The sequence below is a fragment of the uncultured Ramlibacter sp. genome, from assembly GCF_936925435.1.
GTDB lineage: Bacteria > Pseudomonadota > Gammaproteobacteria > Burkholderiales > Burkholderiaceae_C > Ramlibacter.
The window spans coordinates 110,947-165,918 of sequence record NZ_CAKZHQ010000004.1 but is presented as its reverse complement, the minus strand read 5'-3'; the positions used below and the strand labels follow the sequence as shown (position 1 = coordinate 165,918).

Annotated in this window: 57 protein-coding genes (2 of these 57 cut by a window edge); 40 read left to right on the top strand and 17 right to left on the bottom strand. The window is 66.9% G+C overall.

Annotated features, from left to right (window positions below):
- The 5 genes in view from Q0632_RS04410 to Q0632_RS04390 are tightly spaced (at most 22 nt apart) and all read left to right on the top strand, a layout consistent with a single transcriptional unit that may run on beyond the window.
- On the top strand, window positions 1–375 hold the 3' end of the coding sequence (locus Q0632_RS04410) for an ABC transporter permease (protein WP_298924751.1). 495 nt of this gene lie to the left of the window's left edge; 375 of the gene's 870 nt are visible here — the last part of the coding sequence; its start codon lies off the left edge, out of view; its stop codon occupies window positions 373–375.
- Between the two features lie 22 nt (window positions 376–397).
- On the top strand, window positions 398–1,213 hold the full coding sequence (locus tag Q0632_RS04405; RefSeq protein WP_298924749.1) for an ABC transporter permease: 816 nt from the start codon (window positions 398–400) through the stop codon (window positions 1,211–1,213).
- Between the two features lie 9 nt (window positions 1,214–1,222).
- Window positions 1,223–2,647 carry a dihydropyrimidinase gene (gene hydA, locus Q0632_RS04400; protein ID WP_298924747.1) on the top strand — a complete coding sequence of 475 codons (1,425 nt, stop codon included), beginning with the start codon at window positions 1,223–1,225 and terminating at the stop codon, window positions 2,645–2,647.
- The gene (locus tag Q0632_RS04395) at window positions 2,647–3,399 is read left to right on the top strand and encodes an aspartate/glutamate racemase family protein (RefSeq protein WP_298924745.1); all 753 of its coding nucleotides are present in this window, start codon (window positions 2,647–2,649) and stop codon (window positions 3,397–3,399) included. The genes hydA and Q0632_RS04395 overlap by 1 nt, the downstream gene beginning before the upstream one ends.
- Entirely contained in the window at window positions 3,396–4,583 is a 1,188-nt protein-coding gene (locus Q0632_RS04390) for an MFS transporter (RefSeq protein WP_298924743.1), read from the top strand. Before Q0632_RS04395 ends, Q0632_RS04390 begins: the two co-directional genes overlap by 4 nt.
- Before the next feature lie 7 nt (window positions 4,584–4,590).
- Here the strand turns inward: Q0632_RS04390 and Q0632_RS04385 are convergent, their stop codons facing one another.
- From Q0632_RS04385 to Q0632_RS04350, 8 genes are all read right to left on the bottom strand, one after another.
- A complete protein-coding gene (locus tag Q0632_RS04385; protein ID WP_298924742.1) occupies window positions 4,591–5,547 on the bottom strand; it encodes a tripartite tricarboxylate transporter substrate binding protein in 957 nt (318 codons plus the stop codon).
- Between the two features lie 35 nt (window positions 5,548–5,582).
- The gene (locus tag Q0632_RS04380) at window positions 5,583–6,641 is read right to left on the bottom strand and encodes a beta-propeller fold lactonase family protein (protein ID WP_298925268.1); all 1,059 of its coding nucleotides are present in this window, start codon (window positions 6,639–6,641) and stop codon (window positions 5,583–5,585) included.
- 112 nt (window positions 6,642–6,753) lie between these two features.
- Entirely contained in the window at window positions 6,754–7,731 is a 978-nt protein-coding gene (locus tag Q0632_RS04375) for a sialic acid TRAP transporter substrate-binding protein SiaP (RefSeq protein WP_298924739.1), read from the bottom strand.
- A 21-nt stretch (window positions 7,732–7,752) separates the two neighbouring features.
- Complete coding sequence (locus tag Q0632_RS04370; protein WP_298924737.1) at window positions 7,753–9,048, bottom strand: TRAP transporter large permease; 1,296 nt, start codon at window positions 9,046–9,048, stop codon at window positions 7,753–7,755.
- A complete protein-coding gene (locus Q0632_RS04365) occupies window positions 9,039–9,566 on the bottom strand; it encodes a TRAP transporter small permease (RefSeq protein ID WP_298924735.1) in 528 nt (175 codons plus the stop codon). The genes Q0632_RS04370 and Q0632_RS04365 overlap by 10 nt, the downstream gene beginning before the upstream one ends.
- Window positions 9,567–10,538 (bottom strand): TRAP transporter substrate-binding protein, encoded by a 972-nt coding sequence (locus Q0632_RS04360; protein ID WP_298924733.1) that lies wholly within the window; start codon window positions 10,536–10,538, stop codon window positions 9,567–9,569. It lies immediately after the preceding gene.
- A gap of 32 nt (window positions 10,539–10,570) precedes the next feature.
- On the bottom strand, window positions 10,571–11,449 hold the full coding sequence (locus Q0632_RS04355) for an SMP-30/gluconolactonase/LRE family protein (protein ID WP_298924731.1): 879 nt from the start codon (window positions 11,447–11,449) through the stop codon (window positions 10,571–10,573).
- A complete protein-coding gene (locus Q0632_RS04350) occupies window positions 11,446–12,264 on the bottom strand; it encodes an NAD(P)-dependent oxidoreductase (protein WP_298924729.1) in 819 nt (272 codons plus the stop codon). Before Q0632_RS04350 ends, Q0632_RS04355 begins: the two co-directional genes overlap by 4 nt.
- A gap of 50 nt (window positions 12,265–12,314) precedes the next feature.
- Here Q0632_RS04350 and Q0632_RS04345 point away from each other — a divergent pair, with 50 nt between their 5' ends.
- The 12 genes from Q0632_RS04345 to Q0632_RS04290 all read left to right on the top strand — a co-directional run bounded on the left by Q0632_RS04345 (window position 12,315) and on the right by Q0632_RS04290 (window position 26,563).
- The gene (locus tag Q0632_RS04345; RefSeq protein WP_298924727.1) at window positions 12,315–13,124 is read left to right on the top strand and encodes a FadR/GntR family transcriptional regulator; all 810 of its coding nucleotides are present in this window, start codon (window positions 12,315–12,317) and stop codon (window positions 13,122–13,124) included.
- Between the two features lie 76 nt (window positions 13,125–13,200).
- Window positions 13,201–14,175, top strand: a complete 975-nt coding sequence (locus tag Q0632_RS04340) for a tripartite tricarboxylate transporter substrate binding protein (protein ID WP_298924726.1) — start codon at window positions 13,201–13,203, stop codon at window positions 14,173–14,175.
- 3 nt (window positions 14,176–14,178) lie between these two features.
- Complete coding sequence (gene kdgD, locus Q0632_RS04335; protein WP_298924725.1) at window positions 14,179–15,090, top strand: 5-dehydro-4-deoxyglucarate dehydratase; 912 nt, start codon at window positions 14,179–14,181, stop codon at window positions 15,088–15,090.
- On the top strand, window positions 15,087–15,458 hold the full coding sequence (locus Q0632_RS04330; protein WP_298924724.1) for a nuclear transport factor 2 family protein: 372 nt from the start codon (window positions 15,087–15,089) through the stop codon (window positions 15,456–15,458). The genes kdgD and Q0632_RS04330 overlap by 4 nt, the downstream gene beginning before the upstream one ends.
- 118 nt (window positions 15,459–15,576) lie before the next feature.
- Window positions 15,577–16,617, top strand: a complete 1,041-nt coding sequence (locus Q0632_RS04325; RefSeq protein ID WP_298924722.1) for a LacI family DNA-binding transcriptional regulator — start codon at window positions 15,577–15,579, stop codon at window positions 16,615–16,617.
- 67 nt (window positions 16,618–16,684) lie between these two features.
- Window positions 16,685–18,427: an L-arabinonate dehydratase gene (gene araD / locus Q0632_RS04320; protein ID WP_298924721.1), complete on the top strand. Its 1,743-nt coding sequence runs from the start codon at window positions 16,685–16,687 to the stop codon at window positions 18,425–18,427.
- A 32-nt stretch (window positions 18,428–18,459) separates the two neighbouring features.
- A complete protein-coding gene (locus Q0632_RS04315) occupies window positions 18,460–19,449 on the top strand; it encodes a tripartite tricarboxylate transporter substrate binding protein (protein WP_298924719.1) in 990 nt (329 codons plus the stop codon).
- 5 nt (window positions 19,450–19,454) lie between these two features.
- Complete coding sequence (locus tag Q0632_RS04310) at window positions 19,455–20,183, top strand: ribonuclease activity regulator RraA (RefSeq protein WP_298924718.1); 729 nt, start codon at window positions 19,455–19,457, stop codon at window positions 20,181–20,183.
- A 353-nt stretch (window positions 20,184–20,536) separates the two neighbouring features.
- Window positions 20,537–22,459 carry a PrkA family serine protein kinase gene (locus Q0632_RS04305; RefSeq protein ID WP_298924715.1) on the top strand — a complete coding sequence of 641 codons (1,923 nt, stop codon included), beginning with the start codon at window positions 20,537–20,539 and terminating at the stop codon, window positions 22,457–22,459.
- Between the two features lie 14 nt (window positions 22,460–22,473).
- Window positions 22,474–23,751 carry a YeaH/YhbH family protein gene (locus Q0632_RS04300; protein WP_298924713.1) on the top strand — a complete coding sequence of 426 codons (1,278 nt, stop codon included), beginning with the start codon at window positions 22,474–22,476 and terminating at the stop codon, window positions 23,749–23,751.
- Window positions 23,748–25,292 (top strand): SpoVR family protein, encoded by a 1,545-nt coding sequence (locus Q0632_RS04295; protein ID WP_298924711.1) that lies wholly within the window; start codon window positions 23,748–23,750, stop codon window positions 25,290–25,292. The genes Q0632_RS04300 and Q0632_RS04295 overlap by 4 nt, the downstream gene beginning before the upstream one ends.
- A gap of 104 nt (window positions 25,293–25,396) precedes the next feature.
- Window positions 25,397–26,563 (top strand): serine hydrolase, encoded by a 1,167-nt coding sequence (locus Q0632_RS04290; RefSeq protein WP_298924709.1) that lies wholly within the window; start codon window positions 25,397–25,399, stop codon window positions 26,561–26,563.
- Between the two features lie 71 nt (window positions 26,564–26,634).
- Here the strand turns inward: Q0632_RS04290 and gdhA are convergent, their stop codons facing one another.
- Complete coding sequence (gene gdhA / locus Q0632_RS04285) at window positions 26,635–27,978, bottom strand: NADP-specific glutamate dehydrogenase (RefSeq protein WP_298924707.1); 1,344 nt, start codon at window positions 27,976–27,978, stop codon at window positions 26,635–26,637.
- Between the two features lie 201 nt (window positions 27,979–28,179).
- On the opposite strand from gdhA, the gene Q0632_RS04280 reads away from it, so the two are divergent.
- On the top strand, window positions 28,180–28,866 hold the full coding sequence (locus Q0632_RS04280) for a pseudouridine synthase (RefSeq protein ID WP_298924705.1): 687 nt from the start codon (window positions 28,180–28,182) through the stop codon (window positions 28,864–28,866).
- Here the strand turns inward: Q0632_RS04280 and Q0632_RS04275 are convergent.
- Window positions 28,847–29,530, bottom strand: coding sequence for a glutathione S-transferase family protein (locus Q0632_RS04275; RefSeq protein ID WP_298924703.1), 684 nt, complete (start codon window positions 29,528–29,530; stop codon window positions 28,847–28,849). The genes Q0632_RS04280 and Q0632_RS04275 overlap by 20 nt on opposite strands.
- A 39-nt stretch (window positions 29,531–29,569) precedes the next feature.
- Here Q0632_RS04275 and Q0632_RS04270 point away from each other — a divergent pair, with 39 nt between their 5' ends.
- From Q0632_RS04270 to Q0632_RS04245, 6 genes are all read left to right on the top strand, one after another.
- Entirely contained in the window at window positions 29,570–30,217 is a 648-nt protein-coding gene (locus Q0632_RS04270) for a DNA-3-methyladenine glycosylase I (RefSeq protein WP_298924701.1), read from the top strand.
- 259 nt (window positions 30,218–30,476) lie between these two features.
- Window positions 30,477–30,779 (top strand): hypothetical protein, encoded by a 303-nt coding sequence (locus Q0632_RS04265; protein ID WP_298924699.1) that lies wholly within the window; start codon window positions 30,477–30,479, stop codon window positions 30,777–30,779.
- Window positions 30,780–30,880: 101 nt separating this feature from the next.
- A complete protein-coding gene (locus tag Q0632_RS04260; protein WP_298924697.1) occupies window positions 30,881–31,342 on the top strand; it encodes a GNAT family N-acetyltransferase in 462 nt (153 codons plus the stop codon).
- 31 nt (window positions 31,343–31,373) lie between these two features.
- Window positions 31,374–31,763, top strand: coding sequence for a hypothetical protein (locus Q0632_RS04255; protein WP_298924695.1), 390 nt, complete (start codon window positions 31,374–31,376; stop codon window positions 31,761–31,763).
- A gap of 8 nt (window positions 31,764–31,771) precedes the next feature.
- Window positions 31,772–32,299, top strand: coding sequence for a Rossmann fold nucleotide-binding protein (locus Q0632_RS04250; RefSeq protein ID WP_298924692.1), 528 nt, complete (start codon window positions 31,772–31,774; stop codon window positions 32,297–32,299).
- Window positions 32,296–32,769 carry a DM13 domain-containing protein gene (locus tag Q0632_RS04245; protein ID WP_298924691.1) on the top strand — a complete coding sequence of 158 codons (474 nt, stop codon included), beginning with the start codon at window positions 32,296–32,298 and terminating at the stop codon, window positions 32,767–32,769. Before Q0632_RS04250 ends, Q0632_RS04245 begins: the two co-directional genes overlap by 4 nt.
- Window positions 32,770–32,810: 41 nt before the next feature.
- On the opposite strand, the gene Q0632_RS04240 is transcribed toward Q0632_RS04245, so the two are convergent.
- The 3 genes from Q0632_RS04240 to Q0632_RS04230 are packed head-to-tail and all read right to left on the bottom strand — an operon-like array spanning window position 32,811 to window position 35,964.
- The gene (locus Q0632_RS04240; RefSeq protein WP_298924689.1) at window positions 32,811–33,917 is read right to left on the bottom strand and encodes a 5-methyltetrahydropteroyltriglutamate--homocysteine S-methyltransferase; all 1,107 of its coding nucleotides are present in this window, start codon (window positions 33,915–33,917) and stop codon (window positions 32,811–32,813) included.
- Window positions 33,918–33,970: 53 nt separating this feature from the next.
- Complete coding sequence (locus Q0632_RS04235) at window positions 33,971–34,927, bottom strand: PDR/VanB family oxidoreductase (protein ID WP_298924686.1); 957 nt, start codon at window positions 34,925–34,927, stop codon at window positions 33,971–33,973.
- A 5-nt stretch (window positions 34,928–34,932) separates the two neighbouring features.
- The gene (locus tag Q0632_RS04230) at window positions 34,933–35,964 is read right to left on the bottom strand and encodes an aromatic ring-hydroxylating dioxygenase subunit alpha (protein ID WP_298924684.1); all 1,032 of its coding nucleotides are present in this window, start codon (window positions 35,962–35,964) and stop codon (window positions 34,933–34,935) included.
- A 129-nt stretch (window positions 35,965–36,093) separates the two neighbouring features.
- On the opposite strand from Q0632_RS04230, the gene Q0632_RS04225 reads away from it, so the two are divergent.
- Complete coding sequence (locus tag Q0632_RS04225; RefSeq protein WP_298924682.1) at window positions 36,094–36,855, top strand: GntR family transcriptional regulator; 762 nt, start codon at window positions 36,094–36,096, stop codon at window positions 36,853–36,855.
- Window positions 36,856–36,858: 3 nt separating this feature from the next.
- On the opposite strand, the gene Q0632_RS04220 is transcribed toward Q0632_RS04225, so the two are convergent.
- A complete protein-coding gene (locus Q0632_RS04220; RefSeq protein ID WP_298924680.1) occupies window positions 36,859–37,986 on the bottom strand; it encodes an ABC transporter substrate-binding protein in 1,128 nt (375 codons plus the stop codon).
- A gap of 282 nt (window positions 37,987–38,268) precedes the next feature.
- Here Q0632_RS04220 and Q0632_RS04215 point away from each other — a divergent pair, with 282 nt between their 5' ends.
- From Q0632_RS04215 to Q0632_RS04185, 7 genes are all read left to right on the top strand, one after another.
- Window positions 38,269–39,441, top strand: coding sequence for an ABC transporter substrate-binding protein (locus Q0632_RS04215; RefSeq protein WP_298924678.1), 1,173 nt, complete (start codon window positions 38,269–38,271; stop codon window positions 39,439–39,441).
- Window positions 39,442–39,549: 108 nt separating this feature from the next.
- Entirely contained in the window at window positions 39,550–40,410 is an 861-nt protein-coding gene (locus Q0632_RS04210) for a branched-chain amino acid ABC transporter permease (RefSeq protein ID WP_298924676.1), read from the top strand.
- A 1-nt stretch (window position 40,411) separates the two neighbouring features.
- Complete coding sequence (locus Q0632_RS04205; protein ID WP_298924674.1) at window positions 40,412–41,377, top strand: branched-chain amino acid ABC transporter permease; 966 nt, start codon at window positions 40,412–40,414, stop codon at window positions 41,375–41,377.
- A complete protein-coding gene (locus tag Q0632_RS04200) occupies window positions 41,374–42,144 on the top strand; it encodes an ABC transporter ATP-binding protein (protein ID WP_298924672.1) in 771 nt (256 codons plus the stop codon). Before Q0632_RS04205 ends, Q0632_RS04200 begins: the two co-directional genes overlap by 4 nt.
- On the top strand, window positions 42,137–42,841 hold the full coding sequence (locus Q0632_RS04195) for an ABC transporter ATP-binding protein (RefSeq protein ID WP_298924671.1): 705 nt from the start codon (window positions 42,137–42,139) through the stop codon (window positions 42,839–42,841). The genes Q0632_RS04200 and Q0632_RS04195 overlap by 8 nt, the downstream gene beginning before the upstream one ends.
- 158 nt (window positions 42,842–42,999) lie before the next feature.
- Window positions 43,000–43,983 (top strand): tripartite tricarboxylate transporter substrate binding protein, encoded by a 984-nt coding sequence (locus tag Q0632_RS04190; protein ID WP_298924669.1) that lies wholly within the window; start codon window positions 43,000–43,002, stop codon window positions 43,981–43,983.
- Window positions 43,984–43,988: 5 nt separating this feature from the next.
- Window positions 43,989–44,888: an NAD(P)-dependent oxidoreductase gene (locus Q0632_RS04185; protein ID WP_298924667.1), complete on the top strand. Its 900-nt coding sequence runs from the start codon at window positions 43,989–43,991 to the stop codon at window positions 44,886–44,888.
- A gap of 3 nt (window positions 44,889–44,891) precedes the next feature.
- Here Q0632_RS04185 and dkgB read toward each other — a convergent pair whose 3' ends face one another.
- Together dkgB and Q0632_RS04175 are read right to left on the bottom strand one after the other, a co-directional pair.
- Entirely contained in the window at window positions 44,892–45,704 is an 813-nt protein-coding gene (dkgB, locus tag Q0632_RS04180; protein ID WP_298924665.1) for a 2,5-didehydrogluconate reductase DkgB, read from the bottom strand.
- On the bottom strand, window positions 45,701–46,894 hold the full coding sequence (locus Q0632_RS04175; RefSeq protein WP_298924662.1) for an MFS transporter: 1,194 nt from the start codon (window positions 46,892–46,894) through the stop codon (window positions 45,701–45,703). Before Q0632_RS04175 ends, dkgB begins: the two co-directional genes overlap by 4 nt.
- A gap of 91 nt (window positions 46,895–46,985) precedes the next feature.
- On the opposite strand from Q0632_RS04175, the gene Q0632_RS04170 reads away from it, so the two are divergent.
- Window positions 46,986–47,876 carry a LysR substrate-binding domain-containing protein gene (locus Q0632_RS04170; protein WP_298924660.1) on the top strand — a complete coding sequence of 297 codons (891 nt, stop codon included), beginning with the start codon at window positions 46,986–46,988 and terminating at the stop codon, window positions 47,874–47,876.
- 3 nt (window positions 47,877–47,879) lie between these two features.
- Here Q0632_RS04170 and Q0632_RS04165 read toward each other — a convergent pair whose 3' ends face one another.
- The gene (locus tag Q0632_RS04165) at window positions 47,880–48,785 is read right to left on the bottom strand and encodes a LysR substrate-binding domain-containing protein (protein ID WP_298924658.1); all 906 of its coding nucleotides are present in this window, start codon (window positions 48,783–48,785) and stop codon (window positions 47,880–47,882) included.
- Between the two features lie 107 nt (window positions 48,786–48,892).
- Here Q0632_RS04165 and Q0632_RS04160 point away from each other — a divergent pair, with 107 nt between their 5' ends.
- The 7 genes in view from Q0632_RS04160 to Q0632_RS04130 are tightly spaced (at most 40 nt apart) and all read left to right on the top strand, a layout consistent with a single transcriptional unit that may run on beyond the window.
- Complete coding sequence (locus Q0632_RS04160) at window positions 48,893–49,582, top strand: substrate-binding domain-containing protein (RefSeq protein WP_298924656.1); 690 nt, start codon at window positions 48,893–48,895, stop codon at window positions 49,580–49,582.
- 40 nt (window positions 49,583–49,622) lie between these two features.
- Window positions 49,623–50,657, top strand: coding sequence for an amidohydrolase family protein (locus Q0632_RS04155; RefSeq protein ID WP_298924654.1), 1,035 nt, complete (start codon window positions 49,623–49,625; stop codon window positions 50,655–50,657).
- A 1-nt stretch (window position 50,658) separates the two neighbouring features.
- Window positions 50,659–51,342 carry a 4-carboxy-4-hydroxy-2-oxoadipate aldolase/oxaloacetate decarboxylase gene (ligK, locus tag Q0632_RS04150; RefSeq protein ID WP_298924652.1) on the top strand — a complete coding sequence of 228 codons (684 nt, stop codon included), beginning with the start codon at window positions 50,659–50,661 and terminating at the stop codon, window positions 51,340–51,342.
- Between the two features lie 2 nt (window positions 51,343–51,344).
- A complete protein-coding gene (locus tag Q0632_RS04145) occupies window positions 51,345–52,253 on the top strand; it encodes an amidohydrolase family protein (protein WP_298924650.1) in 909 nt (302 codons plus the stop codon).
- Window positions 52,254–52,290: 37 nt separating this feature from the next.
- The gene (locus Q0632_RS04140) at window positions 52,291–54,012 is read left to right on the top strand and encodes a tannase/feruloyl esterase family alpha/beta hydrolase (protein ID WP_298924648.1); all 1,722 of its coding nucleotides are present in this window, start codon (window positions 52,291–52,293) and stop codon (window positions 54,010–54,012) included.
- Window positions 54,013–54,033: 21 nt separating this feature from the next.
- A complete protein-coding gene (ligA, locus tag Q0632_RS04135) occupies window positions 54,034–54,423 on the top strand; it encodes a protocatechuate 4,5-dioxygenase subunit alpha (RefSeq protein ID WP_298924646.1) in 390 nt (129 codons plus the stop codon).
- Window positions 54,424–54,972: the 5' portion of a class III extradiol dioxygenase subunit beta gene (locus Q0632_RS04130; protein WP_298924644.1), read on the top strand. It continues 306 nt past the right edge of the window; only the first 549 of its 855 coding nucleotides appear in the window; it begins with the start codon at window positions 54,424–54,426; its stop codon lies beyond the right edge, outside the window.

Here is a 54,972-nt window from a genome sequence, read left to right as displayed (position 1 = left end):
CAGCTGCCGCTGATGGCATTGCCGCTGATCACCGCTTTGCAAAAGCTCGATCCCAACCTCGAGGACGCCTCGTCCGCCCTGGGTGCGAGCGCCTTGCGCACTTTCGCCAAGATCACATTGCCGCTGACGCTGCCGGGCATCCTGGCCGGCTGCCTGCTGACCTTCGCCGCCAGCATCACGGCCTTCATATCGCAGTCGCTGATCGGCGGCGGCCAGATGCTGTTCATGCCCATGTACATCTACCAGCAGGCTTCGTCGCTGCAGAACTGGCCGTTTGCCGCGGCGATTTCACTGGTGTTTCTCGTCGCCGTCATGGCCTGCGTCACGCTGTTCAATTCCCTGGGCCGCCTCAGTCGCGGGCACGTGGCAGCATGAACAAGTCCATGGAGCACGCGGTATGAGCGCCGGCCGCCGTCACGCCACTTCCACCATCGCACTGTCCGGCGTTCTGGGCAGCATCGCGGTCCTGGCCACGCTGCTGCTGCTGGCGCCGACCGTGGTCGTCATCGTGCTGTCGTTCACCAATGGCTTTTCGCTGAAGTTTCCGCCGCCAGGCTATTCGCTGCGCTGGTACCAGTCGCTGCCCGATGCCTTCCAGCTGCAGTATGCGGCGCTCAACAGCCTGAAGGTGGCGACGGCCGCCACCTCGCTCGCAGTGGTGCTTGGCGTCGCCGCGGCGATGGCGATTGCGCGCTCCGAGAAGGCCATGGCCAGGGTGCTCGATTCCTTCTTCATGTCGCCGCTGATCCTGCCTGCGCTGGCGTTCGGCCTGGCATCGCTGATCTACTTCTCGCGCGTCGGCATCAACCTGTCGCTGTGGACGCTGGTCATCGGCCACACCGTGGTCGGCGTGCCCTACGTGATCCGCACCACCGTTGCCGCGCTGTCGCAGCTGCCGCCGGCCTTGCTGGAGAGCTCGGCCAGCCTGGGCGCCAACCGCATCTACACCTTCCGCCGCGTCACGCTGCCGCTGATCGCCCCGGGCATCGCGGCCGGAGCCTTCATCTGCTTCATGTCCTCGTTCGACAACGTGCCGGTGTCGCTGTTCCTGCGCGATGCCTCGACCGACATGTTGCCGATCCGCATGTGGCAGGACCTGGAAAGCCGGCTCGATGTCAGCATCGCCGCCGTGTCCAGCCTGATGGTGCTGGTCACCCTGGTCCTGATGATCGTGATGGAGCGCCTGACCGGCATCAGCAAGCGCATGAGTTGAGGCAAATGAATGGCGACGCAAACTGAATTCGACCTGGTGCTGCGCAACGCGCACGCCATCACCGCCTCCGACGAGATGCACTGCGACATCGGCATCCGCGGCGGCCGCATCGTGCAGCTGGGCCAGGGCCTGGCCCGTGGCGCGCGCGAGATCGACGCGGCCGGTCGTGTCGTGACGCCCGGTGGCGTCGATGCGCATTGCCACCTGGACCAACCCATGGAGGCGCCCGCGCGCATGGCGGACGACTTCCACACCGGCACCCGGTCCGCGGCCTGCGGCGGCACGACGACGGTGATCCCGTTTGCGGCGCAACGCAAGGGCCAGTCGCTGCGCGCCGCGGTCGAGGACTACCGCGCGCGCGCCGCCGGCAAGGCCCACATCGACTACGCCTTCCACCTGATCGTGAGCGACCCCACGCCCATGGTGCTCAAGGAAGAACTGCCGCAGCTGATCGCCGAGGGCTTCACCTCGTTCAAGATCTACATGACCTACGACGACCTGAAGCTCGACGACGGCCAGATGCTGGAGGTGCTGGACGTGGCGCGCCAGCACGGCGCGATGGCCATGGTCCATGCAGAGAACGCGGACTGCATTGAGTGGCTGACCAAGCGGCTGGAAGCGGCTGGGCGCACGGCGCCGCGTTTCCACGCCCATTCCCGCCCCATGCTGGTCGAGCGCGAAGCCACGCACCGCGCCATCGCGCTGGCCGAACTGGTCGACGTGCCCATCCTGATCGTCCACGTCTCCGGCCGCGAGGCGGTGGAGCAGATCCGCTGGGCGCGCGCCCATGGCCTGAACGTGTTCGCCGAAACCTGCCCGCAGTACCTGTTTCTCACCGCTGAGGACCTGGGGATCGACGACAGCTACAAGGGCGCGAAATGCGTCTGCAGCCCGCCGCCGCGTGACAAGGCCAACCAGCAGGTGATCTGGGATGGCCTGAACGACGGCCTGTTCACCGTGTTCTCCTCCGACCACGCGCCGTTCAAATACGACGCGCCCGAGGGCAAGAAGCCGCACGGGCAGGAGGTCGCGTTCCGTCACATCCCCAACGGCATTCCCGGCCTGGAAACGCGCATGGCCTTGCTCTGGTCCGAGGGCGTGCTGGCCGGGCGCATGACCGCCAACCGCTTCGTTGAATTGACGGCGACGGGGCCGGCCAAGGCCTACGGCCTGCATCCGCGCAAGGGAACGATCGCCATCGGCGCCGACGCCGACCTGGTGGTCTGGGACGAGCGTGAGTTCGTCCTGAAGAACGAGCAACTGCACCATGAGGTCGACTACACGCCCTATGAAGGCATGGTCCTGAAGGCCTGGCCGGGCGTGACGCTCAGCCGGGGCGAGGTCGTGTGGGACGCGGACGGCTTTCATCCGCGCTCCGGCCGGGGCGAACTGCTGGCCTGCGGCGCGCCCAGCCTGCTGCCCAAGAGACGCTGATGCGGCTGCTGGTCATCAATCCCAACATCTCGGACAGCGTGACGGCGCTGATCCAAGCCGAGGCGCTGCGCAGCGCCTCACCGGGCACGCAGATCTCGATGCAGACCGCGGCCTTTGGCGTGGCCTACATCGAGACCCGCTTCGAAGCCCTGATCGGCGCCTATGCGGCTGCGCAGCTGGCGGCGGAGCACCATCCCGGCCATGACGCCGTCATCGTCGCCGCCTTTGGCGATCCCGGTCTGGCGGCGCTCAAGGAAGTCATGCCCGTGCCGGTGCTGGGCATGACGGAATCGGCGTTGGCGACGGCCTGCCTGCTGGGCCACCGCTTCTCCATCGTCGCCATCTCGCAGCGCATCCAGGCCTGGTACCGCGAGGTGGTTGATTCGCACGGCCTGTCGGGCCGGCTGGCCAGCATCCACGCGCTGGACCGTCCGCTGGCGAGCATCGGCAATGTGCAGGGCGAGCACGCCGACGCGCTCCTGGCCCTGTGCGAGCGCGCCGTGGCCGAAGATGGCGCGGAGGTGATCGTGCTGGCCGGCGCCCCTCTGGCGGGACTGGCCCGCTCGCTGGCCGGCAGATTGTCCGTGCCCGTGGTCGACGGCGTGAGCAGCGCCGTGCGCCATGCCGAAACCCTGGTCGCGTTGCGGCCGGGCAGGGCGAGCGCCGGCAGTTTCGCGCCGCCGCCGCTCAAGCCCAACCGCGGCCTGCCCGAAGCGATCGAGCGCCTGCTGGCAGGACAGGCAGGGCCGTGAGCAGCGCCGTCGCCCGCACGCTGCCGGCCATGACGGCGGTGCAGGCGATCGTGGCGATGGGCACGTTCGCGCTGTCCGTGCTGGCGCCGCAACTGGGCGTGGACATGCGCCTGCTGGGTTTCATCGGCAGCGCGCTGTTCGCGGCAGGTGCGCTGTCCTCGCTCATGAGCGGCTGGCTGGTGCGCCGCTTGGGTGACCTGCAGCTGGCGGCGCTGTGCATGGGCTGCGTCATGCTGGCCATGCTGTGCCTGGCGGGCGAAGCCGCCGGCGGGGGAGTGCTGCGCTGGTCGCTCTGGCCTGCGGTGATCCTGCTGGGATGCGCGTTCGGCCCCGAGACGCCGGCAAGCGCTTCGGTGCTGACGCGCGTGACGCCGCTGGCGCGCCGGCCCTGGGTGTTCTCCATCCGCCAGACCGGCAACCAGATCGGCGCCATGGCGGGCTCGCTGGCGCTGCCCGTGCTGATGCTGTGGCACGCCAGTGGTCCATTTGCGGTGGTGGCTGCGCTGGCCCTGTGTGTCGGGCTCTGGTGCCTGGCGCTGGTGCGCCGTGACGGTGGCGCGCCGGCCGTGGTCGTTGCCGCAAGCCGCAAGGGCAACGGTCTGCGTGAAGTGGCCGCATCGCCCCTGCTGCGCCTGCTGACTTTGACCATGGTGGTCTTCATGGCCACCCAGGTCTGCCTGAACTTCTTCGCCATGAGCCACGCCGTGCGGCACTGGCAGCTGCCCGTCCCGGTTGCGGCCGGCTGCGTCGCGCTGATGCAGGGGGCCGGGCTGGCCGGGCGCCTGTTCTGGGGCCGTGTGGCGCAGCGTTCCGGCCTGCCGACCTCGCGCCTGCTGGGCGGCCTGGGCTTGTGGATGGGCGCCGCGGGCCTGCTGCTGTTCCTGTGGCCGGGCACGCCGCCGTCCGTGGTGATGGCCGTGCTTTTCGTTTTGCTTGGGTTCAGCGCCAGCGGATGGAACGGCGTGATGATCGCCGAGATCTCGCGGGTCGCGGGGATGGAGCGGGCCGGCGCCGTAACCGGCGCGGCCCTGATGTTCGGCTATGCGGGCCTGGCGGTGGCGCCCCTGGCCTTTGCCGCGATGGGCCAGGCCTGGGGCACGGACAGCGCCTATGCCGTGCTGGCGGCAGCCACAGGCGCGTTGGGCCTGCGGCTGCTGCTGGGCCGGCCGTCCAGGGACAGCTGAGACTGCGTCAGGCCTTGATGTTCAGCTTGGTCATCAGCTGCTTGAAGTAGACGTTGTCCTTGGCCATGGCGGCGCGGAACTGGGTCTCGTCGGCAAAGGAGACGCCCAGGTTCTGCTTTTCCATGGTGTCCTTGAGCACCGGCTCCTGCATGGCCTTGGCCGTCACCGTCTTGAGCAGGTTGACGATCTCCGCCGGCGTGCCCTTGGGCGCGCCCAGGCCGCGCCAGGTGCCGATGGACAGGTCGATGCCGCGTTCCTTGAGCGTGGGCACCTTGTCGAAGCCCTTGGCGCGCTGGTCGGCCATCACCGCCAGCATCTTGAGCTTGCCGCCGGCGACATGGGCCGTGACCTCGGCCGGGCTCACGGCCACGGCCTCGATGTGGCCGCCCAACAGGGCCAGCACAGCGGGGTTGGCGCCGTTGAAGGGGACATGGTTGAACTTCACGCCGCTCTTGTCCTCCAGCGCGGCCGCTGCCAGGTGCCAGATCGAGCCATTGCCGGAATTGCCCACGCGCATGTCGCCATTGGATTTCTTGGCCGCGGCCAGGAATTCCTCGATGGTGTTCCAGGGCGCGTCGGCCTTGACTGTGATGGCGGCCGGGTCGGCGTTCAGGCGCGCGATCGGCACGAAATCCTCGTAGGTGAACTTGGCCATGTTCATGTGCGGCAGGGTCGTGAGCTCCACCGTGATCACCGCCAGCTTGTAGCCGTCGGGCTTGGCGTTGACGACTTCCTGCCAGCCGATGGCGCCGCTGGCGCCGGGCTTGTTCATCACCGTCATGGGCTGGCTCATGTGCTTGCGCGCGGCCTCGGCATAGGCGCGGGCCAGCACATCGGTGCCGCCGCCGGCGCCATAGGGCACGACCAGCTCGATCGGGTGGTTGGGGTAGTCGCCCAGTTGGGCGAAAGCGGCGGGGGCGAAAGCGGCTGCGATGGCCGTCTGGATCAGGGTTCTGCGTTGCATTGCGTGTCTCGTTGGGAATGTTGATGGAAAAGAGGTCAGGGCAGGTCGATGATCTCGACCCAGTTGGGATTCTTGCCCAGCGGCAGGCGCTGCAACGCATTGAGCGCGCCATTGGCGGGGTCGATAGCGTAGAGCGTGGCGCTGTGCGACTCCTGCCCCACGGCCACCAGGTAGCGGCCACTGGGGTCGATCGCAAAGCCACGCGGCGTCTTCTCGGTCTCGGTCTGGCCCAGCGGCTGCAGCAGACCGGTGGCGGGGTCCACGCGGAAGCGCGACAGCGTGCTCGACGTGCGCTCGGAGGCGTACAGGTAGCGGCCATCGGGGCTCAGGTGCAGGTCGGCGGCCCAGGGCTTGCCGGCAAAGCCGGGGGGCAGGGCGGTAGTGCTTTGCAGCGGGCGCAGCGTGCCGGTCGCGCCGTCCCAGGCATAGACCTGCAAGCTGGCGTCCAGCTCGCCCAGCAGGTACAGGTATTTCTGCGCCTTGTCCCAGACGAAATGGCGCGAGCCGGACTTGGCCGGCGTCTGGACCAGGGCCGGGCTGTGCGCCGTGAGCTGGCCGCTGCTGGCATCGAAGCGCCAGACCGAGAGGTTGTCGCCGCCCAGGCTGGTGGCCAGCACGAAGCGGTTGGCGGCATCGGCGTGGATAGCATGGGCATTCGGCGCGGTTGGAATCAACTGCCCGATGGCGCCGACCTTGCCTTCCTTGTCGATCGCGTTGACGCTGATCTTGTGGCCCGGGTAGGAGGCGGCAAACAGCCAGCGGCCGCTGGCGTCGGTGTCGATGTTGGCCATGCTGTCGGCCAATGGTGCCTCGCCGAGCTTCTTGAGGCGGCCACTGCCGGCATCAATGCCGAAGCTGACGACGCGGAAGGGCTGCGAGCGCAGGGCCGCGTAAAGAAAGCGCTTGTCCGGACTGACCGCCAGCGGCATGACGGCGCCGCCGACTGCCTGCGTCTCCAGCGGCTTGAGCGTGCTGCTGCCGCGGTCGAGTTCAAGCACGGAAATGTCCTGGCTGTCGGCGTTGGACACGTAGACCAAGGTGCCGGCCAAGGCCGGGCCGGCCAGGCCCAAAGCCAGCAATGCGGGCAAGCGCATCAGCCACAGCCAGCGCGGCGAAAAAGCGGAGTGAGAAGTCATGGTCAAGGATGTTTCTCGGGAAAAGCGGCCCGGCGCCCGGTGCTTGACCGGGTGCTGGGCCTGGGCGGATTTACTTGATGGCCTGGATGCGGTCGAACAGCTCGCGCGGCCACGGCGCGTCGGCGGCGGTCAGCGGGCCGCGCACGGCGGCGGCAAAGGGAGCGCGGTCCACCTTGTTCACGGTCTTGCCGCGCTTTTCAAACTCGGCCACCAGCTTGTTCTCCGCATCGACGATGTCCTGGCTGGCGCGGTTGGAGGCTTCCCACAGCACGGCGTCGAAGGTCTTCTTGTCGGCGTCGTTCATCTTGGACCAGGCCGGCGAAGCGACGATGGTCACCAGCGACTCCAGGATGTGGCCGGTCAGGGTGATGTACTTCTGCACCTCGTAGAACTTCTTGGCGTCGATGGTCGGCAGCGGGTTCTCCTGCGCGTCCACGGTGCCGTTCTGCAGTGCCAGGTAGACCTCGGCGAAGGCGATGGGCGTGGGGTTGGCGCCGACGGCGCGCGGGAACATCACGAACAGTGGCGCGTCAGGCACGCGCAGCTTCAGGCCCTTCATGTCCTCGGGCTTGCTGATGACCTTGTTGGAGGTCATGTGGCGCAGGCCGTAGTAGGTATAGCCGGCGATGTGCTGGCCGCTGGTCTTGCCGGCGTAGGCGCTGACGATGTCCTTGAACACCGGGCCGTTGCGGAAGGACTGCCAGTGGGCGTAGTCGCGGAAGACAAAGGGTGCCGAGGCAATCGACATCGGCGGGTAGGCGCGGCCGGCGAACGCCATGCCGGTGTAGATGATGTCCACCGTTCCCAGCGACAGGCCCTGGTTGATCTCGGTTTCCTTGCCCAGGGTCGAGGCCGGGAAGACCTCCACCTCGTAGCGGCCGCTGGTGCGCTTCTTGATCTCCTCGGCGGCCCACACCGCCTGCTTGTGGTAGGGCTCGTTGGTCTCGTAGACGTGGGCCCACTTGAGCTTGGTCTGGGCGAATGCGCCGGGCAGGGCGCAGGCAGCCAGGGCCAGGGTGGCCAGGCGAAGAATTGTTTTGCGTTGCATGAGATGTCTCCTAGAAGGTTTTTATTTGCTCAGGACGAGACCGGGAAGCCAGAGGGAAAAGGCGGGAACGTAGGTCACCAGCATCAGGGCGATCAGCAGTGCGCCGTAGAACGGCCAGATCGAGCGCATCACCTCGCCCACCGAGATGCCTCCGATCGCACAACCGACGAACTGTGTCGTTCCCACCGGCGGCGTGTTCAGGCCCAGGGCGCAGTTGATCAGCATCATCACGCCGAACTGCATCGGGTCCATGCCGTAGTGGGCGCAGATCGGCAGGAAGATGGGCGTGCAGATCAGGATGGTGGCCGCCATGTCCAGGAAGGTGCCCAACAGGAACAGCAGCACGTTGACCATCAGGAAGATCATCCAGGGCGTCTGCGTCACCGTGCTCATCAGCTCGCCGGTCTTTTGCGGCACCTCGTACAGCGCCATGAAGTAGCCGAAGGCCGAGGAGATGCCGATCAGCAGCAGGACCACGCCGGTGGTCTTGCAGGCCTTGGCGCAGGCCTTGAGGAAGTTCTTCCAGGACAGCGAGCGGTAGACCAGGCCGGTGACCAGCAGCGCCCACAGCACGGCGGTGGCCGCCGATTCGGTGGCGGTGAACACGCCCGACAGGATGCCGCCCAGGATGATGGCGATGATCAGCAGGCCGGGCAGGGCGGCGGCGAAGGCCACCGCTACCTGGTACCAGCCGACGAAGGCGCCACGCGTCGGGTAGCCGCGCTTGACAGCCACGTAATAGGCCGCCGACAGATTGCACAGCGTCAGGATCAGCGCCGGCACCAGGCAGGCCACGATCAGGCCCAGCACACTGACCGAGGCGATGCCCGTGGTGGCCAGGGTGAAGATGATGATGTTGTGGCTGGTGGGCATCAGGGCGCCGACCAGGGCCGCGTGGGTGGTCACGTTCACCGCGTAGTCGGCGTGATACCCCTCCTTCTTCATCAGCGGGATCATCACGCTGCCCATGGCCGAGACGTCGGCCAGGGGCGAGCCTGCGACGCCGCCGAACAGGGTGCAGCCGATCACGTTGCTCATGCCCAGGCCGCCGCGCACGTGGCCGACCAGGCTGTTGGCGAAGCGCACGATGCGGTCGGCGATGCCGCCGTACAGCATCAGCTCGCCGGCGAAAACGAAGAAGGGGATGGCCAGGAAAGAGAAGACCTGCATGCCGCCGACCATCTTCTGGAAGACCACGGCGGTGGGCAGGCCGGCGGCCATGATGGTGGCCACCGAGGCCAGGCCGATCGAGAAGGCGACGGGCACGCCCAGCACCAGCAGGGCGATGAAACTCAGCGCCAGGACAGTCAATTCCATGCGGGTTCTACTTCTTGTCCCTGGATCAGGGCGATGATGTGTTCAATGGAAAACAGTGCGATGAGCAAGCCGGCCACCACCAGGGGCACGTAGTCGGCGCCTTCAGGCACGCCCAGCATGGGCTTTTTTTCGCTCCACTTGCCGACCGCCCACATCCATCCGGCCTTGGCCATCAGGACGCCGAAGAACGCCACCAGCATGTGGATGACGATCTCCAGCTTCAGGCGCATGCGCTCGGGCAGCAGGAAGATCAGCGATTCCAGGCCGATGTGGCCGGCGTCGCGCACGCCCACGGCCACGGCCAGTGACGTGAGGTAGAGCACCAGCAGCAGGGCCAGGGCCTCGGCCCAGGTGGGCGTGTCGTTGAAGATGTAGCGGCCAATCACCTGCCACTGCACGCAGGCGACGATGACCAGCAGCAGGACGACGGCCAGCATCAGGCTGGCGCGGGACAGGCCCGCGCACAAACGTGTGTAAGCGCGCCCCGCGGGGCCGGGCGCACGGGCGACAAGCACCATTTACTTGGTGTCCTGCACTGCCTTGACCATGCGCTTGAGGTCAGGCGTGTTCATGAACTTGTCGTAGACCGGGCCCATCGCCGCCTGGAACGAAGCCTTGTCGACGTCGACGATCTGGGCGCCGCCCTTCTTGACCACCTCCAGCGACTTGATCTCTTCCTCGTCCCACTTCTTGCGCTGGAAGGCCACCGAGTCCTTGGCGGCCTTGCGGATCATCTGCTGCTCGGCGGGGCTGAGCTTGTCGTAGACCACCTTGCTCATGAGCAGCATTTCCGGCGCCATCGAGTGCTCGGTCTTGCTGTAGAACTTCACCGCCTCATAGTGCTTGAAGCCATCGTAGGAGGGGATGTTGTTCTCGGCGGCGTCGATCAGGCCGGTCTTGAGGCCCGTGTAGACCTCGCCGATGGGCATGGGCGTGGGGTTGGCACCCATCGCGCCGACCAGAGCAACCCACAGGTCGGATTGCTGCACGCGGATCTTCATGCCCTTGGCATCGGCCAGGTTCTTCACGGCCTTCTTGCCGTAGATCGAACGCGCGCCCGAGTCATAGAAAGCCAGGCCGACGAAGCCGTGCGATTCGCAGTCCTTGAGGATCTCTTCGCCCACCGGGCCGTCCAGCACCTTGCGCATGTGCTCGACCGAGCGGAACAGGAAGGGCATGGTCGGCACCTGGGTCTTGACGCAGATGGCGTTCATCGGGCTGATGTTGACGCGGGTGAAGTCCAGCGCGCCGATCTTGGCCTGGTCGATGGTCTCTTTCTCGGTGCCCAGGGCTCCCTTGTTGAAGACCTTGATGGAATGCTTGCCGCCGCTTTCCTTCTTGATCTGCTCGCTCATGAACTTGACGGCGGCGACCGTCGGGTACTCGTCGCTGTTATGGACGTCGGAGGATCGGAACTCCGTGGCCTGGGCCGCGCAGGCGAAGGCGGCCAGGGCGGCCACTGCGGCGATCTTTGTCAATTGGCGTTGCATTTGTCTTCCTCTCGTTGGTGGTGGTTTCGGTTTCAGCTTGCAAAAGGTTCGGCGATGCCGCGTACGCCCGGCCGCAGCGCGAACACGCCGCCGGCCAGGGGCTGGTCGGACAGGTCGCCGCCGGGGCGGATCGATGTGACGTACAGCGTGTCGAGTTGAGCGCCGCCGAAGGCGCACATGGCGGGCTTTTTCACCGGCACGCTCAGGGAGCGGTCCAGCTTGCCCTGCGGCGTGAAGCGGTGCACCTGACCGGCGTCGTTGCCGCAGATCCAGTAGCAGCCGTCAGCGTCGATGGCGGCGCCATCGGGCCGGCCGGGCAGGGGATGCATGTCGACGAACAGGCGCCGGTTCGAGGGCGTGCCCGTTTCCGTGTCGTAGTCGAAGGCCCAGATGGCCTGCACGCTGGGGTGGGAATCACTCAAATACATGGTGCGGCCGTCCGGGCTGAAGGCCAGGCCGTTGGGCACGATCAGATCGGCGACCAGGGTTTGCAGTTCGCCGTTGGGCTGCAGGCCGTAGAGCGCGCCCACGGCCTGGCCCTGGGCCATGTCCATCAGCATGGTGCCGGCGCGCAGGCGGCCCTGGCGGTCGCAGCGGCCATCGTTGAAGCGCATGCCATCGCGCGCATGCGCCACGCTGGCGACGCGGCTGGCCTGCAATGCACCCGCAGCGCCTGGCTCCAGCACGAAGACGCCGCTTTCCATCGCGCACAGCCAGCCGCCCTGGCGGCGCGGCGCGATGCAGGCGGGCATCTCCTGCGTGGCCCATGCATCGACCTGGCCGCTGGCGGCGCTCCAGCGCTGCAGCTTGCGCCCCGGGATGTCGACCCAGTACAGAGCCTGTTCGGCCACGCTCCAGACGGGGCTTTCGCCCACGCCATCGCGCGCGTCGAGGACCAGTTCTGCGCTCATGGCTGGGGCAGGGTCTCGAAAGGACCGGCCTTGACGAAGCCGCCGCCCTGGTACTGGGTGGCCAGGTCGGCCGGGTCCGGCAGGGGTTGGGCCTCGACCTTGGCGCGAAAGACTTCCGACGTGTCTTGCGGCTGGAAGCCCAGGTGGGCCGCGCCGGCGTTGTCCCACCACTTGTCGCGATTGGCCGAGGCGCCGTAGACGATGGTGTGGCCCAGCGTGGGCGCGAACAGGCAGCAGCGCACCAGCTCGGTCAGGTCGCGGAAGCTCAGCCAGGTGACCATCATGCGGCGGTCTTTCGGCTCGGGGAAAGACGAGCCGATGCGCAGGCAGGCGGTCTGGATGCCGTAGCGGTCGAAGTAAAAGCGCGACAGATCCTCGCCGTAGGACTTGGACAGGCCGTAATAGCCGTCGGGCCGGCGCGGGCAATCCGTGTCCAGCAGCTCGCCCTGCTTGTGGAAGCCCACCACGTGGTTGGAGCTGGCGAAGACCACGCGCTGAACGCCGTGGCGGCGCGCCGCTTCATAGAGATGGAAGACGCCCTTGATATTGGCTTCCAGGATTTCCTCGAAGGGCCGCTCGACCGAGATCCCCCCCAGGTGGACAATGGCATCGCAGCCGCGCACCAGCGCATCCACGGCGGCCTTGTCGGCCAGGTCGCAGGGCAGGACTTCTTCGTTTTCGCCGGCGCTCGCCATGGGCGCCACGTCCGACAGCCGCAGCTGGTGGGCAAAGGGCTTGAGGCTGTCGCGCAGCACCTTGCCCAGGCCACCGGCAGCGCCCGTCAGCAGCAATCGATTCACTCGGTTCTGTGTCATGTCTTCCGTTATCAGTTGTCGTACAACATCTAAGCCATTATCATCAGCCCATGGCGAACCTGTCAACGGCGAAACCCCTGGGCAATCCCGAGGTCCTGCGGTCCACCGCGAGGCTTGCCGCCGGCGGGCCCGACCCCGCCGTGCCGCGCCGTTCGCGCAGCCTGACGCACGACCTGGTGGAGGGCATCAGCGCCCAGATCCAGTCGCAGGCGCTGCGCCCGGGCGACAAGCTGCCCACCGAGTCGGAGATCATGCGCAACTACGGCGTCAGCCGTACCGTGGTGCGCGAGGCGCTGTCGCGCCTGCAGGCCGGCGCCCTGGTCGAGACGCGCCACGGCATCGGCACCTTCGTGCTGCAGCCGCAGGCCGGCATGGGCTTTCGCATCGACCCGGCCGACATTGCCACCGCGGTCGACGTGATGGCCGTGCTGGAGTTGCGCATCAGCCTGGAAACCGAGTCTGCCGGCCTGGCGGCCCAGCGCCGCACCGAGGCGCAGCTGGGCGAATTGCGCTCCGCGCTCGACGCGCTGGAGGCCAACAGCGCCGGGGTGGGGGACACGGTCTCGCCCGACTTCCGCTTCCACCTGGTGATCGCCAACGCCACCGGCAACCGCTACTTCGCCGACATCATGAGCCACCTGGGCGCCACCCTGATTCCGCGCGCCCGTATCAACTCATCCCGGGTGGCGCAGGAGGATCTGCCGGCCTACATGCGGCGGGTCAACCGTGAGCATGAGGAGATTTACGAGGCGATCGCCCGGCGCGACCCGGAGTCGGCCCGCGCCGCCATGCGCATCCACCTGACCAACAGCCGCGAGCGCCTGCGCCGGGCACAGGAAGCGTTGGCGCCAAACCCCTGAGCGGCAGTCTGGAAAGGCTTGCAGGCCTGTCGGAGTAGTTGTACGATGACATACAACAACAACGCAGGAGACATCCATGGCTTTTAACCGCCGTAAATTGCTGTCACTTCCACTGGCTGCCGTGGTCGCAGCGCCCGCAGTCCAGGCGCAGAGCGCCGGCTGGCCGTCCAAGACCATCCGCATCGTCGTGCCCTATCCGCCGGGCGGGTCGTCCGACATCATTGCGCGTGCCATCAGCCAGCCGCTGTCGGACGCGCTCAAGCAGTCGGTCATCGTCGAGAACAAGCCCGGCGCCAACGGCAACCTGGGCGCGGAATTCGTCGCCCGCTCGGCGCCGGACGGCTACACCCTGCTGCTGTGCGACACCGGCGCCCTGGCCATCAGCCCCTCGGTCTACACCAAGCTGTCCTTCGATCCGTCGACCGACCTGCGCGGCGCGACCATGCTGGCCTATTCGCCGCACCTGCTGGTGGTCCATCCCTCGGTGCCCGCCAACAACCTCAAGGAACTGATTGCGCTGTCCAAGACGCGTGACCTGAACTTCGCCGTCACCGCCACCGGCAGCGCGCCCCACCTGGCCGGCGTGGCGCTGGAGCGCGCCAGTGGCGCGCGCTGGGTCTACGTTCCTTACAAGGGTGGCGTGCAGGCGATTCAGGACACGGTGGCCGGCCAGACCCAGGTGCTGATGAATGGCATGCTGGCCACGCTGCCCCAGGTGCAGGGCGGCAAGCTCAAGCTGCTGGGCGTGTCCAAGGGCACGCGCATGCCGCTGATCGGCGAGACGCCGACCATCGCCGAGCAGGGCGTGCCGGGCTTCGAGTCCGGCACCTGGCAGGGCGTGCTGGTGACCAAGGGCACACCCGAGGCCATCGTGCAACGCCTGAACGCCGAACTGATCCGCGCCATCCGCACGCCCGACGTGCGGGCGCGCCTGGCCGGGCAGGGCGCCGAAGTGGTGACCATGGCGCCCGCCGAACAGGACAAGTTCTTCCGTACCGAACGCGAGCGCTGGGCCAAGGTGGTCCAGCAAGCCCAGATCAAACTCGACTAACCCATGACACCCCAAGATCTCAAGACCATCATCGGCTCCGGCCTGTTGTCCTTTCCCCTGACCGACTTCGACGCCCAGGGCGACTTCGATCCGCGCGGCTATGCCAAGCGGCTGGAATGGCTGGCGCCCTATGGCGCAACGGCCCTGTTCGCCGCCGGCGGCACGGGCGAGTTCTTCTCGCTGACGGCCGACGAGTACCCGGCCATCATCAAGACCGCGGTGGACACCTGCCGCGGCAAGGTGCCCATCATTGCCGGCGCGGGCGGACCGACGCGCTTTGCCATCCAGTGCGCGCAGGCGGCCGAGAAGGCCGGCGCCCACGGCGTGCTGCTGCTGCCGCACTACCTGACCGAGGCCGGCCAGGAAGGCCTGGCGGCGCACGTCGAGGCGATCTGCAAGAGCGTCAAATTCGGCGTCATCGTCTACAACCGTGGCGTCAGCCGCCTGCAGCCGGACACGCTGGCCAGGCTGGCCGAGCGCTGCCCGAACCTGGTCGGCTTCAAGGACGGCATCGGCGACATCGAGCTGATGGTCTCGATCTACCAGAAGATGGGCGACCGCTTCGCCTACCTGGGCGGCCTGCCCACGGCCGAGGTGTATGCCGCGGCCTACAAGGCGCTGGGCACGCCGGTGTATTCCTCGGCGGTGTTCAACTTCATTCCCAAGACGGCGGTGCAATTCTACGAGGCCGTGCGCACCGACGACATGGCCACCCAGCACCGCCTGCTGCACGACTTCTTCATGCCTTACCTGGAGATCCGCAACAAGGGCCAGGGCTATGCGGTCAGCATCGTCAAGGCCGGCGCCAAGCTGGTCGGCCACGATGCGGGCCCGGTGCGCGCGCCGCTGACCGACCTCAAGCCGCAAGAGATGGAGGAGCTCGACGCGCTGATCCGCAAGCTGGGCCCGCAATGAGCGCCGCCGACGAGGTCGCAGCCGCGGCCGAGCATCTGCGCCGGACCATGCTCAAGCCCGATGCGGCGACGCTGGACGCCCTGTTTGCCGACGACCTGAGCTACGGCCATTCGAACGCCCGCGTCGAGACCAAGGCCGACTTCATCGGCGACCTGCTCAGCGGCGCCTCGGCCTGGCTGAGCATCGACATCGACGCCCAGACCATTCGCGTGACGCAGGACACTGCCTTGCTGCGGCACCTGCTCACGGCAGACACCAACGACGGCGGCAAGCCCGGCCACGTGGTGCTGCACATCCTGCAGGTCTGGCAGCGCCAGGGCGGCCAGTGGCGGCTGCTGGCGCGCCAGGCGGTTCGTCCGCCAGTGTGAAAAAGGCCCCCACGCTCGCTCACTGCGTGTAGCTCGCTGCCCCCCAAGGGGGCCTTCGCGCCTTGGGGCGGCCCAGCGGCGCTCAAGCCTGCTTCTACGTTAGCGGTAACATGCGGCAATGCCTGCCGCCGTGCCGCTTCCCCGCCCCCCCCGCAGCGCCCGCCGCGGCTCCGGCGGCATCACCCTCAATGACGTGGCGCGCCTGGCCGGCGTCTCGGCCATCACCGTCTCGCGCGCGCTCAATACGCCTGATCTGGTTTCGGTCGAGACCCTGGCCAAGGTGCGCGACGCCGTGGCCCGTACCGGCTACGTGCCCAATCTGCTGGCCGGCGGCCTGGCCTCGAACCGCAGCCGCCTGGTGGCGGCCCTGATCCCCACCATCGCAGGCTCGGTCTTCCTGGAGACGGTGCAGGCGCTCACGGACACATTGGCCGCCGCTGGCTGCCAGCTGATGCTGGGCCAGAGCGGTTACGACGGCGCGCGCGAAGAAGCGCTGGTCGACGCCATCATCGGCCGCCGTCCCGACGGCATCGTGCTGACCGGCCTGCTGCGCTCGGCGGCCGCGCGGCGGCGCCTGCTGGCCTCGCGCATCCCCGTGGTCGAGACCTGGGACCTGACGCCCACGCCCATCGACATGCTGGTGGGCTTTTCCCACGAGAAGGTCGGCGCGCGGGCGGCTGAGCACCTGCACGCCCAGGGCTACCGCAGCCCGGCCATCGTCACTGCCGACGACCACCGGGCCGGCCTGCGCCGCGCCGGCTTCGAGGCCCGCATGCGCGAACTGGGTGTCAAGAAGGTGCCGGTCTGCGTGGTGGCTGCCCCCAGCACCCTGGGCAACGGCCGGGCCGGCCTGCGCCAGCTGCTGGCCGGCCGCGGCAAGGTCGACGCCGTGTTCTGCAGTTCCGACGTGCTGGCCCACGGCGTCATCACCGAGGCCCTGGCCCAGGGCCTGGCCGTGCCGCGCGAACTGGGCGTGATGGGCTTCGGCGACCTGGGCTTCTCGGCCCACATCCATCCGTCGCTGAGCACGGCGCAGGTCGATGGCGCAGCCATCGGCGCCCAGGCCGCGCGCTTCATCCTCGACCGGGTGGAGGGGCGCGATCCCGGGCCGCGGGTGCGCGACATCGGCTTTGCCATCGTCGCACGCGAGAGCACGTGAATCCCCGATTGACAAGCCGCGTGCCCCGGCTACCATCTGGTTCTGTTAGCGCTAACATCATTCAACCATGACCACGAACCCCCGCAAAAAGCCCGAAGAACTCCGCTCCCACCGCTGGTACGGCGTGAAGGACCTGCGCTCCTTCGGCCACCGCTCGCGCACCGCCCAGATGGGCTACCACCGCAGCGACTACGCCGGCAAGCCGGTCATCGCCATCATCAACACCTGGAGCGACATCAACCCTTGTCACTCGCACTTCAAGCAGCGGGTGGAAGAGGTCAAGCGCGGCATCTGGCAAGCCGGCGGCTTCCCGGTGGAAATGCCGGCAATCTCCTTGAGCGAGCCGTTCCAGAAGCCCACGACCATGCTGTACCGCAACCTGCTGGCCATGGAGTGCGAGGAGCTGCTGCGCTCTTACCCAGCCGACGGCTGCGTGCTGATGGGCGGCTGCGACAAGACCACGCCGGCCCTGGTGATGGGCGCCATCTCCATGGATCTGCCCACCATCTTCATGCCGGCCGGTCCCATGTTGCGCGGCGACTACCGCGGTGAATACCTGGGCTCGGGCTCGGACACCTGGAAGTACTGGGCCGAGCTGCGCGCCGGCAACATCACGGAAGACGACTGGCAGGATGTGGAGAACGGCATCGCCCGCTCGCCCGGCCACTGCATGACCATGGGCACGGCCAGCACCATGACCAGCGCGGTCGAGGTGCTAGGCCTGACGCTGCCCGGCGCATCCTCCATCCCGGCGCCCGATTCGCGCCACGCCCAGATGGCCACGCTGACGGGCAAGCGCATCGTCGACATGGTCTGGGAAGACATCAAGCCCTCGGACATCCTGACCACCCAGTCCTTCGACAACGCGGTGACGGCCTGCCTGGGCCTGGGCGGCTCGACCAACTCCATCGTCCACCTGATCGCCATGGCGCGCCGCGCCGGCGTGGCGCTGGACTTGAAGCGCTTCGATGCGCTGGCCCGCCAGACGCCGGTGATCGCCAACCTGCGGCCCAGCGGCAAGTACCTGATGGAGGACTTCTTCTACGCCGGTGGCCTGCGCGCCTTCCTCACCCAACTGGGCGAGCTGATCGACTTCTCGCAAAAGACCATCAACGGCCAGACCCTGGGCCAGAACGTGGAAGGCGCCAAGGTCTTCAACGACGACGTCATCCGTCCGCGCAGCAAGCCGCTGGTCGAGAGCGACGGCCTGGCCGTGCTCACCGGCAACCTGGCGCCCGGCGGCGCCGTCATCAAGCCGGCGGCCATGGAAGCGCATTTGCGCAAGCACAAGGGCCCGGCCGTGGTCTTCAAGGACTACAACGACATGAACGCGCGCATCGACGCGCCCGACCTGGCCGTCACCAAGGACAGCGTCATCGTGCTGCAAAGCGCCGGCCCGCAGGGCGCGCCCGGCATGCCTGAATGGGGCCAGCTGCCGATTCCGCAGAAGCTGCTCAAGGAAGGCGTGCGCGACATGCTGCGCATCAGCGACGCCCGCATGAGCGGCACCAGCTACGGCGCCTGCGTGCTGCACGTCACGCCCGAGTCGCACGTGGGCGGGCCCTTTGCCCTGGTGCGCGACGGCGACATCATCGAGCTGGATGTCGAGGCGCGCAGCATCAACATGCTGGTCCCGGCCGAGGAGATCGCGCGCCGCCAGGCGGCATGGCAAGCGCCGCAGCCGAAGTTCACGCGCGGCTTCGGCGTGATGTACCTCAAGCACATCCAGCAGGCCGACACCGGCTGCGACTTCGACTTCCTGGAGACCGAGAAGAAGGCCGCGGCCGGCGAAGAGCCCGAGATCCATTGACGGACTCCCCAAGAAAAGCACAGGAGACAAACATGACACTGCAACGACGCACCGCGCTCAAGGTGCTGGGCGCGGCCGGCCTGACCGCCGCCGCGCCCTGGACCCTGGCCCAGGACGGGCCCTGGCCATCCAAGCCCGTGGCCTACATCGTGCCTTTCACGCCCGGCGGATCGACCGACGTGATCGGCCGCACCCTGAGTGAGAAGCTGCAGGCGGCGCTGGGTCAGCCCTTCGTCGTGGACAACAAGCCGGGCGCGGCCGGCGCGATCGGCGCCAGCTACGTGGCCAAGGCCAGGGCCGACGGCTACACCTTGTTTGGCGGCACCATCAGCACCCATGCCATCAACGCCAGCCTGTACAAGAACCTGCCCTACGACCCGGTCAAGGACTTCGAGCCTGTGGCCCTGGTGGCAACCTTGCCCAACGTGCTGCTGGTCGGCCCCGGCCTGGGCGTCAACAGCGTGCAGGAACTGGTGGCGCTGCTCAAGAAAGACCCAAGCAAGCGCAGCTTCGCGTCCTCGGGCGCCGGCACCTCGACCCACCTGGCAGGCGAGATGTTTGCCGACCTGATCGATCTCAAGCTCACCCACATCCCGTACAAGGGCACGCCACCGGCCATGGTCGACGTGGCCGCGGGCCAGGTGCCCTTCATGTTCGACCAGATGACGGCCGCCGTGGCCCTGGTCCAGGCCGGCAAGCTCAAGGTTCTGGCCTGCACCACGGCCAAGCGCATGGCGCTCGCGCCGCAGGTGCCCACCATGATGGAGTCGGGTGTGCCGGGCTTCGAGATGTCGTCCTGGCAGGCGGTGTACGCGCCCAAGGGCACGCCGCGGCCCATCGTGCTCAAGCTCAACGCCGAGATCAAACGCATCCTGGCCCTGCCCGACGTCAAGGAAAAGCTGGGCACGACCCTGGGCATGGACATCGTGGCCAGCACGCCCGAGGAACTGGCGGCCCACATGGGACGCGAGATCCCGCGCTGGGCCGAACTGGTGAAGAAATCCGGCGCAACGCCGGGCTGAAGAAGATGACCATGACCAACGACCTTTCCGCCGACACCCGCGAGCTGCTGCGCCACGTCAGCGTCGCCACCCTGTGCACCCAGTTGTTCAAGCGCGGCTTTCGCAACGTCTTCATCCAGGGCATCGCGCGCCTGACCGACCCCTCTGTCGGCAACCTGGTGGGGCCGGCCTACACCATGCGCAACATCCCGGCGCGTGAGGACCTCGACCAGATCAGCGCCTTCGACAACCCCGAGCACCCGCAGCGCAAGGGCATCGAGAGCGTGCCGCCAGGCCATGTGCTGGTGATCGACTGCCGCGGCGAGACACGTGTCGCTTCCGGCGGCCAGATCCTGACCACGCGGCTGATGGTGCGCGGCGGCGCCGGCATCGTCTCCGACGGCCCGGTGCGCGACAGCGCCGCCATCAGCGAGATGGACTTCCCGGTCTACTGCGCCGGTGGCAGCGCGCCGCTCAACCTGATCCACCACCATGCGATCGACCTGAACGTGCCCATCGGCTGCGGCGGCGTGGCGGTCTATCCGGGCGACATCATGGTCGGCGACGACGAGGGCGTTGTCGTGATCCCGCGCCATCTGGCCGACGAGGTGGCGCGCGACGCGGTGGAGCAGGAAAAGATGGAAGCTTTCATCCTGGAGCGTATCGCCGGTGGCGCCGCCTTGCCCGGCACCTACCCGCCCAATGCGCAGACCCGCGCGCAGTTCGAGGTCTGGCGCAAGGAGCGCGGCCTCTGACGGCGCCGCCGTCCAGGGAGGGCCCAAAGAAAAAGCCGGCGCAGCGCGCCGGCTTTTTTGCTTTCAGCCCTCCTGGAGGGACACTGATTATGCGCGTGTGCCGCGCAAGCGGGCACAGGTTTACAAGTGCTTTTTGCGCGCAAGCAACAGCTCCTTTGGACCTCAAGCAGGACTGGCCGACAGAACTTTCCCCTAGAAACTTATGCCTCTTTCGCTGTGTCCATCTTTGACCTACAGTGAAGCCGGATTCCGGCCTACAGCACGCTTGTCACACAGTTGGGTCAAGCGCGTAAAGTGGGCACAGAAATGGCTTGCTGCACTGGTGTCAATTTCACTTGACCGAAGGAGGTTCCATGGACGTCGTTCGCAATTTCCTGGCGCGTTATGAGCAGACACGCGAAGAGGAAATGTCGCTGGAAGAGTATCTGGAGGCGTGCAAACGGGACCCCCTGGTCTACGCCACAGCGGCCGAGCGCATGCTGGCAGCCATCGGCGAACCCGAGCTGGTCGACACGCGCCACGATCCCCGGCTGTCGCGCATCTTCGGCAACAAGATGGTCCGCATCTATCCGGCGTTCAAGGACTTTTACGGGCTGGAAGAGCCGATCGAGCAGGTCGTCTCGTGCTTCCGCCACGCCGCCCAGGGTCTGGAAGAGAAAAAACAGATCCTGTATCTGCTGGGCCCGGTGGGCGGCGGCAAGTCCTCCATCGCCGAGCGCCTCAAGGCCTTGATGGAGCAGGTGCCGTTCTACGCCATCAAGGGCTCACCGGTCAACGAGTCGCCCCTGGGTCTGTTCAACAACGCCGAGGACGCGCCCCTGCTGCAGCAGCAGTACGGCATCGCGCCGCGCTACCTGCAGCGCATCATGTCGCCCTGGGCCGTCAAGCGCCTGGAAGAGTTCGGCGGCGACATCCGCAAGTTCAAGGTGGTCAAGCGCTACCCCTCCATCCTCAAGCAGTGCGGCATTGCCAAGACCGAGCCGGGCGACGAGAACAACCAGGACATCTCCTCCCTGGTGGGCAAGATCGACATCCGCAAGCTCGAGACCTATGCCCAGGATGACCCCGACGCCTACAGCTATTCGGGCGGCCTGTGCCTGGCCAACCAGGGCCTGCTGGAGTTCGTCGAGATGTTCAAGGCGCCGATCAAGGTGCTGCACCCGCTGCTCACGGCCACCCAGGAAGGCAACTTCAAGGGCACGGAAGGCTTTGGCGCCATCCCGTTTGACGGCATCGTCATGGCCCACTCCAACGAGAGCGAGTGGAAAGCCTTCAAGAACAACAAGAACAACGAGGCCTTCCTCGACCGCATCTACATCGTCAAGGTGCCGTACTGCCTGCGCGTGGCCGAGGAAACAAAAATCTACGACAAGCTGCTGCGCAACTCATCGCTCAAGGACGCGGTCTGCGCGCCCGGCACGCTCAAAATGATGGCCCAGTTCTCGGTGCTGACCCGCCTGAAGGAGCCCGAGAATTCGAGCATCTTCAGCAAGATGCAGATCTACGACGGCGAGAACCTCAAGGACACCGACCCCAAGGCCAAGAGCTTCCAGGAGTACCGCGACTATGCCGGCGTGGACGAAGGCATGACGGGCGTCTCCACCCGCTTCGCCTTCAAGATCCTGTCCAAGGTCTTCAACTTCGACTCCACCGAGATCGCGGCCAACCCGGTGCACCTGATGTACGTGCTGGAGCAGCAGATCGAGCGCGAGCAGTTCGCGCAGGAGGTCGAACAGAAATACCTGTCCTACATCAAGGAGCACCTGTCGGCCCGCTATGCGGAGTTCATCGGCAAGGAAATCCAGACGGCCTACCTGGAGTCGTATTCCGAGTATGGCCAGAACATCTTCGACCGCTACGTCACCTACGCCGACTTCTGGATCCAGGACCAGGAATACCGCGACACTGATACGGGTGAGATCTTCGACCGGGTGGCGCTCAACGCCGAGCTTGAGAAGATCGAGAAACCCGCCGGCCTGTCCAACCCCAAGGACTTCCGCAACGAGATCGTCAACTTCGTGCTGCGGGCCCGCGCCAACAACGCCGGCAAGAACCCGCTGTGGACCAGCTACGAGAAGCTGCGCACGGTGATCGAGAAGAAGATGTTCTCCAACACCGAGGACCTGTTGCCGGTGATCTCCTTCAATGCCAAGGCCAGCGCCGACGAGCAGAAAAAGCACGAGGACTTCGTCAACCGCATGGTCGAGAAAGGCTATACCCACCGCCAGGTCCGCTTGCTGTGCGAGTGGTACCTGCGGGTTCGCAAGAGTTCGTGATGGCGGAGCGTTCCATGCTCCACCAGGTCATCGACCGCCGGCTGTCGGGCAAGAACAAGTCCATCGGCAACCGCGAGCGCTTCCTGCGCCGCTACCGCGAGCAGATCAAGGACGCGGTGCGCAAGGCTGTGGGCGACCGCAGCATCCACAACATCGAAGAGGGGGCGGACATCACCCTGCCCAGGCGCGATGTGTCCGAGCCGGTGTTCAACCATGGGCCCGGCGGCAACCGCGAGACGGTGCATCCGGGCAACCAGGAGTACGTGCGCGGCGACCGCATCCCCAAGCCCCAGGGCGGCTCCGGCGGGGGCGGCGGCAGCCAGGCCTCGGATGACGGCCAGGGCGAGGACGACTTCGTCTTTCGCATCACGCGTGAAGAGTTCATGAACTACTTCTTCGACGACCTGGCCCTGCCGCGCCTGATTCGCACCCAGCTGCTGGCCGACGCGCCGGAGTGGAAGAGCCGGCGCGCCGGCTTCGTCTCCGAGGGCAACCCCACCAGCCTGCATGTGGTGCGCTCCATGCGCGTGGCCCTGGGCCGGCGCATCGCCATGGGCGGCGACGCCCGTGTCGAGCTGCGCGAGGCGCAGGAGCAGCTGGCCAGGCTCAAGGCCCTGGACCACACGCCGCCTGCCGAGATCGAGGCGCTGGAAGAACAGATCGAGGTCTTGCAAGCACGCCTGCGCCGCGTGCCCTTTCTCGACCCCTTCGACCTGCGCTACCGCAACCGCATCCGCGAGCCTCTGCCCACCAGCAAGGCCGTGATGTTCTGCCTGATGGACGTCTCCGGCTCGATGGACGAGGGGCGCAAGGACCTGGCCAAGCGCTTTTTCATCATGCTCTACCTGTTCCTGAGCCGCCACTACCGGCAGACCGACGTGGTCTTCATCCGGCATCACACGCAGGCGGCCGAGGTGAGCGAGGACGAGTTCTTCCATGCCACGGAGAGCGGCGGCACCGTGGTCTCCAGCGCCCTGAGCCTGATGCACGAGGTGATCCGCGAGCGCTACATGGGCACGGAGTGGAACATCTACGGCGCCCAGGCCTCGGATGGCGACAACTGGCAGCAGGACTCGTCCAAGTGCCGCGAGCTGCTGGACAACAAGCTCCTGCCTCTGTGCCGCTACTTCGCCTATGTGCAGGTGGCCGACGAGGACCAGAACCTGTGGGAGGAGTACACCGCCGTGCGCGCCGTCAACAGCAACTTCGCCATGCAGAAGATCTGCACGCCGGCGCAGATCTTCCCGGTGTTCCGCGACCTGTTCAAGAAGAGTCCGGCCAACGCAGCATGAACACCGCAGCCCATACCGACAGCGACATGATCAGGGGCGCGAGTCGCCTGCCCAATGCCTCGGACTGGACCTTCGAGCTGATCGAGACCTACTTCGCCGCCATCGAGAAGACGGCCAAGAGCTTCGGCCTGGACACCTACCCGGTGCAACTGGAGCTGATTTCGGCCGAGCAGATGCTCGACGCCTACGCCTCGGTGGGCATGCCGGTCAATTACCGCCACTGGTCCTTCGGCAAGCAGTTCATCTCCAGCGAGAAGAACTACCGGCGCGGCCACATGGGCCTGGCCTACGAGATCGTCATCAACTCCGACCCCTGCATCGCCTACCTGATGGAGGAGAACACCCTGCCCATGCAGGCCCTGGTGATGGCCCATGCCTGTTTCGGCCACAACAGTTTCTTCAAGGGCAACTATCTGTTCCGCATGTGGACGGACGCCAGCTCCATCATCGATTACCTGGTCTACGCCAAGGCCTACATCGCCGAGTGCGAGGAGCGCCACGGCGTGGACACGGTGGAGGAGGTGCTCGACGGCTGCCATGCGCTGATGCACTACGGCGTGGACCGCTACCGCCGGCCGCAGAAGATCTCCATGGTCGAGGAAGAGGTGCGGCGCAAGGACCGCGAGGCCTACCTGCAGCAGCAGGTCAACGACATGTGGCGCACCCTGCCCAAGGCGGCCGGCAAGCAGGCCGAGAAGAAGGCGCGGCGCTTCCCCGAGGAGCCGCAGGAGAACCTGCTGTACTTCATCGAGAAGAACGCGCCCCTGCTCGAGCCCTGGCAGCGCGAGATCGTGCGCATCGTGCGCAAGGTGGCGCAGTATTTCTACCCACAGCGCCAGACCCAGGTGATGAACGAGGGCTGGGCCACCTTCTGGCACTACACCCTGCTCAACACCATGTACGACCAGGGCCAGCTGGCCGACGGCTTCATGATGGAGTGCCTGAGCTCCCACACCAACGTGGTGTTCCAGCCGCCGGTCACCCACCCCGGCTACAGCGGCATCAACCCCTATGCGCTGGGTTTTGCCATGTTCACCGACCTGCGGCGCATCTGCGAGCACCCGACGCAGGAAGACCGCGAATGGTTTCCCGACATCGCGGGCAGCGACTGGATCAAGACGCTGGACTACGCCATGCGGCACTTCAAGGACGAGAGCTTCATCGGCCAGTACCTGTCGCCGCGCCTGATGCGCGAGATGCGGCTGTTTTCCATCGTCGACGAGGCGCAGCAGCAGGAGCTGGAGGTGGCGGCCATCCACGACGACGCGGGTTACCGCCGGGTGCGCGAAGCCCTGTCCAAGCAGCACGACCTGAACTGGCGCGAGCCCAACATCCAGGTCTGGAACGTCAACCTGCGCGGCGACCGCGCTCTCACCCTGCGCCACGTGCGCCACAACGAGCGGCCGCTGCACGACGGGGCAGAAGAAGTCATCAAGCACGTCGCCCGGCTCTGGGGCTTTCGCGTCCGGCTGGAAAGCGTGGATGCCCAGGAGCGGGTGTTGCAGCACTGGGAAGTGACGCCGCAGCACCAGCACGGCTGAGGTTTCATCCGTTTGTTCCGGCCCTATCATGGTCGTCAGTTGCGGCCAACGTTCGGCGTTGACAGCGACCCGTCGGCGCAACAACCAAAGAAGGCTGAACCTCAATGAACCCCGATCTCACTCCTGACTCAGTTGGTTTGAATCAGGATGCGCTCGCCCGGCTTGGCGCCTCCATTCAGGCCGACATCGACAGCGGGAAGCACTTTGGTGCTTCGATCCTGGTTGCCCGCCACGGTCAGGTGGCTTACCAGGCGAGCTTCGGAACGGTGGCTCCGGGTCGCGCTCCATCAGGTGAGGACCGCTACCTGCTCATGTCGATGTCGAAGGCATACACCGCGACACTCGTTCTCAAGGCAATCGATGAAGGCCGGTTCGGCCTCGATACACGGATCGCGGACCTCGTTCCCGGCTTCGGCGCACTGGGAAAACAGCGGGCGACCCTGCGGCAGTTGCTGGCACACACCGCGGGGCTGCCCTTCGGCCTCGTGCCGCCTCCGCTGAGCCTGGACAAGGTCGGCGACCTCGCGCTCAAGGCTGCCGCGATGTGCGCATTGCCTGCCGCCTACAGTCCGGGCACCAAATGCATCTATACCTCCGGCTTGGGCTACGACCTGCTGGGCCACATCCTCGTCATTACCGATCCGAAAAAGCGCGACTTCAATCGCATTGCCCAAGAGGATTTGTTCACCCCATTGGGCATGGTGGACAGCAGCTTCGGGTGCGCGACCGACGATCCGCGGCGGGTTCCGGTGTCGTTTACTGAAGCGAATGTGGGGCCCACCACACCCATGCTTCTTCGCCTTTTCAATGAGTTCCTTGGCGCGCAAGCGGAGATGCCGAGCGGGAATGCGTATTCCACGATCAATGATGTCTTCCGTTTCACAGAAGTCTTGCGCGGGCGCGGGACGGCGCACGGCCGGCGCGTTCTCTCGCCCGCGCTCTTCGACTACGCCCGGCAGGACCATGCACCGGGCTTGATGAACGACGCGACCGCCTTCGAGGTCGAAGCGCGCGGCCTCGACGATTTCCCGGCGCACTTTAGCTTGCTCGGTGGTTATGTCCGCGGGAGTGGGCACATCCTGAACGCGACCGGGCACACAGCGTCACCGCAAAGCATCGCGGCGGTCGGTGGTGCCTCCACTGGGTGGATGATCGACCCCGAGCGTGATCTCACGGTCGTCTTCCTGTCTGCCGGCTTCATTGAGGGGCTGCGCCATATCGAACGTGTGCAACGCATCAACGACCTCGCCCTCGCGGCGGTCGACGCCTGACGCAGGGCGGAGACGCAATCCGGGAGCCGCCTGGCCAATCGTTCAAGCCGACGCCGGTGCCCAGGCCTGCGTCAGACCACGCCCTGGGCCAGCATGGCGTCCGCCACCTTGACGAAGCCGGCGACGTTGGCGCCGTCCACGTAGTTGATGCTGCCGTCCTTGCGCTGGCCGTGGGTCACGCAGGCCGCATGAATGCCCTTCATGATGGTCAGCAGGCGCGCATCCACTTCCTCGCGCGGCCAGCTCAGGCGGCTGGCGTTCTGGCTCATCTCCAGGCCCGATGTGGCGACACCGCCGGCATTGCTGGCCTTGCCGGGCGCGAACAGCACGCGCGCTTGCTCGAACACCTTCACGGCGCCCAGGGTCGAAGGCATGTTGGCGCCTTCGGCCACGCACAACACGCCGTTGGCCACCAGGGTACGGGCGTCCTGCTCGGTCAGCTCGTTCTGGGTGGCGCAGGGCAGGGCCACGTCCACCGGCACAGTCCAGGGTTTTGCGCCGGCGTGGAATTCGCTGCCGGTGCGCTGCGCGTAGTCGCTGACGCGGCCGTACAGGTGGTTCTTCACCTCCATCAGCTCGGCGAGCTTGGCCGGCGTGAAGCCGTCGTTGTCCACCACGGTGCCGCTGGAGTCCGAGACCGTGACCACCTTGGCGCCCATGGCCATGGCCTTTTCCACGGCGTACTGCGCCACGTTGCCCGAGCCCGAGACGCTGACGCGCAGGCCATCGAAGGAGCGGCCGCTGCGCTGGAGCATTTCCTGCGCGAAGTACACCGTGCCATAGCCGGTGGATTCGGGCCGGATCAGCGAGCCGCCGAAGGACAGGCCCTTGCCGGTGAACAGGCAGTCGGCGCGGTTGGTCAGCTTCTTGGCCATGCCGGCCATGTAGCCGACCTCGCGCGCGCCCACGCCCATGTCGCCGGCCGGCACGTCGGTGTCCGCGCCCAGGTGGCGGAACAGTTCGCTGATGAAGGCCTGGCAGAAGCGCATCACCTCGCCCGGGCTCTTGCCCTTGGGATCGAAGTCGCTGCCGCCCTTGCCGCCGCCCATGGGCAGGGTGGTCAGGGCATTCTTGAGCGTCTGCTCGAAGGCCAGGAATTTCAGGATCGACAGGTTGACCGAGGGGTGGAAGCGCAGGCCGCCCTTGTACGGGCCGATGGCCAGGCTGTGCTGGATGCGGAAACCCCGGTTCACGCGCACGGCGCCGTGGTCGTCCACCCAGGACACGCGAAAGATGATGACGCGCTCGGGCTCCACCAGCCTGTCGAGCAAGCCGTGCTCGGCGTACTTGGGGTTGCGCTCGATGAAGGGCCACAGGCTGTCGATGACCTCGGTCACGGCCTGGATGTACTCGGGCTGACCGGGGTTGCGCTCGGCCATCTGGGCCATGAAGTCGTGGCTGCTTGCGTGTTTCATGCGTGAGAAAAGTGTCGGGGATAGAAAGGATGAGCCTGGATTTTCGCACCGGAGATGTGCGTAATCCATTGGTATGCACTCAATCGGTGCACTTTGGCTCGTGCAGACGGGGGCCGTACACTCCCAGCAAGGACCTCCCCCCCCAGTGCACCATCCTGATAGACCTGGGATCGCCTCACCCACCGCGAAGGCTGGCGTTCCATGCTGCGACTGATCCACGACGACGCCGACCTGGTCGCGATCGACAAGCCGGCCGGCCTGCTGGTGCACCCGACGCGGCTCGATGCGCACGAGCAGCTGTCGGCCTTGCGCCTGCTGGAGCAGCAGCTGGGCGTGCGGCTGTTTCCCCTGCACAGGCTGGACAAGGGCACGGGCGGCGTGCTGCTGTTTGCGCGCACCGCGGATGCGGCGCGGCATTGGGGGGCGGCCTTCATGGACGGGACGGTGGAGAAACGCTACCGCGCCCTGGTGCGCGGCTGGCCGGATGCCTCGGGCCATATCGACTACGCCCTGGCGCGCGACCCTGAGCTGCCTTCCGAAGGGCAGGCCCGGCTGGAGGCCGTCACCGAGTTCCGCCGGCTCGCGAGCTTCGAATGGCCCTTCAGCGTCGACGGGCGCCACACGAGCAGCCGCTACGCGCTCGTCGAGGTCAACCCGCGCAGCGGAAGGCGCCACCAGATCCGCAGGCACTTCAAGCACATCGGCCACCCCCTGGTCGGCGACGCCACGCATGGCAAGGGCGCCCACAACCGCGCTGTCGCGGCCTGGCTGGGCCTGCAAAGGCTGTGGCTGCACGCGACCAGCCTGTCCTTGCCTGGCGGGCCCTGCATCGAAGCGCCCTGCGGGGCCGAGTGGGACCGCCTGGCTGCTAGGAACCAGGCAGCATGAAGGCGGGCGCGGGGCGGCCGGCGGCGATCAGCCAGGCGCCCATCGCATGTACGACGGGCGCCACCGCGGGCCGCGCCATCATCCGCCCACGCCAGGCCAGCAGGCGGGGCATGGCGGCGGTCAGCGGCGCGCCCTGGCGCTCGCCGAACAGCGCAGCCATGAAGAAGGCGATGTCGGCATACGAGTAGCTGCCCGCCAGCCACTTCCGGCCTTCCAGCAAGGCCTCCATCTCCATGCAGTAAGCGGTACAAGCGGCAATGGCAGCGCGTGCCGGCTCGCCGTGCAGAACCTGCTGCAGGCCCATGAGCTTGATGACGTGGGGGAAGTAGACCTCGTCGCTCTTGTGCTCCAGCAGGCGGGCGTGTGCGCGCTCCTGCGCGCCGGCCGGCCACAACGGCGGCGCCGGCTGCAGGTCTTCCAGGTACTCGAAGATCTGGGTGGAGTCGAAGATCTCCAGGCCGCCATGGACCAGCACCGGAACCTGGCGCTTGGGGTTGATGCGCAGCACCTCGGGGTGTTTGGGCTCGTAGCCACGCTGCGACTCGTAGTCCACCATCACCAGCTCGAATGCCAGGGCCTTCTCCAGCGCGGCGATCTGGGCCTTGGCGCCGAACATGCTCAGGGGACCTGAATAAAGGATGGGCGTGCTGACAGGATGGGACATGGTTCAACCTTAGCATCGGCTCCACAAGGAGATGTCAGCATGGTCACACCGAAGCTTGCCGAAGGATTGTTTGCCGACGAGGAGGGCGCCTGCCGCTGCGCCTGGTGCCAGGCCACGCCCGTCTACCGCAGCTACCACGACAGCGAATGGGGCTTCCCGGTGGCCGAAGACCGCCGCCTGTTCGAGAAGATCTGCCTGGAGGGTTTCCAGAGCGGCCTGTCCTGGCTGACCATCCTGAACAAGCGCGAGGCCTTCCGCCAGGGCTTTGCCAACTTCGAGGTCGACAAACTGGCCAGGTTCAAGGACAAGGACATCGAGCGCCTTCTGGGCGACGCCGGCATCGTGCGGCACCGCGGCAAGATCATCTCGGCCATCCACAATGCGGCCAGAGCGATCGAGTTGCGCCAGGAGTTCGGTTCGCTGGCGGCGTATTTCTGGCGGCACGAGCCGGCCGCAGCAAGCCGGCCCAAGCGCATCACGCGCAAGGCCTTGCTGGAGAACACCACCTCGCCCGAGTCCGTGGCCCTGTCCAAGGATTTGAAAAAGCGCGGCTGGAGCTTTGTCGGCCCGACCACGGTCTATGCCTTCATGCAGGCCATGGGCCTGGTCAACGACCACATCGAAGGCTGTGCCACGCGCGACAAGGTACTGCAGGCGCGGGCGGCTTTCACACCACCATGCTCCTGAATCCATAGCGTCAAACGTCCATCTGGAGCGGGCCATGGGGCGATCTGACATAGACGGCGCGGCTGAGGGCTGTGTGCTTCAGCCTGTTTTTGCAAGAAAATCGGCCTTAGACCCCTGCCAAATGGCGCTGTTGTGCTATCAAAAATGGAGCGCAGCGGGTGGGCGGCTGGCTTGCTGCTATAAATCAGGCGGCACAGAACAACGCAGCGCAGGAGGCCTCGATGCACCGTCAGCCACGTGATGCAGCAAGCTCGATCGCATGAACCGGGTCTACACACGAAGCGCACGGGCCTTTGCCAATGGCTTGCTTGTGCTTTTGCTCTTCGCAGTCGTCTGGATTGCCCGGAATGAATCTGCACTTGGCACCGTCCTTGTGCTGGTGCTGGCCTCGCCAGGCATCATCTGCTACGGACATTTCCTGTCGTCACAGCTTTGTGGGCGGTGCCGGGAGTCCATCTTTGATCTTTCCAGCGACGGCCCGTTCTGGCGCCTCACGGCACTGGCGACGCCGTTCCAGATTCCCATGCGATGCCCGCATTGCCAGGCAGCCACAAAATGGTAGGGCGCCATGCGCGCTGCCGCCGCGAAAAGCGATCCCCCGCAACGACAGGCGCCAGATGATGAAAATCGCTTAGGGTCGATGCCACTTTGGACCGTTTCCCCATGCACCCACATATCCAGATCCGCACGATCACCCGCCAGGACCATGCCGGCTGGCGCCCGCTATGGGATGGCTACAACGCGTTCTATGAACGCGTTGGCCCCACCGCGCTGCCCGAGTCAATCACCGAAGCGACCTGGGAGCGGTTTTTCAGCGAGAGCGAACCGGTCCACGCGTTCGTGGCCGAAGAAGACGGCAAGCTCGTGGGCCTGGTGCACTACCTGTTTCACCGCAGCACAACGCGCCTGAACGACGTCTGCTATCTGCAGGATCTGTTCACCGCGAGCCATGTGCGCGGGCGGGGTGTTGGCCGAATGCTGATCCAGGCCGTCTATGACGCAGCCAAGGCCCAAAACAGCAGCCGCGTGTACTGGACGACGTACACGACGAACGCGACCGCAAGGGCTTTGTACGACAAGGTCGCTGAACACCGCGGTGCCATTGTTTATGCACGTGAACTCTAGGTGCTCGTGTTGACGGAACAAGGAACGAAGAATGACCATGCCGAAGAACATCCTCATTGTCGGCCTGCAGCCTGAGCTGATCGACTTTTCCAGCCCCGAGTTCTCCGCCTTCCCGGGCTTGAACGCGGCCAAGGTCATGGAAGGGCTCAATGCCAGCGCAGCCAGCCTGGTGGCGCAGGGCCACGACGCGAGGCTTTGTCTCACTGACTTTGGCGCCACCGCGCACATCGTGCTGCGCACTGAACTCCAGACCAGGAAGTACGACTGCGTGGTGGTCGGCGCGGGTGTGCGGACTGTCGCCACCCACTTTCTTCTGTTCGAAAAAATCATCAATGCCATCCACGAGCACGCGCCGGGTGCGCGGATCTGCTTCAACACCAAACCCGGCGACACGGCAGAGGCTGTGAATCGCTGGATCTAGAGGCGCGCATGATCGAATCGCACCGTAAACCCCAAGTCTGTGTGCTCGGCAGCGCCGAGCCCGGATCTCCTGCCTACGAGCTTGCCGGCGCAGCCGGCGAGGCGCTGGCTGCCCTGGGCATCACCTTGGTCAGTGGCTGCGGCAGTCCTGCGACCCGGGTCGCGGCCGAGCGCGCCATCCAGGCCAACGGCCTGGTGCTGAGCATCGTGCCGCCAGACCAGATGCCTGCTGCGGATTGGCCGGCCACCGTGGTTGTTCCCTGTGGCATGGGCGATGCCCGCAACCTCCTGATGGCCCTGGCCGGCGATGCCTGCATCGTCATCGGGGGCCGCGCTGGCACCAAGTCCGAGGTGCACCTGGCCTGGCTGCACAAGCGGCCCCTGCTGCCGCTGGTGGGCTGCGGCGGCTGGTCGGACGAGCTGCCGTCCAATCCTCCCGACGAGCGGGAGAACTCGCCCATCCTTCCCTGGAGCACGGTCGCCGAACTGCAGGGGCATCTGCGCAAGCTGGGGCTGGTTCGAGGCGCCTCGCAATGAAGAAGACCCTGCTGCTTGTGGCATCGCATGCCTGCGTTCTCGCAGTGGGGTTCGCGATGGGCATCTATGCGCTCCCCATCCTGACGGCGCCGCCGGCGCCAACGAACGCGCAGGCTTCCTCGGCTGCAAGCCAGGCGGCCTACAGCGGGCAGTTTCGCCGCAACCTCAAGGACAGCGACGCGCTCCATTGGGGCGAGGGCACGGTGTCCGTCGGCCGCCAAAGCATCGTGCTGGTCGGCAAGCTGGCGCCGGGGCCGGACTACAAGCTCTATCTCTCGCCTGTGTTCCTGGAGACCGAGGCGGATTTCATCCGCCTGAAGCCGCAGATGGTGCGCGTGGGGGATGTGCGCACCTTCGACAACTTCGTGGTCGCCGTTCCTGGATCGGTCGACGTCTCGCAGTACAAGGCCGTCATCGTCTGGTGCGAGTCGTTCTCGCAGTTCATCACGGCCGCGCAGTACAGGCAGTAGCGCTCATGCGCGCACTGCCGGGGCTGCGTGGCGCGTGAAGATCAGCCCCAGACTTCCTGAGCCGTCTCGATCACCAGGCGCAGCTTGTTGCGCTGGGCTTCGACGGCGATGTTGTTGCCGTGCACGGTGCTGGAAAAACCGCACTGGGGCGACAGGGCCAGCTGGTCCAGCGGTGCGTACTTGGCCGCCTCATCGATGCGGCGCTTGAGGTCGTCCTTGCTTTCCATCTGGCCGAACTTGGTGGTCACCAGGCCCAGCACCACGGTCTTGCCCTTGGGCAGGTAGCGCAGCGGCTTGAAGTCGCCCGAGCGGGCGTCGTCGTACTCCAGGAAGAAGGCGTCCAGATTCATCTCGCTGAGCAGGGCCTCGGCCACCGGCTCGTAGTTGCCGGCGGCGGCGTGCGTGCTCTTGAAGTTGCCGCGGCACAGGTGCATGGCCAGGGTCATGCCGGCGGGCTTTTGCGCCACCACCTTGTTGATGAACTTGGCGTAGCGGTGCGGCAGCTCGTTGGGGTCATCGCCGCGCTGGCGCGCCGCTTCGCGCATCTTCTCGTCGCACAGGTAGGCCAGGTTGGTGTCGTCCATCTGCACGTAGGTGCAGCCGGCGGCGGCCAGCGAGCGCAGCTCGTCGCCGTAGGCCTTGGCCACGTCGTCATAGAAGGCCGGGTCCAGCTCGGGGTAAGCGTCCTTGCTGATGCCGGCGCGACCGCCGCGGAAATGCAGCATGGTGGGCGAGGGAATGGTCACCTTGGGCGTGTTGCCCTTGGCCACCTGGCTCTTGAGGAACTGGAAGTCCGCCAGCTGGATGTCCTTGGCGTGGCGCACCTTGTCGATCACGCGGATCACCGGCGGCGCCAGTTCTTCCGTGCCGTCGGGTTTGCGGATGGTGACCGGGATGTCGGTCTTGACGCCGCCCAGCTGCTCCAGGAAGTCGATGTGGAAGTAGGTGCGGCGGAACTCGCCGTCGGTGATGCTCTTGAGGCCCACGTCTTCCTGGAACTTGACGATCTCGGCGATGGCCTTGTCTTCCACTTCGCGCAGCTGCTCGGGCGTGATGTCGCCCTTGGCCTTTTGCTCACGCGCTTCCAGCAGGTACTGGGGGCGCAGAAAACTGCCGACGTGGTCGTAACGGGCGGGGAGTTGGCTCATGGATGTGTCCTCGGGTCGTTGTTGGGAGAAAACAGGGCAGGCGCAAATGGTAGCTAAAGATCGAGCACCAGCACGGGCGAGAGCGAGCGCGAGCAGCAGGGTGTGAACTGGTCGTTCCTGGCCTTCTCCTCGTCGGTGAAATACATGTCGCGGTGGTCGATCTGGCCCTCCAGCACACGGGTGATGCAGGTGCCGCACACGCCCTGCTCGCAGGAGGTCAGGATCTCGATGCCCTGGGCCTCCAGCGCCTGCACGATGGTCTGGTCCTTGGGCACGGTGCAGCTCTTGCCGGTGCTGGCGATGCGCACCTCGAAGCTGCCGTCGGCCGAGGTGTCCTGCGGCGCCGCGCCGAAGTACTCCAGGTGGATCTGCGCGGCCGGCCAGCCCTGGGCCTTGGCCGTGTCCACCACATGGGCGATGAAGCCCGAGGGGCCGCAGACATACAGATGCGTGCCGGCCTCGGGCTTGGCGATCAGGCTGGCCAGGTCCAGCTTCTGCTCGGGTGCGCCGCTGTCGAAGTGGAAGTGCACCTTGGCGGCAAAGGCCGAGGCAGCGATCTCTTCGCGGAAGGCCGTGCGCTCGGGCGCGCGGGCGCAGTAGTGCAGGGCGAAGTCGGCGCCCAGGGTGGACAGGCGCTGCGCCATGCACAGCAGGGGCGTGACGCCGATGCCGCCGGCAAACAGCAGGCTGCGCTGGGCCTGCTGCAGCGGGAAATGGTTCTTGGGCTCGCTGATGTGCAGCAGGTCGCCTTCGCTCAGCGCATCGTGCATGGCGACCGAGCCGCCGCGCGAGGCCGGGTCGCGCAGCACGGCGATGCGGTAGCGGTGCTGCTCGACCGAGTCGTTGCACAGCGAGTACTGGCGCGTCAGGCCGCCGGGCACCTGCACGTCAATGTGCGAGCCAGCGCCAAAGGCCGGCAGGGGCGCGCCGTCGGGGCGGGCCAGCTCGAAGCTGGTGATGTCTTGCGCTTCCGTGTGCTTGCGCACGACGCGGACTTCGAGTTTTTCCATGGCCTTCAGGCTCCTTGTTCCTGGGCGATCATTTTGTCCAGGATGCGGCGCGACTGCACGCCGCCGGCGTCGATGTTGAGCATCAACAGCTTGCGCCCCGGGTGCTTGCTGAGGTTGCGCTGCTGCGCTTCCAGCACCGCCGTGTCTTCGGCAAAGACCTTGGCCTGGCCTTCGCGGATCTGCGCCGTCAAGGCCTTGTCCTTGGGATTGAAGTTGCGCGCCATGCCCCAGAAGTACCACATCGAGGTCTCGGTTTCGGGCGTGATGAAGTCCACCACGATGCTGTGCACCTTGTCCTTGGGGTCGGCGTTGTAGCCGCCCTTGCCGGCGTGGGCCACGCCCACCTCGATCATGATGTGGCTGGGCGGCGTGAAGCGGCAGACCTGCCAGCGGTCCACCGGCACGTCGTCGGCCAGGTTGTTGCCGCGCAGGTTGGCGCGCCAGAACGGCGGCGCCATCACGTTCTCCATGTAGCGGCTGGTGACGACCTGCTCGCCCTCGGTCTTGGTCGACACCGGCGCCTCGTCGATCTCCTTCTGGCCGATGCTGGTGGTGTGCACATAGGTCTCGTGCGTCAGGTCCATCAGGTTGTCGATCATCAGGCGGTAGTCGCAGTGGATGTGGTACAGGCCGCCGGCATAGGCCCAGGCCGGATTGTCGGCCCACTCCAGGTGGTGGATCTTGGCCGGCTCGGCCAGGGCCGCGTCACCGGTCCAGACCCAGATGAAGCCGTAGCGCTCCACCACCGGGAAGCTGCGGATGGCGGGAAAGCCGCCCACGCGCTGGCCGGGCATGGACACGGTCTTGCCGTCGCAACCCATCACCAGGCCGTGGTAGCCGCAAACCAGCTTGCCTTCGCAGACCGTGCCCAGGGAGAGCTGGGCGCCGCGGTGGGGGCAGAAGTCTTCCAGAGCCGCGACCTGGCCGTCGGCGCCGCGGTAGAAGACGATGGCCTCGCCGCAGATCTTGCGGCCCAGCGGCTTGTCGTCGATTTCGTTGGGGGTGCAGGCGACATACCAGGTGTTTTTCGGGAACATGGCGTGGACTTTCTGTATACAGGAAACGCCACGAAGTTTGCCATAAACCCGGATTCAAGCCAAATCACTTGCTTGAATGAATGCAATGTAGTTATATTCCTTTGAAGTATGTATACAGCAAGGCCGCCCATGACCACCATCCCTGTTGATGCCGAAGCCGGCGACGCCGGTGCCTCCCAGGCAGTGAAGGCCCAGCTGCGGCTGCGCGAAATGATCCTGGCCGGCGAGTTGCCCGGCGGCAGCCGCATCGCCGAACTGGCCATCGTCGACAAGCTGGGCATGTCGCGCACGCCCATCCGCGCGGCCCTGATGCGGCTGGAGCAGGAGGGCTTGCTGCAGGCCCTGGCCAGCGGCGGCTACGCGGTGCGCATCTTCTCGGAGCAGGACGTGGCCGATGCGATCGAGTTGCGCGGCACGGTCGAAGGCCTGGCGGCGCGGCTGGCGGCCGAGCGCGGCGTGCCGGAGGCCGTGCTGGACGAGGCCGGCGCCTGCCTGGATGCGGTTGACGCGGTGCTGCGCCAGAGCGCGCTGGATGACGAGGCTTTCACGCGCTACGTCAGCCTGAACCAGATGTTCCACACCCTGCTGGCGGGGATGGCGGGCGGGACGGTGATCGCGCGTGAGCTGGAGCGGGTGGTCAATCTGCCGTTTGCCTCGCCTTCGGCCTTTGTCGTGCTGCAGGCCAATTCACCGCAGGCGCGCGACATGCTGGTCGTGGCCCAGCACCAGCACCGCCAGGTGCTCGATGCGATCGCGCGCCGCGAAGGGACGCGCGCCGAGGCCATCATGCGCGAGCATTCGCGCATCGCCCAGCGGAACCTGCGCGACGCGGTGCAAGGCGCCAACCTGGAGCGGATGCCGGCGGTGCGGCTGATCCGCCAGGTTGGTTGAATGTCAATACCGCAGCTTGCCGTCGCTGCCGATCACGCCGATGTCCACCCAGCGGCTGCCCACAGGGCCCTTGCTGAAGTCGACGCGGTAGCCGCCGAAGTCGATCTCGCCCATGGAGCCCAGCGTGGCCGCCAGGCCGGCGGCGGTGGGCTGGCTTTCCTTGTTGCGCCGGATGGCCTCGCCGATGGTGCGGGCCGAGAGGTAGCCTTCCAGCTGGAAGGGCGTGTAGACCTGGACGGACGGGAAGGCGGCCTTCATGGCAGCCTCGAACTCCCGGTGCAGGGGCAGGGTCTTGCCGTTCGGGTTGGGGAAGGTCTGGGCGATGCCAACGCCGCGCGCGCCTTCCGGGCCGGCGAGCTTGACGATCAGGCCGGCCGGCACATACGACAGCACGAACAGCGACTGCGGGACGCCGGCCTTGCGCAGGGCGGCGACGCCGTCGGCCATGAAGCGCGGCGCGCCGATCACCAGTACGGCCTGCACGCCCATGGCGCTGATCTGCTGGGCAGCGGCCGCCAGCGGCGCCGGTTCGGGGGCGGACTTGACGCCCTTGAGCTCCAGGCCGGCCACGCTGCTGGCCGAGGCCTGCGCCATGGCCATGCCCGAGATGCCTATGCCCAGGTCCTGGAACAGCACGCCCACCTTGGTCATGCCCAGGGTGCGCATGTGGGTGATGATCTTCTCGATCTGCTGCTTGTCGCCGGCGCGGATGTGGAACAGCTTGGGGTGGCCTGGGCTGCGGAAGCTTTCGGCGCCGGGGATGGCGTTCATCACCAGCACGGGGGAGGTGTCCAGCAGCTTGTCGTCGAGCAGGCGCTTGAGGGCGTTGGAACCGATGGGCGAGAGCAGGGCGACCGGCTTGCGTTCCATTGCCTTGTTGAACTGCTCGGCGAAGCCGTCGCCGCTGTAGCGGTCGTCCAGCTCGAAAAAGTCCAGCTTGTGGCCGCGCACGCCGCCGGCCTTGTTGACCTGGGCCACGTAGGCCTTGATGCCCTGGTTGATTTCCGGGGCGTCGGGCACCGGGATCACGGTGAAGGGGCCGACCTGGCCGATCACGACGTCGGCCAGGCCGGCGCCGGCGAAGCTGGCAAAAAGGGAGGCGAGCAGCAGCTTGCGCAGCAGCGAAGTCATAGAGAGAGTCCTTCGGTTCTTTTTTGTGCCCCGGAGTCAGCGGGATGTTTACAAAGAATAACTAGATGCGGCTGAGCTGTCCATGCCGCGTCAGCGTGGAGCCAGTGAGCGACCGGCTATCCGTTATATAACTGAAGGACTTCCATAGCAAAATCAGATAGCTGATAGTCCGCGGCAGGGCTTTGCATCCTCAAGGTGCGGGCTGAGAATCGCGGATTCCTTCCGGGGGCGCGCGCCTGCGCGCCGCCTTGCGCCTTGCCAACACTTGATTTGGAGACCGCCATGCACAAGAGAACGTTCATTCAGGCAGCCGTTGCCGCCACCATGCTGTCAACCGGCGGCCTTGCGTTGGCCCAGGACAACGTCTTCAAGATCGGCCTGATCCTGCCGATGACCGGCCAGCAGGCCAGCACCGGCCGCCAGATCGAGGCCGCAGCCCGCCTGTACATGGCGCAAAACGGCGACACCGTCGCCGGCAAGAAGGTGCAACTGATCCTCAAGGACGACGGCAGCGTGCCGGCCAACACCCGCCGCCTGGCGCAGGAACTGGCCGTCAACGACAAGGTCAACGTGCTGGCCGGCATGGGCATCACGCCCTCGGCCCTGGCCGTCGCCCCCATCGCCACGCAATCCAAGACGCCGCTGGTGGTGATGGCCGCCGCCACCTCCAGCATCACCGAAGCCTCGCCCTTCATCGTGCGCACCAGCTTCACCCTGCCCCAGGCCTCGGTGGGCCTGGCCGACTGGGCACCCAAGAACGGCATCAAGACCGTCGTCACCCTGGTGTCCGACTACGGTCCCGGCCTGGACGCCGAGAAGTACTTCAAGGACCGCTTCCTGTTCAACGGCGGCAAGGTGGTGGAGTCGCTGCGCGTGCCGCTGATGAGCCCGGACTTCGCCCCCTTCCTGCAGAAGGTGCGCGACCTCAAGCCCGACGCGCTGTTCGTCTTCGTGCCCTCGGGCGCCGGCGCCGCCGTGATGAAGCAGTTCGGCGAGCGCGGCATGGACAAGGCCGGCATCAAGCTGATCGGCACCGGCGACGTGACCGATGACGATCAACTCAACGACATGGGCGACGTGGCCCTGGGCGTGGTCACCTCGCACCACTACTCCACCTTCCACCCCTCGCCGGCCAACAAGAAGTTCGTCGCCGAGTTCCAGAAGGCCAACAAGAACCTGCGCCCCAACTTCATGGCCGTGGGCGGCTATGACGGCATGCGCGTGATCTACGAAGCGCTCAAGAAGACCGGCGGCAAGGGCGGCGGCGAGGCCCTGCTGGGCGCCATGAAGGGCCAGATCTTCGAAAGCCCGCGCGGTCCGATCTTCATCGACGCCCAGACCCGCGACGTCGTGCAGAACATCTACCTGCGCAAGGTCGAGAAGAAGGACGGCCAGTTGTGGAATGTGGAATTTGACGTCATCAAGGACGTCAAGGACCCGGGCAAGACAAAATAAGACTCCCCCCCGAAGCGCCGCTGCGCGTCGCCTCCCCCTCAGGGGGCGACACCAGCGGCCCGGCGAAGCCGGATCCGCGGTGTCCCTGGTAGAACTCCCCCCATCTTCATGTTGACGATCCTTTTCGACGGCGTTGCCTACGGCATGCTGCTGTTCATTCTTGCCGTCGGCCTGGCGGTGACCATGGGCCTGATGAATTTCATCAACCTGGCCCATGGTGCCTTTGCCATGGTGGGGGGCTACATCACGGTGCTGCTGATGCAGCGCCTGGACGTGCCCTTCCTGCTGTGCCTGCCCATCGCCTTTGCCGGCGCCGCCCTGCTGGGCGCGGTGCTGGAGCGCACCCTGTACCGGCCGCTGTACAACAAGCCGCACCTGGACCAGGTGCTGTTCTCCATCGGCCTGGTCTTCATGGCCGTGGCCGCGGTGGACTACTACGTGGGTTCTTCGCAGCAGATCATCCATTTGCCGGCCTGGCTCAAGGGCCGCACCGAGATCGGCTCGCTGGGCATGGGCCACTACCGGCTGTTCATCATCGCCGTCTGCGCCGCGCTCACCGTGGGTCTGCAGTTCATCCTGACGCGCACCCGCTTTGGCAGCCGCCTGCGCGCCTCGGTGGACGACCAGCGCGTGGCCGCCGGCCTGGGCATCAACGTCAACGTGGTGTTTCTCTCCACCTTTGCCTTTGGTTCCGGCCTGGCCGGCCTGGGCGGCGCGCTGGGCGCCGAGGTGCTGGGCCTGGATCCCTCGTTTCCCCTGAAATTCATGATCTATTTCCTGATCGTGGTGGCCGTGGGCGGCACGTCCTCGATCACCGGTCCGCTGCTGGCGGCGCTGCTGCTGGGCATCGCTGACGTGGCCGGCAAGTACTACATCCCCAAGATGGGAGCCTTCATCGTCTACGCGCTGATGATCGCCATCCTGCTGTGGCGGCCCAACGGCCTGTTCGTGCGCCAGGGGGGCAAATAAGATGGACACGCAACAAAGCCTTTTGCGCGCCAACCGCATCCGGCCCTGGGAGCCGGTGCTGTGGCTGCTGGCGTTTGCCGCGCCCGCGCTGATGCCTTCCCAGGCCCTGATGATCAACGAGATCGCCTATGTGGCGCTGTTCGCCGTCTCGCTGGACCTGGTGCTGGGCTACGGTGGCATCGTCTCGCTGGGCCACACGGCTTTCTTCGGTGTCGGCGCCTACGCGGCCGCGCTGTTTTGCAAGCACGTCATGCCCGACCCGCATCTGGGCCTGCTGGTGGCGATGGCCGTGACGGCGCTGCTGGGCCTTGTGGCCAGCTTCACCGTGCTGCGCGGCACGGACCTGACGCGCCTGATGGTGACGCTGGGCGTCGCGCTGCTGCTGTACGAGCTGGCCAACAAGCTCGACTGGATCACCGGCGGCATGGACGGCATCCAGGGCCTGATGTTCGCGCCCGTGTTGGGCAAGTTCGAGTTCGACCTGTCGGGCCAGACGGCTGCCTACTACTCGCTGGCTGTGCTCTTCGTCCTGTTCCTGGCGGCGCGGCGCATCGTGCGTTCGCCTTTCGGCGCGACGCTGGAGGCCATCCGCGACAACCGCCTGCGCGCCATGGCCATCGGCATCCCGGTCCATGCCCGCCTGGTCTCGGTCTACACCATCGCCGCGGCCATGGCCGGCGCGGCCGGCGCCCTGTTCACGCAGACCTCCGGCTTCGCCTCCATCGAGGTGCTGGAGTTCCACCGCTCGGCCGACGTCATGCTGATGCTGGTGATCGGCGGTGTGGGCTGGCTGTACGGCGGCATCGTCGGTGCCGTGGTCTTCAAGCTGCTGCAAGACGTGATCTCGCAGATCACGCCGCAGTACTGGACCTTCTGGATCGGCCTGTTCCTGGTGGTGCTGGTGCTGGTGGGCCGCGAGCGCCTGTTCAAGCCCTGGACCTGGTTCGGCAAGGGAGGCAAGGCATGAGCGACAACAACATCGTTCTTTCAGCCCAGGGCCTGGTCAAGCGTTTCGGCGGCATCACCGCCACCAACAACGTCACGCTGAACCTGCGCAAGGGCGCGCGCCACGCGCTGATCGGCCCCAATGGCGCCGGCAAGACCACCTTGATCAACCTGCTGACCGGCGTGCTCGATCCCACCGAGGGCATCATCACGCTGGAAGGCCAGGACATCACCCGCCTGGCGCCGTACCAGCGTGTGCGCCGCGGCATGGTGCGCACCTTCCAGATCAACCAGCTGTTCAACTCCATGACGCCGCTGGAAACCCTGGCCATGGTGGTCTCGCAGCAGCGCGGCCTGGGCGCCAAGCTGTGGCAGCCGCTGGGCGCGGACAAGGCCGTGGCCGAGCGCTGCCTGCAGCTGCTCGAGCAGTTCCGGCTGGCTGAGGTGATGAACCAGCGCACCGAGCACCTGGCCTACGGCAAGCGCCGCCTGCTGGAGATCGCCATTGCGCTGGCCTGCGAGCCGCGCGTGCTGCTGCTGGACGAGCCGGTGGCCGGCGTGCCCGCCGGCGAGCGCGAAGAACTGCTGCAGACGGTGGCGGCTTTGCCGGCCGACGTCTCGGTGCTGCTGATCGAACATGACATGGACCTGGTTTTCAGTTTTGCCAACCGCATGACGGTGCTGGTCAACGGCACGGTGCTGACCGAGGGCGACCCCGAGCAGATCGCCAACGACCCCCAGGTCAAGGCGGTGTATCTCGGCCACGGGGAGGAAGCGGCTCATGGCTGAACTCCTGAAAGTCGAGAACCTCAGCGCCGGCTACGGTGAAGCTGTCGTCCTCAACGGCGTGAGCCTGTCCCTGGACGAGGGCGCGACCCTGGCCTTGTTGGGCCGCAACGGTACGGGCAAGACCACGCTGATCAACACCCTGGCCGGCGCCACGCGCCAGCATGGCGGTGCCATCAGCCTGGGCGGCGTGGCCTTGCACAAGCTGGCGCCGCACCAGCGCGCCGCCGCCGGCATCGGCTGGGTGCCGCAGGAGCGCAACATCTTCAAGTCGCTGACGGTGCACGAGAACCTGACCGCCGTCGCGCGGCCGGGCAAGTGGACGCCGGATGCAGCCTACGCCATGTTCCCGCGCCTGGCCGAACGCAAGACCAACCTGGGCACGCAGCTGTCGGGCGGCGAGCAGCAGATGCTGGCCGTGGCCCGCGCCCTGGTGCTCAACCCCAGGCTGCTGCTGCTGGACGAGCCGCTGGAAGGCCTGGCGCCCATCATCGTGGAAGAACTGCTGCGCGCCATCCGCCGCATCACGCGCGAGGAGGGCCTGTCGGCCATCATCGTGGAGCAGCATCCGCAGGCCATCCTGGCGATCTCCGACAGCGCCGTGGTGCTGGACCGCGGCAGCGTGGTCCATGCCGGCACGGCGCAGCAGCTGCGCGAGCAGCCCGAGCTGCTGGACCGGCTGCTCGGCGTCGCGCGGTAGAGTCCACCCCCGAAGCGCCTGCGGCGCCTCCCCCTCAAGGGGGCGCCACCAGCGGCCCGGCTAAGCCGGATCCGCGATGGCCCACGAATCTGGGTGCTACTGTTTCGGTAGCTAAGTAGGCAATATCGACGGGGGCTAGAGCCCTGAAGGAGCACAAGATGCAAGCGAAACGCGCGTTTCTGGCCCAGGGCGGCGCCCTGGCACTGGCCGGCCTGCTGCCGGGCCTGGCGGCGGCCCAGACCTTCCCGTCCAAGGTGCTCAAGATCGTCGTGCCCAACGCCGCCGGCGGCGCCGCCGACCTGACGGCACGCACCATCGCGCAGAAGATCGCCGGCCCGCTGGGCCAGAGCGTGGTGATCGAGAACAAGCCCAGCGCCGGCGGCATCGTCGCCGGTGACCTGGTGGCGCGCGCCGAAGCCGACGGCCACACCCTGCTGCTGGTGTCCAGCGGCACGGCGGTCAGCGAGGTGCTGTTCAAGACCCTGCCTTTCGACACGCAAAAAGACTTCGCGCCGGTGTCCATGCTGGCGACCTTCGACCTGGCCATCGTGGTGGCCGAGGGCGGGCGCTTCAAGACCCTGGGCGAGCTGCTGGCCTGGGCCCGCGCCAACCCCGGCAAGCTCAACCTGGCGACGCCGCAGATGGGCACGACCCAGCACCTGGCGGCGGAGCTGTTCAAGATCACCACCGGCGTCGATGCCCAGGTGGTCCCCTTCAATGGCACGCCACCGGTCATCACCGCGCTGCGCGGTGGGCAGGTCGACACCGCCATCGAGATCCTGGGCCCGCTGATGGGCCAGATCAATGCCAAGGTCCTGCGCCCGCTGGCCGTGCTGGGCGCCAAACGCGCGCCGCAGCTGCCCGACGTGCCGGCGGCGCGCGAGAGCGGCGGGGCGTTGGCCAGTTTCGACGTTTCCTCCTGGAACGGCCTGGCCGTGCCGGCGAAGACGCCGCCCGCCGCCATCGCCCGCCTGAACAAGGAGATCGTGGCGGCCCTGGCCCTGCCTGATGTGAAGCAGCGCCTGCTCGAGCTCAACCTCGTCGCCCAGAGCAGCACACCCGAGCAGCTCAATGCGCGGCTGTCGGCCGACATCAAGCGCTGGGGCGATGTGATCAGCGCCGCCAAGATCCAGAAGCAGTGAACGCCATGCGCGTCCAGACCATCGGCCTGATTGGCTACGGCGAAGTCGGCAAGACCTTCGCGGCCGGCCTGAAGGACAAGGCCGGCGTCACGGCCGCCCATGCCTGGGACCTGAAGTTCGCCGCCGCCGCAAGCCAGCAAGCCGAGAAGGCGCACGCGGCCCAGGCCGGTGTCAGCGCCCAGCCCTCGATGCAGGCCCTGTGCGCCGCCAGCGACCTGCTCATCTCCGCCGTCACCGCGTCCAACACCCTGGCCGTGGCGCAGGAGGCGGCGCAGTCCATCCGCCCCGGCAGCATCTTCCTGGACCTGAACTCTGCCTCGCCCGGCATCAAGCAGCAGGCCGCGGCCCTGATCGATGGGGCTGGCGCGCATTACGTGGAAGCGGGTGTCATGACCTCGGTGCCGCCTTATGGCATCAAGGTGCCCATGCTGCTGGGCGGCGCCAGGGCGGCGGAACTCGCAGCCCTGCTGGCCTCCTGGGGGCTGGATGCCAAGGCCGTGTCCGAACAACTGGGCGTGGCCTCGGCCATCAAGATGTGCCGCAGCGTGATGATCAAGGGCCTGGAAGCTCTGGTCATCGAGAGCTATGCCACGGCGCGCCAGTACGGCGTCGAAGACCACGTGCTGCCCACGCTGGCCGAGACCTTCCCTTCCATCGACTGGCACAAGCAGGGCGCCTACTTTTTCAGCCGCGTGGTCCAGCACGGCAAGCGCCGCGCCGAGGAGATGCGCGAAGCGGCCAACACCGTGCGGGAGGCCGGCTTCGATCCCTTGATGGCGGCGGCCATCGCCGACAAGCAGCAGTGGGTGGCCGACCAGGCCGCGGCCGGCGTCTTCCAGGGCTTGCCCAAGGACGCGCCCTGGCAGGCCTACGCCGACCGGCTCCTCGCCGCGCGCAAGGACTGAGCTTCAGTCCCAGGCCGGGGCCAGTCGCTCCGGGTTGACCAGGCGGTGGCCGCGCTCCAGCGCCGCGATCTGCTCCATCTGCGCTGCGCTCAGTTTGAGGTGGCGGGCCTGCAGATTGCTCTCCAGGTTGACGCGCTGGGTCGACGAGGGGATCACGGCGTAGCCTTGCTGCATCGCCCATGCCAGGGCAACCTGGGCCGGCGTCGCTGCGTGGGCGCCGGCAATTTGCAGCAGCACCGGGTCTTTCAGAACCTCGCCATAGGCCAGGGTCATGTACGAGGTGACGGCGATACCCTGGCTTTGCGCAAAAGCCGCGAGCTTGCGGTTCTGCAAATAGGGATGGAGCTCGACCTGGTTGGTGGCGATCTCCTGAGCGCCGACGGCGGCAATGGCCTCTTGCATCAGCGCGATGTTGAAGTTGGACACGCCGATCAGCCGCGTCAGGCCCTGGGCCTTGGCCTGGGCCAGCGCGCCCATGAATTCGGCCACCGGCACGGCGCCGCCCGGCGAGGGCCAGTGGATCAGGGTCAGGTCGACCTGCTCGGTGCGCAGCTTGGCCAGGCTCTCTTTCAGACTGGGAATGAGCTTGTCCGCCGCATAGTGGTCGACCCAGATCTTGGTGGTCAGGAACAGGTCCTGGCGGGCAACGCCGCTGTCGGCGATGGCTTGGCCGACCTCGGCCTCGTTGCCGTAGATCTGGGCGGTGTCGACCAGGCGGTAGCCCAGGGCCAGGCCGTTGCGCACGGAATCGATGACTGTCTGGCCCTTGAGGCGGTAGGTGCCCAGGCCGAAGGGAGGAATGGTGTGGGTGCTCATGCGTTGGTCCTTGGAATGAGTGCAGTTTGCGCCATGGCCTGGTCCAACCGGCCGCTCAGGTGGGTCAGGGCCAGGGCCCCGAGCACCACCACGGCGCCGATCCAGGGCGTGTGCAGCAGGCCGGCCTGGCTGACGATCAGGCCGCCGGCCCAGGCGGCGAAGGCGATGCCGACATTGAAGGCGGCGATGTTCAGGCCCGAGGCCACGTCCACCGCCTGCGGCGCGACGCGCTGGGCCTGCTGCACCACATAGACCTGCAGGGCCGGCACGTTGCCGAAGGCGAAAGCCCCCCACAGCATCACGGTGGCGACGGCCAGCCAGGGATGGGGCGCCGTGAAGTTCAGCAGCAGCAGCACGGCGGCCAGGGCGGCGAAGACGATCTTGAGCGCCGGGATGGGCCCCAGGCGGTCGGCCAGCCTGCCGCCCCAGATGTTGCCCACGGCCACCGAGACGCCATAGGCCAGCAGCACCCAGCCCACGGCACTGGCCTGCAAGCCCGAGACCTCCTGCAGGATGGGCGCGAGGTAGGTGAAGGGAATGAAGGAGCCGCCGTAGCCCACGGCCGTGGTGGCGAAGACCAGCAGCAGGCGTGGCTGGGTCAGCACGCGGGCCTGCTGGGCCAGCGAGGCCGGCGCCTTGTGCGCAATGCCGCGCGGCACGAACAGCAAGGTGCCCAGGAAGGCCAGCACGCCCAGGCCGGCCACCGCCAGAAAGGTCTCGCGCCAGCCGAAGTGCTGGCCGATGAAGGTGCCCAGGGGCACGCCGGTGACCAGGGCCACGGTCAGGCCGGTGAACATGGTGGCGATGGCGCTGGCAGCCTTGTCTTTGGGCACCAGGCCGGTGGCGATGGTCGAGCCGATGGAAAAGAAGACCCCATGCGCCAGGCCGGTCAGCACCCGGGCCGCGACCAGCGAGGTATAGCCCGGCGCCTGCCAGGCCAGCAGGTTGCCGGCGGTGAACAAGGCCATCAGGCCAAGCATCAGCCACTTGCGCGGCACTTTGCCGGTCAGGGCGGTGAGCACCGGCGCGCCGATGGCGACGCCCAGGGCATAGAGGCTGACCAGCAGGCCGGCCGAGGGCACGCTGACGGCCAGGTCGGCCGCCACCGTGGGGATCAGGCCGACGATCACGAACTCGGTCGTGCCGATGGCGAAAGCGCTGAGCGTCAGCGCGAGCAGGGCGATGGGCATGGGAACACTCCTTGGGAGGACGGAGTGTGGGGCCGGGTATTTTGCAGAAAAAGCCGGTTGGAAGCAGAATATCCTTGACTTGGAATCAAGAATGAAAACAACGCTCGAAGAACTTCTGGCCTTTGTCGCAGTGCACGACACAGGCTCCATCACGGCCGCCGCCGAGCAGTTGGGCCAGACCGTGTCGGGCATCAGCCGGGCCCTGGGCCGGCTGGAACGCAAGCTGGAAACCACGCTGATGCGGCGCACGACCCGGCGCATCGAACTGACGGAAGAGGGCGCGGCCTTCCTGGCCCACGCCCGCGCCATCCTGGCTTCCATCGATGCCGCCGAGGAGCAGATGGCGCTGCGCCGCCAGCAGCCCGCCGGCCTGCTGCGGGTCAATGCCGCCACGCCCTTCATGCTGCATGCCATCGTGCCCCTGGTGGGCGAGTTCCGCGCCGCCTGGCCGCAGATCACCCTGGAACTCAACACCGACGACCGCTTCATCGACCTGCTGGAGCGTCGCACCGACGTCGCCATCCGCATCGGCAAGCTGGAGGACTCCAGCCTGCATGCGCGGCCGCTGGCCAGCCACCGGCTGCGGGTGCTGGCCAGCCCGGCCTACCTGGAGCAGCAGGGACGGCCGCGCACGCTGGCGGCGCTGGAGCGGCACAGCCTGCTGGGCTTCACCCAGGAGGCGCTCAATGCCTGGCCGCTGCGTGGCGCGCATGGCGACGAATGGCAGGCCCGGCCGACACTGGCGGCCTCCAGCGGCGAGACCCTGCGCCAGCTGGCGCTGGCGGGCCAGGGCCTGGCCTGCCTGTCGGACTTCATGACCGAGACCGACCGCCGCTCGGGCGCCCTGGTGCAGGTGCTGGCCAATCTCACGGTGGACATGCGCCGGCCGGTCAGCGCGGTCTACTACCGCAACACCGCGTTGTCGGGGCGCATCGCCTGCTTCGTCGACTTCCTGGCGGCGCGCATGGCGCAGCAGGCCTGAGCCTCAGACGGGCGCGAGCAGGCTGCGCGCGGTCTGCTGGATCAGCTGCAACACCGAGGTCTGGGTCAGGGTGGCGGGGCGCTGCGAGCTCATCGCCGCGGTCAGTTTGCTGCGCAGGCCGGGTGTGGCTATGGGCCGCAGGGCAAAGGCCTGCGGGTGGGCCGAGGTGGCGACCGCGTTGTGCGACAGCACGGCGCTGCCGGCGCCGTCCTCCACCAGGTCCAGGATGGCGGCCACGCCGTCGATCTCCAGCGCCACCTGCAGCTGGCAGCCCAGCTTGGCCATCTCGGTTTCCACCAGCATGCGGATGGCGTTGGGCCGGCTGGGGATGACCAGGGGCAGGGCGGCCAGTTCGCGCAGGGCGATGGAGCGGGCCCGCGCCGCAGTCTTGCCGCTGCGGCGCTGCACCAGGAACAGGGGCTCTTCCAGCAGCGGCGTGAGCTCCAGCTCGGGGCTGGGGCCGGCGTTGTAGAGCAGGGCGATGTCCAGCCGGCCGTTGGCCAGGGCCTCGTGCATGCCCACCGACAGGCCTTCGCTGATGGACAGGGTGGCCTCGGGCATGCGCTTGCGGAACTCGCGCACCAGGGGCACGGTGAGCACCTTGGCCACGCTGGGTGGCAGGCCGATGGCGACGCGGCCGGCCAGGGCGCCGCGCACCCGGCCCAGCTCCTCGCGGGCCCGCTCGACCTGGTGCAGGATGCCGCGGCCATGCTCCAGCAGCAATTTGCCGGCTTCCGTGGGCGTGGCGCCGCGGCCGTTGCGGGTCAGCAGGTTTTGTCGCAGCTCCACTTCCAGCAGGCGCACCTGCCGGCTGAGCGCGGGCTGGGCCACGTCCAGCGCGATGGCGGCACGGGTGAAGCTGCCGAGCTCGGCGACGCGCACGAAATACGCCAGTTGCTTGAGGTCCACGGTCCGCCTGGTTTTGAATAGCTAAGGCGCCATTATGCCGAGGTGTTATAGCTGATAGCGGGGGGGCTGCCTTCCGCAGGGCCGCTGCGGCGCGCAAAATCGCCGCCATGAACGCAGTGCTCCGCGGTATTTCCTCGATGGCCACGCGCCAGCTGCTGGCCGAGCTGCTGGCCGCCTACGAACAGCGCATCGGCACCGCCGTGGCAATGGAGTCGGTAGGCGGGGTCGACGCCGCCAGGCGCGTGCAGGCCGGCGAGGCCTTTGACGTCGTGGTGCTGGCCTCCGACGCCATCGCCAAGCTCGAAGCGGCTGGCCATGTGCTGGCCGGCAGCAAGGTCGACCTAGTGCATTCCGGCGTCGCCGTGGCCGTGCGCGCCGGCGCTGCTTTGCCCGGCCTGTCGTCTGAAGAGGCGGTCAAGCAGGCCGTGCTGGCCGCGTCCACCATCGGCTACTCCACCGGCCCCAGTGGCGTCGCGTTGGCCAGATTGTTCGAGCGCTGGGGCATTGCCGACCAGGTGGCGCAGCGCACCGTGCAGGCGCCGCCCGGCGTGCCCGTGGGCTCGCTGGTGGCCAAGGGCGAAGTCGCTCTGGGCTTCCAGCAGCTGAGCGAGTTGATGCACCTGGAAGGCATCACCGTCGCCGGCCCGTTGCCGCCCGCCATCCAGATCACCACGACTTTTTCCGCCGGAGTTTGCGCGACGTCAAAGCAGCAAGAGGCAGTGCGCCGCATGCTGGACTTCCTCGCCTCGCCCGACACGGTGGACGCCAAGCGGCGCCAGGGCATGGACCCGGCCTGACGCATTCCAGACTGAACACGTTTTGAGGAGACAAGAGAGCATGAGCCTGATCATCGATTGCCACGGCCACTACACCACGGCGCCCAAGGCGCTGGAGACCTGGCGCAACCAGCAGATTGCCGGCACCAAGGACGCATCCTTGATGCCCAAGGTCGCCGACCTGAAGATCAGCGACGACGAGCTGCGCGAGTCCATCGAGAGTAACCAGCTGCGTTTGATGAAGGAACGCGGCAGCGACATCACCCTGTTTTCGCCGCGCGCCAGCTTCATGGCCCACCACATCGGCGACTTCCAGGTGTCGTCCACCTGGGCCGCCATCTGCAATGAGCTGTGCTTTCGCGTCAGCCAGCTCTTCCCCGACCACTTCGTGCCCGTGGCCATGCTGCCGCAGTCGCCCGGCGTCGACCCCGCGACCTGCATCCCCGAGCTGGAGAAGTGCGTCAAGGAATACGGCAACGTCGGCATCAACCTCAATCCCGATCCCTCGGGCGGCCACTGGACCAGCCCGCCGCTGACCGACAAGCTCTGGTACCCCATCTACGAGAAGATGGTGGAGTACGACCTGCCGGCGATGATCCACGTCTCTACCTCCTGCAACCCAGCCTTCCACACCACCGGCGCGCACTACCTGAACGCCGACACCACGGCCTTCATGCAGCTGATCCAGGGCGACCTGTTCAAGGACTTCCCGACCCTGCGCTTCCTGATCCCGCACGGCGGCGGCGCCGTGCCCTACCACTGGGGGCGCTTCCGCGGCCTGGCCCAGGAGATGAAGAAGCCGCTGCTGTCCGAGCACCTGATGAACAACGTGTTCTTCGACACCTGCGTCTACCACCAGCCGGGCATCAACCTGCTCAACACCGTGATCCCGGTCAAGAACGTGCTGTTTGCCTCCGAGATGATCGGCGCCGTGCGCGGCATCGATCCGGAGTCCGGCCACTACTACGACGACACCAAGCGCTACATCGAGGCCTCGACCATCCTGAGCGCCGACGACAAGCACCAGATTTACGAAGCCAACACGCGCCGCGTGTTCCCGCGCCTGGACGCACTCCTGAAGACGAAGGGACTCTGACATGTTCGAACTCGGCGTTGTTTACCGCAACATCCAACGGGCCGACCGCGCGGCCACCGACAAGCTCGCCAGCCTGGGCTCGGCCACGGTGCACGAAGCCATGGGCCGCGTCGGCCTGATGAAGACCTACATGCGCCCCATCTACCCGGGCGCGCAGATCTCCGGCACGGCCGTCACCGTGCTGTTGCAGCCCGGTGACAACTGGATGCTGCATGTGGCGGCCGAGCAGATCCAGCCCGGCGACATCGTCGTGGCGGCCTGCACCACCGACAACACCGACGGTTTCTTCGGCGACCTGCTGGCCAGCAGCTTCATGGCACGCGGTGCCCGCGGCCTGATCATCGACGGCGGTTGCCGCGACGTGAAGACGCTGCAGGAGATGGGCTTTCCGGTCTGGAGCCGGGCCATCAGCTCCAAGGGCACGGTCAAGGCCACCCTGGGCTCGGTCAACATTCCCATCGTCTGCGCCGGCATGAGCGTGCAGCCGGGCGATGCCATCGTCGCCGACGACGACGGTGTGGTCGTCGTGCCCGCCGCTCTGGCCGGCAAGACCGCCGACGCTGCCGCGGCCCGTGAGTCCTTCGAAGGCGAGAAGCGCGCCAAGCTGGCCTCGGGCGTGCTGGGCCTGGACATGTACAGCATGCGAGAGCCGCTGGCCAAGCTGGGCCTTAAATACATTGACTGAACATGACTGAATTCACCAAGACCCCCGGCTGGCTCGACTGGTACGCCGGCCCCAGCAAACCCAGGTTCCAGCTGCCGCCCGGCAGCGTGGACGCGCACTGCCACGTGTTCGGCCCCGGCAACGAGTTCCCCTTCGCGCCCGAGCGCAAGTACACGCCCTGCGACGCCAGCAAGCAGCAGCTGTTCGCCCTGCGCGACCACCTGGGCTTCGACAAGAACGTCATCGTCCAGGCCACCTGCCACGGTGCCGACAACAGCGCCCTGATCGATGCCCTGAAGCACTCGAACAACAAGGCCCGCGGCGTGGTCACGGTCAAGCGCAGCGTCACAGACGAGCAACTGCAGGACATGCATGCCGCCGGCGTGCGCGGCGTGCGCTTCAACTTCGTCAAGCGCCTGGTCGACTTCACGCCCAAGGACGAGCTGATGGAGATCGCCGCGCGCATCGCCCCCCTGGGCTGGCATGTGGTGATCTACTTCGAGGCTGTGGACCTGCCCGAGCTGTGGGACTTCTTCACCGCGCTGCCGACCACGGTGGTGGTCGACCACATGGGCCGGCCCGACGTCAGCCTGCCGGTGGACGGCCCGCAGTTCGCGCTGTTCCAGAAGTTCATGACCGAGTACCCCAACGTCTGGTCCAAGGTCAGCTGCCCCGAGCGCCTGTCGGTTGCCGGGCCCAAGGCCTTGAACGGCGAACAGAACGCTTACCGCGACGTCATTCCCTTTGCCCGCAAGATCGTCGAGACCTTCCCCGACCGGGTGCTCTGGGGCACGGACTGGCCGCATCCCAACCTGAAGGACCACATGCCCGACGACGGCCTGCTGGTGGACTTCATCCCGCACATCGCGACCACCGCCGAACTGCAGCGCAAGCTGCTGGTGGACAATCCGACCCGGCTGTACTGGGGCTGAAGCGCCACCTCTGGCACCCCCACAGCAGGAGACAAGCATGAACGAGCGCGCATCTGTCCTTCGCCCCGCCGCCCTGGCTGTGGCCCTGGCGGCCGGCCTGCTGGCGGCCTGCGGCACGCCGCCGCTGCCGGGTGCGGTGTCTCTCAACCTGGGCGAGAAGCCGCCGCAGGCCTGCGCCACGCTCACCGCGCCCCTGCCGGCCACCGTCATCGGCCTGCCCAGCGGGGATGCCAGCATCGACTCGGCCACCTGGATGCCGGTGACGCCGCTGGCCGTGGCCGAGCGCGGCGCTACGCCGGCTGGGCGCATCACGCCCAACACCCCGGCCTACTGCCGGGTCCTAGGTCGCATCGCGCCACTGGACCCCAAGGCGCCGCCCATCCTGTTCCAGATCAACCTGCCGGCGCAGTGGAACGGCCGCAGCGTGCAATACGGCGGCGGCGCCTTCAATGGCGTGCTGATCAGCGGCCTGGCGCTGCTGCCCGGCGCGCGCTACGAGCAGCCCACGCCGCTGGCCCAGGGCTATGTCACCTACGGCACGGACTCGGGCCACCAGAACCAGGCCGGTCAGCCGCCGCAGGCCTTCGCGCTCAATGACGAGGCCCTGGAGAACTTTGCTCACGCTTCCTACAAGAAGGTGCGTGACGTCGCCGTTGCCATGACCCACAGGGCCTATGGCAGCAAGCCGGCCAGGCTGTACTTCGTCGGCAGCTCGGAAGGCGGGCGTGAGGGCCTGGTCATGGCCCAGCGCTACCCATACGACTTCGACGGCATCTTCAGCCGCGTGCCCGTCATCAACTGGACCGGCTTGCAGCATGCCGGCACCCGCAACGGCATTGCCAGCATGGGCGAGGGCTGGCTGCGGCCGGCCCAGGTCAAGCTGGTGCACGACGCCGTGCTCAAGACCTGCGACGCTGCCGACGGCCTGGCCGACGGCGTGGTGTCCAACTTCGAGGGTTGCCTGCGCAGCTTCGACCCGGCCAGCCTGCGCTGCACGGCCGGCACCGGCACCGGCGGCGACGCCTGCCTGGCTGACAAGCAGGTGCAGGCCGTGCGCACCTTGCGCAGCGACTGGCGCTCGCCGGTGCCGCTGGCCCATGGCGTGACCGGCTACCCCGGCTGGAGCATCGGCGGCGAGGGCACGCCCGCTTCCGGACCCACCGGCGGCTGGAGCGCCTGGTGGCTGGGCTCGGCCGAGCCCGCCGTCCCGCCGGTGCCGGCCAATGGCATTGCCTGGTTCTACGGCAGCGGCGCCCTGCAGTACTTCTATGCCCGCGACCCCCAGGGCGACGTGCGCCAGTACAGGCCGGAGAACTTCGCGGCCCGCATCGCGCAGGTGTCGCAGCTGATGGACGGTACCAATCCCGAGCTGTCGACCTTCCAGGCCCGCGGCGGCAAGCTGATCGTGCTGGAGCACATGGCCGACTACGCGCAAAGCCCGTTTGCCGGCATCCGCTATTACGAGTCGGTGGTCCAGGGCATCGGCCTGGACAGGGCACGCGCCTTCATGCGCCTGTACACCGCGCCGGGCGTCGACCACGTGGGCAGCGGCGCGCCGGCCAACGTGGACATGTTCGGCGCCCTGGTCGCCTGGACCGAACGCGGCTTGCCGCCCGAGGGCCTGGAGCTGGCCGAGCAGGACCTCAATGCACCGAAGTTCCCCGTGCTGCGCAGCCGTCCCCTGTGCGAATGGCCGGCCTGGCCGCGCTACCGCGGCGGCGACGCCGCCCAGGCGGGCAGCTTCGAATGCACCCGCTGAAGATTTGAAGGAAACCACACCATGTCTCTCGACAAACCCTACCTGGACGTGCCCGGCACGACCATCTTCGACGCCGAGCAGTCGCGCAAGGGCTACCACCTGAACCAGTTCTGCATGTCCCTGATGAAGGCCGACAACCGGGTCCGCTTCAAGGCCAATGAGCGCGCCTACCTGGACGAATGGCAGATGACCGAGGCACAGAAGCTGGCCGTGATCGACCGCGACCTGAACCGTTGCATCGCGCTGGGCGGCAACATCTATTTCCTGGCCAAGATCGGCGCCACCGATGGCAAGAGCTTCCAGCAGATGGCCGGCAGCATGACCGGCATGAGCGAGGAGCAGTACCGCAACATGATGATCGCCGGCGGCCGCTCGGTCGAGGGCAACCGCTACACAGGGGAGAAAAAGTAAATGGCACGCATCACAGCCAGCGTTTTCACATCGCACGTGCCCGCCATCGGCGCGGCGCTCGACCTGGGCAAGACGGCCGAGCCGTACTGGCAGCCCGTGTTCCAGGGCTATGACTATTCCAAGCAATGGCTCAAGGACAACAAGCCCGACGTGGTCTTCCTGGTCTTCAACGACCACGCAACGGCCTTCAGCCTGGACATGATTCCGACCTTTGCCATCGGCACCGCCGACAGCTACACGCCGGCCGACGAGGGCTGGGGCCCGCGGCCGGTGCCGGTCGTGCAAGGCCATGCCGACCTGGCTTCGCACATCGCACAGTCGGTGATCCAGCAGGACTTTGACCTGACCATCGTCAACAAGATGGACGTGGACCATGGCCTGACCGTGCCGCTGTCGCTGATGTGCGGCCAGCCGCAGGCATGGCCCTTCCCGGTGATACCGTTCGCTGTCAACGTGGTGCAGTACCCCGTGCCCAGCGGCCAGCGCTGCCTGAACCTGGGCAAGGCCATCCGCAAGGCGGTGGAGAGCTATGACGAGGACCTGAACGTC

Bases quoted from the DNA above. Each gene is read 5' to 3' on its own strand.
- Q0632_RS04325 (WP_298924722.1), top strand. From the start codon at position 15,577: ATGCCTGCCGCCGTGCCGCTTCCCCGCCCCCCCCGCAGCGCCCGCCGC.
- hydA (WP_298924747.1), top strand. From the start codon at position 1,223: ATGGCGACGCAAACTGAATTCGACCTGGTGCTGCGCAACGCGCACGCC.
- Q0632_RS04145 (WP_298924650.1), top strand. From the start codon at position 51,345: ATGACTGAATTCACCAAGACCCCCGGCTGGCTCGACTGGTACGCCGGC.
- Q0632_RS04355 (WP_298924731.1), bottom strand. From the start codon at position 11,449: ATGAGCGCAGAACTGGTCCTCGACGCGCGCGATGGCGTGGGCGAAAGC.
- ligK (WP_298924652.1), top strand. From the start codon at position 50,659: ATGTTCGAACTCGGCGTTGTTTACCGCAACATCCAACGGGCCGACCGC.
- Q0632_RS04190 (WP_298924669.1), top strand. From the start codon at position 43,000: ATGCAAGCGAAACGCGCGTTTCTGGCCCAGGGCGGCGCCCTGGCACTG.
- Q0632_RS04310 (WP_298924718.1), top strand. From the start codon at position 19,455: ATGACCATGACCAACGACCTTTCCGCCGACACCCGCGAGCTGCTGCGC.
- Q0632_RS04365 (WP_298924735.1), bottom strand. From the start codon at position 9,566: ATGGTGCTTGTCGCCCGTGCGCCCGGCCCCGCGGGGCGCGCTTACACA.
- Q0632_RS04270 (WP_298924701.1), top strand. From the start codon at position 29,570: ATGGTCACACCGAAGCTTGCCGAAGGATTGTTTGCCGACGAGGAGGGC.
- Q0632_RS04155 (WP_298924654.1), top strand. From the start codon at position 49,623: ATGAGCCTGATCATCGATTGCCACGGCCACTACACCACGGCGCCCAAG.
- Q0632_RS04240 (WP_298924689.1), bottom strand. From the start codon at position 33,917: ATGAGCCAACTCCCCGCCCGTTACGACCACGTCGGCAGTTTTCTGCGC.
- Q0632_RS04200 (WP_298924672.1), top strand. From the start codon at position 41,374: ATGAGCGACAACAACATCGTTCTTTCAGCCCAGGGCCTGGTCAAGCGT.
- Q0632_RS04280 (WP_298924705.1), top strand. From the start codon at position 28,180: ATGCTGCGACTGATCCACGACGACGCCGACCTGGTCGCGATCGACAAG.
- Q0632_RS04255 (WP_298924695.1), top strand. From the start codon at position 31,374: ATGACCATGCCGAAGAACATCCTCATTGTCGGCCTGCAGCCTGAGCTG.
- Q0632_RS04395 (WP_298924745.1), top strand. From the start codon at position 2,647: ATGCGGCTGCTGGTCATCAATCCCAACATCTCGGACAGCGTGACGGCG.
- Q0632_RS04370 (WP_298924737.1), bottom strand. From the start codon at position 9,048: ATGGAATTGACTGTCCTGGCGCTGAGTTTCATCGCCCTGCTGGTGCTG.
- Q0632_RS04140 (WP_298924648.1), top strand. From the start codon at position 52,291: ATGAACGAGCGCGCATCTGTCCTTCGCCCCGCCGCCCTGGCTGTGGCC.
- Q0632_RS04220 (WP_298924680.1), bottom strand. From the start codon at position 37,986: ATGACTTCGCTGCTGCGCAAGCTGCTGCTCGCCTCCCTTTTTGCCAGC.
- Q0632_RS04230 (WP_298924684.1), bottom strand. From the start codon at position 35,964: ATGTTCCCGAAAAACACCTGGTATGTCGCCTGCACCCCCAACGAAATC.
- Q0632_RS04235 (WP_298924686.1), bottom strand. From the start codon at position 34,927: ATGGAAAAACTCGAAGTCCGCGTCGTGCGCAAGCACACGGAAGCGCAA.
- Q0632_RS04350 (WP_298924729.1), bottom strand. From the start codon at position 12,264: ATGACACAGAACCGAGTGAATCGATTGCTGCTGACGGGCGCTGCCGGT.
- gdhA (WP_298924707.1), bottom strand. From the start codon at position 27,978: ATGAAACACGCAAGCAGCCACGACTTCATGGCCCAGATGGCCGAGCGC.
- Q0632_RS04340 (WP_298924726.1), top strand. From the start codon at position 13,201: ATGGCTTTTAACCGCCGTAAATTGCTGTCACTTCCACTGGCTGCCGTG.
- Q0632_RS04290 (WP_298924709.1), top strand. From the start codon at position 25,397: ATGAACCCCGATCTCACTCCTGACTCAGTTGGTTTGAATCAGGATGCG.
- Q0632_RS04215 (WP_298924678.1), top strand. From the start codon at position 38,269: ATGCACAAGAGAACGTTCATTCAGGCAGCCGTTGCCGCCACCATGCTG.
- Q0632_RS04330 (WP_298924724.1), top strand. From the start codon at position 15,087: ATGAGCGCCGCCGACGAGGTCGCAGCCGCGGCCGAGCATCTGCGCCGG.
- Q0632_RS04185 (WP_298924667.1), top strand. From the start codon at position 43,989: ATGCGCGTCCAGACCATCGGCCTGATTGGCTACGGCGAAGTCGGCAAG.
- Q0632_RS04385 (WP_298924742.1), bottom strand. From the start codon at position 5,547: ATGCAACGCAGAACCCTGATCCAGACGGCCATCGCAGCCGCTTTCGCC.
- Q0632_RS04375 (WP_298924739.1), bottom strand. From the start codon at position 7,731: ATGCAACGCAAAACAATTCTTCGCCTGGCCACCCTGGCCCTGGCTGCC.
- kdgD (WP_298924725.1), top strand. From the start codon at position 14,179: ATGACACCCCAAGATCTCAAGACCATCATCGGCTCCGGCCTGTTGTCC.
- Q0632_RS04345 (WP_298924727.1), top strand. From the start codon at position 12,315: ATGGCGAACCTGTCAACGGCGAAACCCCTGGGCAATCCCGAGGTCCTG.
- Q0632_RS04260 (WP_298924697.1), top strand. From the start codon at position 30,881: ATGCACCCACATATCCAGATCCGCACGATCACCCGCCAGGACCATGCC.
- Q0632_RS04245 (WP_298924691.1), top strand. From the start codon at position 32,296: ATGAAGAAGACCCTGCTGCTTGTGGCATCGCATGCCTGCGTTCTCGCA.
- ligA (WP_298924646.1), top strand. From the start codon at position 54,034: ATGTCTCTCGACAAACCCTACCTGGACGTGCCCGGCACGACCATCTTC.
- Q0632_RS04160 (WP_298924656.1), top strand. From the start codon at position 48,893: ATGAACGCAGTGCTCCGCGGTATTTCCTCGATGGCCACGCGCCAGCTG.
- Q0632_RS04225 (WP_298924682.1), top strand. From the start codon at position 36,094: ATGACCACCATCCCTGTTGATGCCGAAGCCGGCGACGCCGGTGCCTCC.
- Q0632_RS04295 (WP_298924711.1), top strand. From the start codon at position 23,748: ATGAACACCGCAGCCCATACCGACAGCGACATGATCAGGGGCGCGAGT.
- Q0632_RS04275 (WP_298924703.1), bottom strand. From the start codon at position 29,530: ATGTCCCATCCTGTCAGCACGCCCATCCTTTATTCAGGTCCCCTGAGC.
- Q0632_RS04205 (WP_298924674.1), top strand. From the start codon at position 40,412: ATGGACACGCAACAAAGCCTTTTGCGCGCCAACCGCATCCGGCCCTGG.
- araD (WP_298924721.1), top strand. From the start codon at position 16,685: ATGACCACGAACCCCCGCAAAAAGCCCGAAGAACTCCGCTCCCACCGC.
- Q0632_RS04405 (WP_298924749.1), top strand. From the start codon at position 398: ATGAGCGCCGGCCGCCGTCACGCCACTTCCACCATCGCACTGTCCGGC.
- Q0632_RS04315 (WP_298924719.1), top strand. From the start codon at position 18,460: ATGACACTGCAACGACGCACCGCGCTCAAGGTGCTGGGCGCGGCCGGC.
- Q0632_RS04380 (WP_298925268.1), bottom strand. From the start codon at position 6,641: ATGCGCTTGCCCGCATTGCTGGCTTTGGGCCTGGCCGGCCCGGCCTTG.
- Q0632_RS04265 (WP_298924699.1), top strand. From the start codon at position 30,477: ATGAACCGGGTCTACACACGAAGCGCACGGGCCTTTGCCAATGGCTTG.
- Q0632_RS04300 (WP_298924713.1), top strand. From the start codon at position 22,474: ATGCTCCACCAGGTCATCGACCGCCGGCTGTCGGGCAAGAACAAGTCC.
- Q0632_RS04250 (WP_298924692.1), top strand. From the start codon at position 31,772: ATGATCGAATCGCACCGTAAACCCCAAGTCTGTGTGCTCGGCAGCGCC.
- Q0632_RS04170 (WP_298924660.1), top strand. From the start codon at position 46,986: ATGAAAACAACGCTCGAAGAACTTCTGGCCTTTGTCGCAGTGCACGAC.
- Q0632_RS04360 (WP_298924733.1), bottom strand. From the start codon at position 10,538: ATGCAACGCCAATTGACAAAGATCGCCGCAGTGGCCGCCCTGGCCGCC.
- Q0632_RS04195 (WP_298924671.1), top strand. From the start codon at position 42,137: ATGGCTGAACTCCTGAAAGTCGAGAACCTCAGCGCCGGCTACGGTGAA.
- Q0632_RS04210 (WP_298924676.1), top strand. From the start codon at position 39,550: ATGTTGACGATCCTTTTCGACGGCGTTGCCTACGGCATGCTGCTGTTC.
- Q0632_RS04175 (WP_298924662.1), bottom strand. From the start codon at position 46,894: ATGCCCATCGCCCTGCTCGCGCTGACGCTCAGCGCTTTCGCCATCGGC.
- dkgB (WP_298924665.1), bottom strand. From the start codon at position 45,704: ATGAGCACCCACACCATTCCTCCCTTCGGCCTGGGCACCTACCGCCTC.
- Q0632_RS04305 (WP_298924715.1), top strand. From the start codon at position 20,537: ATGGACGTCGTTCGCAATTTCCTGGCGCGTTATGAGCAGACACGCGAA.